Below are 56883 nucleotides of genomic sequence, written 5' to 3'. Positions count from 1 at the left end.
GTTTAATAGGTTTAGACTTAGAAGAGTTACGGAATTTATCTAGCATGATAACATTTTTTGACAATAAAGCTTCATCAATTTTATCATTATTTTCTTCTTCCAAAATTTGCTTTTCTATTTTCAATATTTCAGCTGTATTATTATTTTGGATATTTAATTGCTGATTAAAAGTAAAACTATAACTATTGCTTGAATCAACAAAACTAATAAGAGCATCAAATGGTATATAGATTGTTTCCTTAATACCGCTAAAACTCAACATTACAGAAAATCCGGTATCTTTTACTACTATATTCTCAAATTGATTCTGAAGTACTATCGTTATTTCTTTTGGGTATGCTTGTCTAACTTTTAAAGGCAAAATGACAGCCGGATGATCGGTCTTATATGATATATATATCAATTGATCCCAATATAAATTTTCATGCTGAATCCTTGCCAAAACCTTTTTTACAAATTCCAGCATAGATTCATTTAAAAATTTTTTATATTCGATATTCATATATAGAAGAAATAAGTGATATTTTGTATAAAAGTGGAAACCGCTTTTCACTTTTATTACTCATTATTTAAAGCCTTCTTTAAAGAAGCGTAGCTATACGCTTCTTTAAAGAAAAGAAATGAGGGTTTTTCTGTTACCCGGCAAACCCCCCAAGCCGTGCAGGTTTATGCTACAGCTAAAGCTGGAGTACCTGCAGAACGATAGTTATCGTTTGCGTTTCTTTGTTTTGACCCGTAAGGCAAAAGCCTGCGGCGGAATCATCCCGAGTAAAAGCAATTTTTTTATTAGGCACGTCGATCCTATTTCGCCCCCTCAAAATACTACTTATCTTTCAAAATATAAGCAGTATTAGCATCGTATATCATATTGTTATACTGTCATACGAAGATCAATTTCAAAAAGAGCAAGGCGTCCACAAGACGAGGAACAGAAGCAGTTACTTAATACGTGAGTACCGGAGTACTTGTAGGACAACGTAGCCAATTTTGAAATTCATCGAGTATGAGTATTGGTGGAGGCGTCGGGTACTGCCCCCGAGTCCGCAACCTCTATTCTAAATTACGTTTATTACTATAGCTATATTAGCACTTACTATTATCGCTTAATTTGATTAATTTGTAAAGGTTTTTAGATTTATGTTTTAAATATACTAAATAATAAATATTATTTATATACTTGTATGATAGTATACTTGTATACTTAATAATAAATATTACTTAAATTAAAAAATCTTCTATGCTACCAAATCTTGGGATTATTGCCGGTAAAGGTTCACTACCTTCTTTAATAGCAGGTAATTATAGAAAACAAGGGGGTAATTGTTATATAGCTGCGATAGAGGGCGAAGCTGATATAGAATTAATTAAAGACTTTGAGTATCAACCTATTAAAATCGGTATGGTTGGAGCAGCTATTAAGTATTTTACACAACATAACGTAAAAAATATTATTCTTATAGGAGGAGTCGATAGACCAAATTTTAAAAACTTAGCAGTGGATAAAATAGGTGGTTTATTACTTCTTAAAATAATTAGCCAAAAAATTCGTGGGGATGATAATTTATTAAGAATAGTAGCTAGTTTTTTTGAGAGTTATGGCTTTAAGATAATTTCAAGTAGCGAGATATATCAAAATCAACAATGTGATTCTAATATTATAACTAATACTAGCCCTACAAGTTCTGATAAAAAAGATATTGAATTTGGGGTAAAATTATTAAATCATTTAAGTAAATTTGATATTGGTCAGTCGGTTATAGTTAAAGATGGTTATGTACTTGGCATAGAAGCAGCTGAAGGGACAGATAATTTAATAGCTAGATGTGCAGACTTACGTAAAAAATCTTGCGGTGGAGTGCTTATTAAGCTTTCAAAAATAGGACAGGATAATAGGCTAGATTTGCCGACCATCGGCGTTAATACTATAAAAAATCTTGCTAAATATAATTACAAAGGCGTTGCAATTCAAAAAAACCAAGTAATTATAGCTGAAGAAGAGAAAACTATAAAACTCGCTAATGAACATAAAATTTTTATAACAAAATGTTAGCAATAGGTATTACCGGTAGCTATGCATCGGGCAAAACTTTTATTTTGGACTATTTAGCAGAAAAAGGATATAAGACTTTTTGTGCCGATAGATGCATAAAAGAATTATATCAAGATTCAAAGATACAAACCGGTATTTTAAAATTATTGCCGGAGCTTGAAACTTTTAACATTGGAAAGATTAGTAATTTAATTTATAACAATGATCTCGCACGTGAGAAATTACAAAATTTTATTTATCCATTGCTGATAGATAAGCTAATTCAATTTAAACAGGAAAACGTAAAATCCAAATTCGGATTTGCCGAAATACCGCTATTATACGAAGCTAAATTTGATAAATATTTTGACTTTGTCGTGACTGTGCATTGCTCTGAAGAAATAAGAATGCAAAGAGCAACAACCAGATCTTCTTTTGATGTGGAAATCTATAACAAGATAAAGGAAATTCAGCTTTCGCAGGAGAGTAAAATAGCAAAAGCAGATTTTGCTATAAATAGCGGCGTTGATATGTTAGACTTGGAAAAACAAATAAATAACCTAATAACAAATTTAGAATGTCGAGTTTAAGAGAAATAATTTTAGATACGGAAACTACGGGACTTGATCCAAAAGGCGGTCACCGAATTGTTGAGATCGGTGCTATTGAAATGGTAAATAAGGTACTAACCGGCAGACATTTTCATTTCTATCTTAACCCAGAACGAGACATGCCGTTTGAGGCTTATAGAATTCATGGCATTTCCGGTGAGTTTCTAAAAGATAAGCCACTATTTCATACTATTGCAGATGATTTTTTAGAGTTTATTGCCGATAGTAAGCTTGTTATTCATAATGCACCTTTCGATGTTAAATTTCTAAATCATGAATTATCATTATTAAAAAGAGCTGAAATTAAACTCCTAGAACTTGAACATGCTATTGATACTTTAGTGATGGCTAGAAGTATGTTTCCTGGATCAAAATACAGCCTTGATGCTTTATGTAAAAGATTTAAGGTGGATAATTCCGGCAGGCAACTACATGGTGCTCTTAAAGATGCAGCTTTACTTGCTGAAGTATATGTAGAGCTAACCGGCGGTAGGCAGTCAGCTTTCAAGATGCTTGATAAAGCTGCTAAGGTAAATAATTTGAGCTATAATCGCTTGGATTCTCAGGCACATAGGAATATTCCCGTTATTAAACCGACAAAAGAAGAATTACAAAAACATAAGGAATTCTTAAGCAAGATTTTAAAAACTGCTTAGAAGCATTATCATGTTCCTGTCACCCCGTGGCTTGACCTATAGTACCGGACAATTTTTATTCTATGTCATTCCCACGGAAGCGGGAATCCAGGAAAAAAAGCCTAAATACAGTAAATTTTTAAAGCTAAAAGCTCGATTTCGCTCGCTTTATGCTGGATTCCCGCCTATGCGTGAATGACAAATACACAACAACCCTCTAAAACCCAATTATGAAAACAAAACTCACTGTACTAGTCACCTTTATAATACTGATCTCTTTAGGTTTTTGGCAGCTTATTCGCTTAAAAGAAAAGAAGCTATTTTTAACATCGATGCAAGAAAATCTTACCTCCCCTGCAATTGATTTAGCTGAAATTAAAGATAACTTACCTTACCATAAAGTAAAAATTACTGGGCATTTTTTACCTAATAAAGATATATATTTGTATGGTAGGCGGTCAATGTCGAGCGAAAAGGATGGCTATTATTTAGTTACACCGTTTAAACCCGCTGAAGATAAAATTATTTTAGTAGCTCGAGGCTGGTTTAGTAACCGCAATAAAAATATTATTACACAAGCAACCAATGACCAACCCCATGAGCTTATCGGTGTTACTATGCCGTCCGAAAAAACCCGCAGCTACTTACCTGCTAATGATGTTAAAAATAATGTATGGCTGACCTTAGACTTACAAGAAGCGTCTAAAGTTTTAGGGTTAAATCTTGAAAATTTTTATCTCATTGAAGAGAGCGAAGATATTAGCAATTTGGATATTTTGCTACCGCTTTCAATAAATCACCTCGCTGCTATTAGAAATGATCATTTAGAATATGCTATAACTTGGTTTGGACTCGCCGCATCTTTAATTGTAATTTATAGGATTTATAAGCGTTCTCTGTCATTCACACGCAAAAACAAATGAACAATCTACAACAACAAGCTTCTGATCCTGATTATTCCGTTTGGGTGTCGGCATCTGCCGGCACAGGTAAAACTAAAATCCTAACTGACCGTTTTTTACGCCTATTAATCAAAGGAATAAATTTTCAAAATATCCTATGCCTTACTTTTACTAATGCAGCTAGCGTAGAAATGCAGCTAAGAATTAGCAATAAACTCAAAACTTTCTCTCTTTGTGATCCCAGACAACTAGAACAGGAGCTTTTTTTAATGAGTGGTCAGAAGCCGCTTGCTTTAGAGCTTGAAAATGCAAAAAATCTATATAGCAAATTACTTGATAATAATGAACCTTTAAACATTTATACGATTCATACATTTTGTCAAAAAATTCTTAAAACTTTTCCCGTAGAAGCCGATATAACACCCGAATTTCAAATTCTTGAAGAGACACAATTACAAGATATTTTTCTAAAAATACGAAATGAGATTTATTTAAGCGATGAACATAATGATTTAATTAAAACTTTACTAAATCGTTTTCATGAAATAACTTTGCAGGATATTTTCAGCGAGATCATTGACCAAAAAATTAAATTCAAAAAATTATTCACGCATAAAACTATTCCGGCAGAGATACGTAATAAGAGGTTAGCATTATCCGAGCTAAATAATATCTATGATAAGGTAAAAAATTTATTTGCAGATTATGATTTAGAAATAGAGCCGAAAGAAATTTTTTTTACCAGAGACGGGAAAAAACGTAAAAGCCTTTTATCGAAAGAGCTAGCCCAAAAATATCCTAAATTACTATTAGAGTTAGAGAAGCTAACATCTCAGATTTATAAATTAGATGAAGAATATCGCATAGAAGAGCTAGAATATCATACTAATTTACTTTCTAAACTTGCTTATATTTTGCTAGAGAAATACGAGAAATTTAAAGAAGAAAATAACTTGCTTGATTATGAGGATTTAATTTACCATACCGAGAAATTATTTCAGAATAAAGCTATACATGAGTGGTTATCGCATAAGCTTGAAAGTGAGATTAATCATATACTTGTTGACGAGGCACAAGATACAAGCCGTGAACAATGGAATATAATCACCACTCTAATAATCGAGTTTAATAGACCTGATAGTAGTATTTTTATCGTTGGGGATGATAAGCAATCTATATATAGCTTTCAAGGTGCTGATCTTGCGAATTTTAATCTAGTGAATGAGAAATTACAAACGAATCTCGCTAAAGCAAATAAAAAATTTAAGAAGATTACACTTGAATATTCTTATAGATCATGCGGCGAAATTTTACAATTTACCCATCAGGTTTTTAAATATATAAAAGCTCATTACCCTACTCTTTTCTTATCCGATAATCCAGTAATTTCAGCATTTCGTACACATAAAGGTTCCGTAACAGTTTGGTCTTTGGTGACAAGCGAAAAGCAGGAAGAACTTTTTTGGGCATTGCCACAAGATTATGCCAATGCTCTTTCGTCAGCTGACTTACTTATAAAAAAAATCGTTAGTTTTATAAAAGAAAAAATAGCCAGCAAAGAAATTCTGCCCTCGACCGGTAATCCTATATCTGAAAAAGATTTTATGATTTTGGTAAGAAAGCGAGATGAATTTAGCAATAATCTGATAAAAGAGCTTAACAAAGCTGACCTTAAAGTTGAGGCAAGCGATAAAGTAAACCTTAAAGAGCATTTGCCGATAATGGATTTAATTTCGGTAGCTAAATTTGTACTCTTACCTTATGACGATTTAAACCTTGCTGCCTTACTTAAATCACCGATTATCGGTATTAGCGAGCAGCAATTATACGAACTTCTAATGAATAAAAATGATGAAAGTTTATGGGAAAATCTGTTTTCACATCCAGGTATATATAATAGGCTTACTTCTTTTATTGGACTTTATCAAAAATCCACTCTCGATAATTTTTTCAATTTAATCGTGAATACTCTAAATTTATATGTTGATGATATGGTAAATGAGCTGCTAACTCTAAGCAGCAATTACGCAAATGATATAGATAATTCTCTACAAAGCTTTGTAGCTTGGTTTGAGAATAACGATATTTGGATTAAGCGTGATATGGAGCATTCCGATAAAATAAGAGTTATGACAGTACACGGCTCCAAAGGCTTGGAAGCACCAATTGTTATATTATGCGACTCCACCACTCTACCTATCAGCAGTAGTAAATTTATTTGGCATGATAATGGGGATATGTCCTTTTCTGCAAGTGCTGCTGATACTCCTAAATTCCTACAAGAACTGAAAGAAGCAGAAAAATTAAAGGATCTACAGGAATATATAAGACTGCTCTACGTTGCAATGACAAGGGCAAAAGATCATTTAATTATATGCGGTTTTAGTAACAAATCAAACATTCCTGAAAACTGTTGGTATAAAATAACTAAAAATTTATTCAATTAATAGTTGCTTTACTAAGCATGATATGCTATAAGACGCACATGCAACCTATAGTGGGATTTTTTTGAGAATAAAGCAAGAATTAAGATAGATAAATTTAAACAATTGCCACCACTACATAAGGCAGTTTTGGAAGGTAATATCTCAAATATATAGCTTAATGCGATAAGGTAATGACTTTTTTAAAAGCATAGTAAACAGCATCAAAAAAGTGCTCAAAATTAGAAATAGTTTTTCTTATTTCATTCTTGATTTTAAACCAGTAATGCTCAATAGGATTTAAGTCAGGAGAGTAAGTTGGTAAAAATAAAATACTGCAACCAACAGATTCAATTAACGTTTTCACTTTTGTACTTTTATGAAAATTAATATTATCCATTACTACTATCTGACCAGCCTTTAATTCCTTGATCAATATCTCTTGTACATAAGTTTCAAAAATGTCCTTATTACATGTCCCATTGAAAATACTATAAGTAAGTAGAATAGAACCTATTTAAAATAATAAGATTTTAAATAGGTAATGATGAACAGAAAATATAGACACTTATCTCGAGAAGAGAGATATGAGATAAAAAGAATGTATGACCTAGGAGTCAGTATTAATAAGATAGCACAACATCTTACGAGATCTAAAAGCACTATTAGTATGGAGCTAAAAAGAAATAAGGTAAAAGATAAGTATATGCCTTGTGTTGCTCAGGAAAAATATGAAAACAGTGAAAATTCAAGGACTAAGTAGAACAAAACCTATAAATTTTCTGCCCAAATTTCATTGGGGGTTTTATAACCAAAAATCTTTCTTGGCATGTTATTTAAAATCTCAGCAATATTGTCAAGACCTCTTTGTGTAACGGTTGTAATATCTGTATTTTTAGGTAAAATTCTATGAATCATAGAATTCATTTTCTCCACTAGTGCTTTTTGTCTAGGGCGGTATGGATCACAAAAGAAAGTTTGAAACCCAGATAGTCTATAAGCAAGATGCCCTACAAACTCTTTGCCATTATCCATAGTAATAGTCTGAAAATTCAAGGACTAAGTAGAACAAAACCTATAAATTTTCTGCCCAAATTTCATTGGGGGTTTTATAACCAAAAATCTTTCTTGGCATGTTATTTAAAATCTCAGCAATATTGTCAAGACCTCTTTGTGTAACGGTTGTAATATCTGTATTTTTAGGTAAAATTCTATGAATCATAGAATTCATTTTTTCCACTAATGCTTTTTGTCTAGGGCGGTATGGATCACAAAAGAAAGTTTGAAACCCAGATAGTCTATAGGCAACATGCCCCACAAACTCTTTGCCATTATCCATAGTAATAGTCTTTCTCACACTATTTGGAAGAGTTTTTATCTTTCTTAAAAAACCATTGGTAACTGTTGTAGCTCTCTTGGAGTTATTCAGCACTAAAATAATCTTTTGACTCTTTTTATCCACCAGTGCACCAATATTCATACTTTGATTACCTTTATGAAATGTAAGATCTGCCTCAAAATTCCCTACTTCTACCTTTTTCGTAGCTATTGCATCACGCTGATGTATTGAGATCCTTTGTGGTATAATGATCCTTTGACGCCTCTTCCCTCTTTCTTGCCTTTTATATCTTTTAGAAGGTAAATAGCTATATAACTTTAATTTAGCTGCTACTGCAGAAGTGTAAACAAATCTATATATACTTTCTGTACTGATACACAAAGCTGTATTTTTGTCTAGTTTTAACTTTCCGGCTATAGCATCCGGCGACCATTTCTTGCGAATCATAGCATTTTTAATATAATCTAACAACATAGGGTTCTTTTCTATTTTTAATAACTCTTGCTGATACATCCTGTTTTCATATTTTTCCTGAGCAACACAAGGCATATACTTATCTTTTACCTTATTTCTTTTTAGCTCCATACTAATAGTGCTTTTCCTCGTAAGATGTTGTGCTATCTTATTAATACTGACTCCTAGGTCATACATTCTTTTTATCTCATATCTCTCTTCTCGAGATAAGTGTCTATATTTTCTGTTCATCATTACCTATTTAAAATCTTATTATTTTAAATAGGTTCTGTTCTACTTACTTATAGTATTTTCAGTCTTTCTAACACTACTTGGCAGCGTTTTGATCTTTTTTAAAAACCCAGTGGTAACTGTTTTAGCTCTCTTGGAGTTATTCAGCACTAAAATAATCTTTTGACTCTTTTTATCCACCAGCACACCGATATTCATACTTTGATTACCTTTATGAAATGTAAGATCTGCCTCAAAATGTCCTACTTCTAGCTTTTGCATTGCTATTGCATCACGCTGATGTATTGAGATCCTTTGTGGTATAATGATCCTTTGATGCCTTGTCCCCCTTTCTTGCCTTTTATATCTTTTAGACGGTAAATAGCTATATAACTTTAATTTAGCTGCTACTGCAGAAGTGTAGACGAATCTATATATACTTTCTGTACTGATACAACAAGCTGTATTTTTGTCCAGTTTTAACTTTCCGGCTATAGCATCCGGTGACCATTTCTTGTGAATCATAGCATTTTTGATATAATTTAACAAAATAGGTAACTTCTCTATTTTTAATAACTCTTGCTGATGCATCCTTTTTTTATATTGTTCCTGAGCAACACAAGGCATATACTTACCTTTTACTTTATTTCTTTTTAGCTCCATACTAATAGTGCTTTTAGACCTCGTAAGATGTTGTGCTATCTTGTTAATACTGACTCCTAGGTCATACATTCTTTTTATTTCATATCTCTCTTCGCGAGATAAGTGTCTATATTTTCTGTTCATCATTACCTATTTAAAATCTTATTATTTTAAATAAGTTTTGTTCTACTTACTTATAGTATTTTCACAGGATGTATCAGCAAGAGTTATTAAAAATAGAAAAGAACCCTATGTTGTTAGATTATATTAAAAATGCTATGATTCGCAAGAAATGGTCGCCGGATGCTATAGCCGGAAAGTTAAAACTAGACAAAAATACAGCTTTGTGTATCAGTACAGAAAGTATAGCATAAATCATTAAGATACTGACAATTTAATAGTATTAAAAACAGCATCATAAAATGTTTCAAAATCTCCTACAACTTTCCTAATTTCATTTTTTATCTTAAACCAGTAATGCTCTATAGGATTTAAATCAGGAGAGTAAGTTGGTAAATACAATATGGTACAACCAACGGATTCAATTAACTCTTTAACCAAAACTTACGCTATGAGTAAAAAAGTGATAAATTATTGTAAAAATAATTAAACATGTCAAAGAGGATAAAGTTGCAAGCAATACCAATTAATAGGACAGATTATTGTCAATTTTTAATAGTTAGCCAAAAGAATTATAGTTTAACCTACTACGCTGAACATGCAAAGAAATGTAGTCATGATGTTATTAATAGATTTTTAAGGAATGAAAAATATACACCTTCTTTGTTATGGGAACACATCAAGAATGATGTTATTTTTTCATCTAATGGATATACAATATTTGATGATACGGTTTTAAATAAAAGGAATACGAAGCAAATAGAAATTGCAAGATCGCAGTACAGTGGAGCTACAGGTAGAGTTACTAAAGGTATAGGAGTAGTGAGTCTGGTATATTATAACCCTGATATTAATAAGTTTTGGGTAATAGATTATCGAATTTTTGCACCTGATCATGATGGAGCAACAAAACTAGAACACCTATTAAACATGTTAAATAATGCTGTTTATAGCAAGAAGATTCCTTTCAAACAGTACTTTTTGACACATGGTATTCTACACACAAAATTATGCAACATGTTGACTCTCTGGGGAAATATTATTATGCCCCTATTAAAGCCAATAGAAACGTTAGTAAAACACACGATTCTAAACCTTATAAAGCTGTAAAAGAGTTGACATTTTCAGATGAAGAGATCAGGCATGGAGTAGAGATTCATATAAAAGGCTTTGCTAAAAATAAGCATGTTAATTTGTTTAAATCTCTTTTGGGTATATTCCCCGCCGCTTGCGGCGTAATATGGCGGAATGAGCAAATATATACATAAAAGTCATAATGTTACGGTACTGCTGTATCACATGGTATTTCCAGCAAAATATCGCCGAGCAGTGTTTGACGTATCAGTTGATCAAGTATTACGAGAAATATGTTTAGAGATAGAAAAGAGATATCAAATAAAATTTTTAGAAATAGGGGTTGATGAAGATCATGTCCATTTTTTGGTACAATCTGTACCAACCTATAGCGTAACAAAAATAGTAACAACAATTAAAAGTGTTACAGCTCGTCAAATATTTAGACAGTGTCCACAGGTAAAGAAACAATTATGGGGTGGAGAATTTTGGACTGATGGATATTTTACGAGTACGGTAGGTAAGCATGGAAATGAGAATATGATAGGAAAATACGTAAAAAACCAAGGCAAGGAATATCAGAAACTGCATGAGGATCATCAGCTAGCTTTCTTCTAAAATACCCCGCTGCTTGCGGCGGGGATTACTTTTATTTTACTGTTTCTACCAACAGAGTTGAGTATGTTGTTACCAATAACAAAACTCAAAAACCTTCTAAAGCTGCACAAGATGAGTGTGGCTTTCGATGGGTAATTGAGAGCATGCACAGAGAAATTAAGCAACTTACTGGGATAGAACGTTGTCAATGCAGGAAACAGCGTATTCAACGTAATCATATTAGTTGGGCATTTTTAGTTTGGGCATTTCTCAAAAGGACTGCAAATACAATCGGTAAAACGGTTTACCAAATAAAGTTAGGGCTTTTAGATGACTATATGCAAACAGCTGCGTTCTCCATCTTTACGATATTTAGAACCAAACATAGCGTAAGTTTTGTAACTTTAGAATTTTTATGAAAATTAATGTTATCCATAATAACGGTTTGCCCAGGTTGTAATTCTGTAATTAATACATCCCTAATATAAGTTTTAAAGACCTCTGTATTACAATTACCTTCAAATATTACAGGAGCAATAAGATTACCATTACAAAGACCAGCTATCATACTTATTCTAAATTTATGTTGATACACCTTTTCTCCATAACACCTTTGTCCTATAATGCTCCATCCATACTCTTTGCAAGCATTATCCTCTATTCCAGATTCATCAAGATATACTAATTTGTCTTTTGTGATGGTTTGTATCTTTGCTATAAATTCATTTCTTAATTTAATATCTCTTTTCGGATGAAAATGAGTTTTGTTTATAGCTATAGCCAAGTTTTCTGATTTGTCTTAAAATAGTTACAGATGCAATATTACCCCATTGCTTTGCTAACTCCTTTGATGTTTTATTCATATTAGCTTTAAAAAATTCTTTAAAAGATTCTGAATCTTTTATCTTATGACTATGTCCTTTCTGATAACCAGTTGCTGCTTCTAAAGTACCTTGCTTATCTTTTAATTTTTTCCATTTATATATAGTATCACGACTTACATTAAATAATTTACTTACCTTACTTATTCGTATCCCTGCTTCTACAGCTTTTATAACTCTTAGTCTTAGTTCTATTGCATATGCTCGTGCCATATCTCTTTACATGCTTGTTAATATTTGCTTACTATAACATGATACTCTCGCTCTGTCAGTACCTTAATGACTTATGCTATACAGAAAGTATATATAGATTTGTTTACACTTCTGCAGTAGCAGCTAAATTAAAGTTATATAGCTATTTACCTTCTAAAAGATATAAAAGGCAAGAAAGAGGGAAGAGGCGTCAAAGGATCATTATACCACAAAGGATCTCAATACATCAGCGTGATGCAATAGCTACGAAAAAGGTAGAAGTAGGGCATTTTGAGGCAGATCTTACATTTCATAAAGGTAATCAAAGTATGAATATTGGTGCACTGGTGGATAAAAAGAGTCAAAAGATTATTTTAGTGCTGAATAACTCCAAGAGAGCTACAACAGTTACCAATGGTTTTTTAAGAAAGATAAAAACTCTTCCAAATAGTGTGAGAAAGACTATTACTATGGATAATGGCAAAGAGTTTGTGGGGCATGTTGCCTATAGACTATCTGGGTTTCAAACTTTCTTTTGTGATCCATACCGCCCTAGACAAAAAGCATTAGTGGAAAAAATGAATTCTATGATTCATAGAATTTTACCTAAAAATACAGATATTACTACCGTTACACAAAGAGGTCTTGACAATGTTGCTGAGATTTTAAATAACATGCCAAGAAAGATTTTTGGTTATAAAACCCCCAATGAAATTTGGGCAGAAAATTTATAGGTTTTGTTCTACTTAGTCCTTGCATTTTCAAACCACCACTACCATTTGTGTACCAAATGATGCTAAGCCGGAAGTAATAGCTAGCTCACTATTTTGCATAGCAAGTCCATCCGGATTATCTTCATCTGCTATATGCCATCCACTAGCTATTCCTGCACCTTGTACTACTATTGCTGAATTTGGAAATAAATCACTTCTTAAATTACTACTAGAACAAGCAGTTGTTGTATTAAAGCCTCTAAGAACAGCAGTGCTACCCTCTTTTATTACATTGCCAACAACATTATATTGTGTCTCCCAGAAATTTACTGTTCCATTTGAAAATATTTCAAAAGGTCCATCAAACACAAAGCTTATTCTACTACCGTCTTTTATTACTTTATTAATACTATGTTTACTATCATCCAGACAAGATCTTAATAATTTGCTTCCCCAATTAACAACATTATAAGCTACCCCTTGGGTACATTTGCCAAACTCTATCAACATATTTGTAGTTTGAGTGGTCATTAAACTAGGATAAGGGAAAGCAGCTATTAATTTTCCTCCAATATTATGTACCGGAGGTAGTGGATCGTGAGGACCGGTTCTTAAATCTCTAGGAAGAGTAGCTATACATTTAAAATCGGACATAATTAACCTATTTATATTGAATTATTTATAAAAAATATTAATATCCGTTAATCAATTGGTTAATAATTATTAAAGAGTTTTTTATTTTTATGTTGTGATAAATAAGATATATTAATAATTTATTTTAATTCAGAAATCTTATAATGCTTAAAATACCTATCGATAATATTATCGTATTCTTATATCTGATATCAATTTTAGCCGTAGGTGTTTATTACCGAGCTAAAAACAGTAGCTTTAAAAATTATGCAAATGTAGAGAGTAAGGTTCAGAATAGCAAACTGTTGCTAATAGCTACTATATTTGCAAGTTCTGTAGGAGGAGCTACTACTTTTGGTATTACAGAAAAAACTTTTTTAGGACACACATATTATGCTTATGCTTTGATGCTTACTATCCCGATAGATATCATAATCGCTATTTATATAGTACCGCTAATTGCAAAGCATCATGTGGCAGAAAGCATAGGCGATATAATGAGTATATATTATGGCAATCTAGGTCGCTTTATTGGCGGTGTTAGCTCTGTAATTGTATCAGTTGGATTTTTAGCAGCTCAAATAAGCGTCAGCGGTTATATTTTTCAATATATTTTAAAAATAAATTATATTGAGGGAGTAATTTTAAGTTATAGTATAGTGCTTATATATACTACAATAGGAGGGCTGCAATCTATCGTTTTTACTAATTTACTGCAGTTTTTTGCGATGATAATTGCGATACCTGTTGTTACTTTTATAGGGTTAAATAAAATTGGTTCTATAAATCCTATAGGCGATTTGATTGTTGAAACTAATCAATCTAACTTATTTTCTTATATAATCGCTGCTGCTTTAAGCTTTAGCGTAATGAATCTATACCCTACCTTTATTCAAAGAGCTTTGATTAATAAAAATCCTACTCAAACAACTAAAGCAATATATACGAAATCGGTTATATATTTATTCTTTTTAATTTGCGTCACTTTAAATGGCTTAATTGCTTATAAACTTTATCCAGAACAACCATCGAACTTAGTATTACCTTATCTGATTAACCAAATCATTCCACCTTTAATTCAAGGCTTAGTCATAAGTGGACTGCTTGCTGCTGTTATGTCTACTACCGATTCTGATTTAAACGTTACTTCCATAGCTATTGTTAAAGACATAATTAACCCTATTCTAAAAGTAAAAAATGGGCAGAAGCTATTGTTAATTGCCCGAATTATTAATGTAGTAATAGGAAGCCTTGCTATAATTGCTGCCCTAAAATTTAGCAATGTAATAGATTTAGTAGTATTCTTTACCGGCTTTTGGGGACCTGTAATATTAGTACCGCTAGTAACAACGCTTTTTAGCATTAGAGTACCAACACAAATAATGGTTTTATCATCAGTAAGCGGAGCAGCAACTTTTCTACTTTGGGAACATTATTCCTTATCTCTACAATATTTTAACCTCAAAGGAGTATTTATAGGAACGATGGTAAGTTGTTTGATATTTACGTTGGCTGTAGTGCTAAATAAGGTTAATAGGAGATGATGAATGGTTGCTTTAATTTTTTAAATTGATAGTTTATTCATATTCTATCCTTTCTTAAGAGATGTACCTTAAGAAAAGCTAACTCAGTATCTTTTCTTAGTAAAGATTAAAAAGAAAAATAAAAGTGGCATTGCTAACTAAGTTATAGACTATCGTTATTGCGAGGAAAAACTATAAGTCAAAACTTACGCTATGAGTAAAAAAGTGATAAATTATTGTAAAAATAATTAAACATGTCAAAGAGGATAAAGTTGCAAGCAATACCAATTAATAGGACAGATTATTGTCAATTTTTAATAGTTAGCCAAAAGAATTATAGTTTAACCTACTACGCTGAACATGCAAAGAAACGTAGTCATGATGTTATTAATAGATTTTTAAGGAATGAAAAATATACACCTTCTTTGTTATGGGAACACATCAAGAATGATGTTATTTTTTCATCTAATGGATATACAATATTTGATGATACGGTTTTAAATAAAAGGAATACGAAGCAAAGAGAAATTGCAAGATCGCAGTACAGTGGAGCTACAGGTAGAGTTACTAAAGGTATAGGAGTAGTGAGCCTGGTGTCATTGCTAAAATAAAAGGGACCAGTAAATTGCACGAAAAAGGGACCAGAGAAGTTGGTGTGACCTAATAAGGTTAATGTGCAATATTCACTAGATAATTAAGCAAGTAAATATCTAGTGATACAATGATAAGAATAAATATGTATACAACAATTATCACCCTTTATAAACAAGGCAATAGTCAAAGGAATATTGCCAAACTAACAAGAACAGACCGCAAAACAGTACGAAAAATAATAAACCGCTATGTAGAGGCTGGTACAGAATCCCCAGCAATCTATGAACGATCTTCAGTTTTGGATTTTTGGCACGAAAAAATAATTGAGTTATTAGAAAAAAATCTGAGTTACATAAGAATTTTTGAGGAGTTAAAAAATCAAGGTTATACAAGCAGTTATACTTCTTTGACCCGTTATATCAAAAAATATAAAATTAAGGATAACAGTTGCATTCGTTTTCATACTTTAGCAGGAGAGGAAGCACAAGTAGATTTTGGTGACATAGGCTTACAGTATAATTCTAAAGGGCGTAGAGTTAAAGCATATGTATTTAATATGCGTTTAAGCTATAGTCGCCTTGATTATTATGAAGTAGTGTTTGATCAAAGTTGTCAAACATGGATTCAATGTCATATCAATGCATTTAATTATTTTGCTGGTAGTCCAAAAGTAATAAAACTTGATAATCTTAAAGCTGGAGTAGTAGATGCCAATTTTTATGAGCCAGTATATCAGAAGGAATATAAGTGCTTAGCCGATCATTATGGAATTTTACTTTCTCCTTGTCGAGTGTATCAACCGCAAGAAAAAGGCAAAGTTGAGTCGGGAATAAAATACGTTAAAAATAATTTTTTTGCTGGTCGTAAATTTGATAGATATGAAGAATTAACAAATGGTCTTGCAAATTGGTTAAATAAGGCCAATAGCCGAATACATGGTACTACTAAGAGAATACCTAGAGAACTGTTTGAGCAAGAGGAAAGAAGTAGTTTGATTCCTTTACCATTAGAAACTTTTGATTTGTCATCTTGGCATAATCGAAAAGTAGCAAAAGATTGTCATATTACCATAGATAATAATTATTACTCTGTACCAGCAAAATATATATACAGTGAGGTAATGGTACAATTGTCCCCAAAACTTGTTCAAATATTTTCTATACAAAATGATTTAATAGCAAGACACGTTAGAACAGAGGGCAAGGGGATATTTACCACTAATCCGTCTCATTATGCTAAATACAAACGTCTATGCCCAGGTTTTATAGAATATAGTGAACATTATCAACAACAAATGCAGCAGATAGGGAATAATTGCAGTTTATTATTAGAATCATTACAACAAACAAGAGTGAATGATTGGCAACGTTGTGCACGAGGTATCATTTCTTTACGTAAGGTTTACAATGATGACTTAATAGATAAAGCCTGTCATAGAGCACTACATTATGGTATAAGTTCTTACTCTAAAATTAAGAATATTTTAAATAGTAATGCAGTAAACTTACCATTACCAGAGTTTGGAGGTAATAATGCAGAACTTATTTAATGACCTACGAAGCTTTAGATTATCAGGTATAGTCAATAGTTTAAATGAAAGGATTATTTATGCTCAAAATAATAAACTAGGATTTAAAGAATTTCTATCACTATTATGTGAAGATGAAAAATCTAACCGTAAGGATAATAATTACCGTCGCCGTAAAAGTGCTGCTAAATTGCCGGTAACTAAAAATTTAGAAGACTTTGATTTTAATTTCCAACCAAGTGTTGATGCCAAAGTAATAAGTGATTTATCAACTTGTGATTATATTAATACTAAGGGAAATGTAATATTCATAGGTGATTCAGGAACTGGGAAAACTCATCTTGCCATTGGGCTAGCATTAAAAGCTTTAACACGAGAATACTCTGTATATTTTACTACGGTATCGGATATGCTTTATAATTTACATATTGCAAGAGCAGATAATAGTTATCACAAAAAGGTTAAATTACTCCTATCGTTTGATTTATTAATTCTTGATGAGCTCGGGTTTAAGCAATTGCCAAAACATTCAGTAGAAGACTTTTTTAATATTATTGCTAAACGATATGAAAATAAATCTACCATTATTACCACAAACAAGGATTTTGAAAAATGGAATGAAATATTTGCTGATGAAGTATTAACTCATGCAATTATTGATCGAGTGGTACATCATGCTCATATACTAAACATAAAAGGTAAAAGTTATCGTATTAATAACTATAAATCTGGAGGTAATATGGCATAAAAATTTTTAAATATAGTGGTTCCTTTTTCGTGCAATTTACTGGTCCCTTTTTAATTGACAATGACAGCCTGGTATATTATAACCCTGATATTAATAAGTTTTGGGTAATAGATTATCGAATTTTTGCACCTGATCATGATGGAGCAACAAAACTAGAACACCTATTAAACATGTTAAATAATGCTGTTTATAGCAAGAAGATTCCTTTTCAAACAGTACTTTTTGACACATGGTATTCTACACACAAAATTATGCAACATGTTGACTCTCTGGGGAAATATTATTATGCCCCTATTAAAGCCAATAGAAACGTTAGTAAAACACACGATTCTAAACCTTATAAAGCTGTAAAAGAGTTGACATTTTCAGATGAAGAGATCAGGCATGGAGTAGAGATTCATATAAAAGGCTTTGCTAAAAATAAGCATGTTAATTTATTTAAATCTCTTTTGGGTATATTCCCCGCCGCTTGCGGCGTAATATGGCGGAATGAGCAAATATATACATAAAAGTCATAATGTTACGGTACTGCTGTATCACATGGTATTTCCAGCAAAATATCGCCGAGCAGTGTTTGACGTATCAGTTGATCAAGTATTACGAGAAATATGTTTAGAGATAGAAAAGAGATATCAAATAAAATTTTTAGAAATAGGGGTTGATGAAGATCATGTCCATTTTTTGGTACAATCTGTACCAACCTATAGCGTAACAAAAATAGTAACAACAATTAAAAGTGTTACAGCTCGTCAAATATTTAGACAGTGTCCACAGGTAAAGAAACAATTATGGGGTGGAGAATTTTGGACTGATGGATATTTTACGAGTACGGTAGGTAAGCATGGAAATGAGAATATGATAGGAAAATACGTAAAAAACCAAGGCAAGGAATATCAGAAACTGCATGAGGATCATCAGCTAGCTTTCTTCTAAAATACCCCGCTGCTTGCGGCGGGGATTACTTTTATTTTACTGTTTCTACCAACAGAGTTGAGTATGTTGTTACCAATAACAAAACTCAAAAATCTTCTAAAGCTGCACAAGATGAGTGTGGCTTTCGATGGGTAATTGAGAGCATGCACAGAGAAATTAAGCAACTTACTGGGATAGAACGTTGTCAATGCAGGAAACAGCGTATTCAACGTAATCATATTAGTTGTGCATTTTTAGTTTGGGCATTTCTCAAAAGGACTGCAAATACAATCGGTAAAACGGTTTACCAAATAAAGTTAGGGCTTTTAGATGACTATATGCAACAACAGCTGCGTTCTCCATCTTTACGATATTTAGAACCAAACATAGCGTAAGTTTTGAAGTTTTGACAAAGCAATCTAGTAAAATGCATAGCATTTTCATTATTTTTCCTGGATTGCCGCACTCCTTGCAGTCGCATAGCTTATGACGATATCTATACGTAGTTAGTAATACCATAAAAGTTTTTGAATAATACAAATAAAAAATAATATGTAGACGAAGCACTTCTTCTTAATTTAGATATACAATAAAGTTAATATTACTCTAATTTTCTAAATTAATATAATACCTTGTAGATTTAAGGTCGCCGGTTTTAATAAATGCCTGCATCTCTACCAATTCTTGTAGATCTCTTGTAGCAGTGGCTTTAGAGGTTTTGGTGATGTTTAGATAATTTTTAGCACTCAAACCACCTTTAAAGCCCTCTACCCCCTCTTCAAAAATTCTTTTAATTACTTTTTCTTGTCTTGTGTTTAATGCATTCTTAAATTTATCATAAAATTTTGTTTTATTTATTAAAAACTCAATATTAAGTAAAGTATAAACTTGAGCTTTAATTATCGTTTTAACAAAGTATAATATCCAGTCAGTAATTTCTAAACTTTTATTGTTATTTTCTAGAGCATTATAATATAACTTTTTTTCCTGATTTATTACATGTGATAGAGCTATTAATATCGGCTGCTTTATATTTTGACATAGCATTTTTATAGTTATAACTCTACCTATTCTTCCGTTACCATCTTCAAACGGATGTATAGACTCAAAATAAAGATGAGCAATAGCAGCTTTAGTAAGTGGAGTAATAGAATCTGTAATATTATTATACCATTCTATAAATCTATCCATTTCTTTTGGTACAATATCAGATGGCGGTGCTTCAAAATGTACTATTGGCTCATGATATTTGCCTGAAATTACTTGCATCGGCTCTAGATGAGTACGATATTTTCCTATAGCATCTAAATCTTTTCTACCATTCATTAGCATTTCATGCCAACGAAATAAACAATCATGGCTTAAAGGCTGGTCATATGAATAATACATATCGGCAAGCAATTCTGAGATACCATTTTCTGCAGACGAAGCTTTTCTATTATCCTTTGCTATATTAAAATACAGCTTTATAGAGGATTGCAAGCTGTCTCTATTTAGATATTCCCCTTCAATTTCAGAACTATTTAATGCTTCATCACTTGCAAGCATAACAACTAAATTATCTTTATCCGATTTCGAGAGATATTTAGCTGCCCCTAAAAGAACACCGCTATTATTGATAAAACGTTTTTCCAAATCAGAAATATTTTTCTGATCATATTTAAAATTAGACCAATCTTTATGCTGCCAATTCCATATCATGAGCTATAAATGTTTATTTTATAACTCATATTATAGCATATTTTGAGCTATAAAATAAGTTTTTATTACTCATATAGAGTATTTTTACAATATCAACCTTCTACAATCATATGAAAATGCAAGGACTAAGTAGAACAAAACCTATAAATTTTCTGCCCAAATTTCATTGGGGGTTTTATAACCAAAAATCTTTCTTGGCATGTTATTTAAAATCTCAGCAACATTGTCAAGACCTCTTTGTGTAACGGTAGTAATATCTGTATTTTTAGGTAAAATTCTATGAATCATAGAATTCATTTTTTCCACTAATGCTTTTTGTCTAGGGCGGTATGGATCACAAAAGAAAGTTTGAAACCCAAATAGTCTATAGGCAACATGCCCCACAAACTCTTTGCCATTATCCATAGTAATAGTCTTTCTCACACTATTTGGAAGAGTTTTTATCTTTCTTAAAAAACCATTGGTAACTGTTGTAGCTCTCTTGGAGTTATTCAGCACTAAAATAATCTTTTGACTCTTTTTATCCACCAGTGCACCAATATTCATACTTTGATTACCTTTATGAAATGTAAGATCTGCCTCAAAATGCCCTACTTCTACCTTTTTCGTAGCTATTGCATCACGCTGATGTATTGAGATCCTTTGTGGTATAGCATAAGTTATTAAGGTACTGACAGAGCGAGAGTATCATGTTATAGTAAGCAAATATTAACAAGCATGTAAAGAGATATGGCACGAGCATATGCAATAGAACTAAGACTAAGAGTTATAAAAGCTGTAGAAGCAGGGATACGAATAAGTAAGGTAAGTAAATTATTTAATGTAAGTCGTGATACTATATATAAATGGAAAAAATTAAAAGATAAGCAAGGTACTTTAGAAGCAGCAACTGGTTATCAGAAAGGACATAGTCATAAGATAAAAGATTCAGAATTTTTTAAAGCTAATATGAATAAAACATCAAAGGAGTTAGCAAAGCAATGGGGTAATATTGCATCTGTAACTATTTTAAGACAAATCAGAAAACTTGGCTATAGCTATAAAAAAACTCATTTTCATCTGAAAAGAGATATTAAATTAAGAAATGAATTTATAGCAAAGATACAAACCATCACAAAAGACAAATTAGTATATCTTGATGAATCTGGAATAGAGGATAATGCTTGCAAAGAGTATGGATGGAGCATTATAGGACAAAGGTGTTATGGAGAAAAGGTGTATCAACATAAATTTAGAATAAGTATGATAGCTGGTCTTTGTAATGGTAATCTTATTGCTCCTGTAATATTTGAAGGTAATTGTAATACAGAGGTCTTTAAAACTTATATTAGGGATGTATTAATTACAGAATTACAACCTGGGCAAACCGTTATTATGGATAACATTAATTTTCATAAAAATTCTAAAGTTAAAGAGTTCATTGAATCCGTTGGTTGTACCATATTGTATTTACCAACTTACTCTCCTGATTTAAATCCTATAGAGCATTACTGGTTTAAGATAAAAAATGAAATTAGGAAAGTTGTAGGAGATTTTGAAACATTTTATGATGCTGTTTTTAATACTATTAAATTGTCAGTATCTTAATGATTTATGCTATATAATGATCCTTTGACGCCTCTTCCCTCTTTCTTGCCTTTTATATCTTTTAGAAGGTAAATAGCTATATAACTTTAATTTAGCTGCTACTGCAGAAGTGTAAACAAATCTATATATACTTTCTGTACTGATACACAAAGCTGTATTTTTGTCTAGTTTTAACTTTCCGGCTATAGCATCCGGCGACCATTTCTTGCGAATCATAGCATTTTTAATATAATCTAACAACATAGGGTTCTTTTCTATTTTTAATAACTCTTGCTGATACATCCTGTTTTCATATTTTTCCTGAGCAACACAAGGCATATACTTATCTTTTACCTTATTTCTTTTTAGCTCCATACTAATAGCGCTTTTAGACCTCGTAAGATGTTGTGCTATCTTATTAATACTGACTCCTAGGTCATACATTCTTTTTATCTCATATCTCTCTTCTCGAGATAAGTGTCTATATTTTCTGTTCATCATTACCTATTTAAAATCTTATTATTTTAAATAGGTTCTGTTCTACTTACTTATAGTATTTTCACAGTATTATGCCCCAAAGATATTAGATAAATTAAAATGGTGCTGGAAGCCTAAGTCAGGGTTTAGTTGGAGAGTAGATGAGACATACATTGTCATTGCTAAAATAAAAGGGACCAGTAAATTGCACGAAAAAGGGACCAGAGAAGTTGGTGTGACCTAATAAGGTTAATGTGCAATATTCACTAGATAATTAAGCAAGTAAATATCTAGTGATACAATGATAAGAATAAATATGTATACAACAATTATCACCCTTTATAAACAAGGCAATAGTCAAAGGAATATTGCCAAACTAACAAGAACAGACCGCAAAACAGTACGAAAAATAATAAACCGCTATGTAGAGGCTGGTACAGAATCCCCAGCAATCTATGAACGATCTTCAGTTTTGGATTTTTGGCACGAAAAAATAATTGAGTTATTAGAAAAAAATCTGAGTTACATAAGAATTTTTGAGGAGTTAAAAAATCAAGGTTATACAAGCAGTTATACTTCTTTGACCCGTTATATCAAAAAATATAAAATTAAGGATAACAGTTGCATTCGTTTTCATACTTTAGCAGGAGAGGAAGCACAAGTAGATTTTGGTGACATAGGCTTACAGTATAATTCTAAAGGGCGTAGAGTTAAAGCATATGTATTTAATATGCGTTTAAGCTATAGTCGCCTTGATTATTATGAAGTAGTGTTTGATCAAAGTTGTCAAACATGGATTCAATGTCATATCAATGCATTTAATTATTTTGCTGGTAGTCCAAAAGTAATAAAACTTGATAATCTTAAAGCTGGAGTAGTAGATGCCAATTTTTATGAGCCAGTATATCAGAAGGAATATAAGTGCTTAGCCGATCATTATGGAATTTTACTTTCTCCTTGTCGAGTGTATCAACCGCAAGAAAAAGGCAAAGTTGAGTCGGGAATAAAATACGTTAAAAATAATTTTTTTGCTGGTCGTAAATTTGATAGATATGAAGAATTAACAAATGGTCTTGCAAATTGGTTAAATAAGGCCAATAGCCGAATACATGGTACTACTAAGAGAATACCTAGAGAACTGTTTGAGCAAGAGGAAAGAAGTAGTTTGATTCCTTTACCATTAGAAACTTTTGATTTGTCATCTTGGCATAATCGAAAAGTAGCAAAAGATTGTCATATTACCATAGATAATAATTATTACTCTGTACCAGCAAAATATATATACAGTGAGGTAATGGTACAATTGTCCCCAAAACTTGTTCAAATATTTTCTATACAAAATGATTTAATAGCAAGACACGTTAGAACAGAGGGCAAGGGGATATTTACCACTAATCCGTCTCATTATGCTAAATACAAACGTCTATGCCCAGGTTTTATAGAATATAGTGAACATTATCAACAACAAATGCAGCAGATAGGGAATAATTGCAGTTTATTATTAGAATCATTACAACAAACAAGAGTGAATGATTGGCAACGTTGTGCACGAGGTATCATTTCTTTACGTAAGGTTTACAATGATGACTTAATAGATAAAGCCTGTCATAGAGCACTACATTATGGTATAAGTTCTTACTCTAAAATTAAGAATATTTTAAATAGTAATGCAGTAAACTTACCATTACCAGAGTTTGGAGGTAATAATGCAGAACTTATTTAATGACCTACGAAGCTTTAGATTATCAGGTATAGTCAATAGTTTAAATGAAAGGATTATTTATGCTCAAAATAATAAACTAGGATTTAAAGAATTTCTATCACTATTATGTGAAGATGAAAAATCTAACCGTAAGGATAATAATTACCGTCGCCGTAAAAGTGCTGCTAAATTGCCGGTAACTAAAAATTTAGAAGACTTTGATTTTAATTTCCAACCAAGTGTTGATGCCAAAGTAATAAGTGATTTATCAACTTGTGATTATATTAATACTAAGGGAAATGTAATATTCATAGGTGATTCAGGAACTGGGAAAACTCATCTTGCCATTGGGCTAGCATTAAAAGCTTTAACACGAGAATACTCTGTATATTTTACTACGGTATCGGATATGCTTTATAATTTACATATTGCAAGAGCAGATAATAGTTATCACAAAAAGGTTAAATTACTCCTATCGTTTGATTTATTAATTCTTGATGAGCTCGGGTTTAAGCAATTGCCAAAACATTCAGTAGAAGACTTTTTTAATATTATTGCTAAACGATATGAAAATAAATCTACCATTATTACCACAAACAAGGATTTTGAAAAATGGAATGAAATATTTGCTGATGAAGTATTAACTCATGCAATTATTGATCGAGTGGTACATCATGCTCATATACTAAACATAAAAGGTAAAAGTTATCGTATTAATAACTATAAATCTGGAGGTAATATGGCATAAAAATTTTTAAATATAGTGGTTCCTTTTTCGTGCAATTTACTGGTCCCTTTTTAATTGACAATGACAATACATTAAAGTAAAAGGTAAATGGGCATATTTGTATAGAGCTGTAGACAAATATGGGGATACAATTGATTTTTACCTATCATCTACTCGTAATGCTAACGCTGCTAAGTGTTTCCTAGGTAAAGCCTTGAAATCAATCCCAGAATATTCACATCCGGAAACAATTCAAAACTTACGCTATGTTTGGTTCTAAATATCGTAAAGATGGAGAACGCAGCTGTTGTTGCATATAGTCATCTAAAAGCCCTAACTTTATTTGGTAAACCGTTTTACCGATTGTATTTGCAGTCCTTTTGAGAAATGCCCAAACTAAAAATGCACAACTAATATGATTACGTTGAATACGCTGTTTCCTGCATTGACAACGTTCTATCCCAGTAAGTTGCTTAATTTCTCTGTGCATGCTCTCAATTACCCATCGAAAGCCATACTCATCTTGTGCAGCTTTAGAAGATTTTTGAGTTTTGTTATTGGTAACAACATACTCAACTCTGTTGGTAGAAACAGTAAATTTAAACAAATTAACATGCTTATTTTTAGCAAAGCCTTTTATATGAATCTCTACTCCATGCCTGATCTCTTCATCTAAAAATGTCAACTCTTTTACAGCTTTATAAGGTTTAGAATCGTGTGTTTTACTAACGTTTCTATTGGCTTTAATAGGGGCATAATAATATTTCCCCAGAGAGTCAACATGTTGCATAATTTTGTGTGTAGAATACCATGTGTCAAAAAGTACTGTTTGAAAAGGAATCTTCTTGCTATAAACAGCATTATTTAACATGTTTAATAGATGTTCTAGTTTTGTTGCTCCATCATGATCAGGTGCAAAAATTCGATAATCTATTACCCAAAACTTATTAATATCAGGGTTATAATATACCAGACTCACTACTCCTATACCTTTAGTAACTCTACCTGTAGCTCCACTGTACTGCGATCTTGCAATTTCTATTTGCTTCGTATTCCTTTTATTTAAAACCGTATCATCAAATATTGTATATCCATTAGATGAAAAAATAACATCATTCTTGATGTGTTCCCATAACAAAGAAGGTGTATATTTTTCATTCCTTAAAAATCTATTAATAACATCATGACTACATTTCTTTGCATGTTCAGCGTAGTAGGTTAAACTATAATTCTTTTGGCTAACTATTAAAAATTGACAATAATCTGTCCTATTAATTGGTATTGCTTGCAACTTTATCCTCTTTGACATGTTTAATTATTTTTACAATAATTTATCACTTTTTTACTCATAGCGTAAGTTTTGTATATTAAAAATGCTATGATTCGCAAGAAATGGTCGCCGGATGCTATAGCCGGAAAGTTAAAACTAGACAAAAATACAGCTTTGTGTATCAGTACAGAAAGTATATATAGATTTGTTTACACTTCTGCAGTAGCAGCTAAATTAAAGTTATATAGCTATTTACCTTCTAAAAGATATAAAAGCAAGAAAGAGGGAACAGGCGTCAAAGGATCATTATACCACAAAGGATCTCAATACATCAGCGTGATGCAATAGCTACGAAAAAGGTAGAAGTAGGGAATTTTGAGGCAGATCTTACATTTCATAAAGGTAATCAAAGTATGAATATTGGTGCACTGGTGGATAAAAAGAGTCAAAAGATTATTTTAGTGCTGAATAACTCCAAGAGAGCTAAAACAGTTACCACTGGGTTTTTAAAAAAGATCAAAACGCTGCCAAGTAGTGTTAGAAAGACTATTACTATGGATAATGGCAAAGAGTTTGTAGGGCATCTTGCTTATAGACTATCTGGGTTTCAAACTTTCTTTTGTGATCCATACCGCCCTAGACAAAAAGCACTAGTGGAGAAAATGAATTCTATGATTCATAGAATTTTACCTAAAAATACAGATATTACTACCGTTACACAAAGAGGTCTTGACAATGTTGCTGAGATTTTAAATAACATGCCAAGAAAGCTTTTTGGTTATAAAACCCCCAATGAAATTTGGGCAGAAAATTTATAGGTTTTGTTCTACTTAGTCCTTGAATTTTCATAAAATCTCAGCAATATTGTCAAGACCTCTTTGTGTAACGGTTGTAATATCTGTATTTTTAGGTAAAATTCTATGAATCATAGAATTCATTTTCTCCACTAGTGCTTTTTGTCTAGGGCGGTATGGATCACAAAAGAAAGTTTGAAACCCAGATAGTCTATAAGCAAGATGCCCTACAAACTCTTTGCCATTATCCATAGTAATAGTCTTTCTAACACTACTTGGCAGCGTTTTGATCTTTTTTAAAAACCCAGTGGTAACTGTTTTAGCTCTCTTGGAGTTATTCAGCACTAAAATAATCTTTTGACTCTTTTTATCCACCAGCACACCGATATTCATACTTTGATTACCTTTATGAAATGTAAGATCTGCCTCAAAATGCCCTACTTCTAGCTTTTGCATTGCTATTGCATCACGCTGATGTATTGAGATCCTTTGTGGTATAATGATCCTTTGATGCCTTGTCCCCCTTTCTTGCCTTTTATATCTTTTAGACGGTAAATAGCCAAAACTTACGCTATGTTATAGCAAATATGCTAAAAACTCTTATTACACAGCAATGTTTTATAGTGAAGCACTTCATAATATCCCTTAATTCATGGGCATTATATCAAACATAGCGTAAGTTTTGTATACTTATCTGTACTGATACAACAAGCTGTATTTTTGTCCAGTTTTAACTTTCCGGCTATAGCATCCGGTGACCATTTCTTGTGAATCATAGCATTTTTGATATAAATAAAAGTAATCCCCGCCGCAAGCAGCGGGGTATTTTAGAAGAAAGCTAGCTGATGATCCTCATGCAGTTTCTGATATTCCTTGCCTTGGTTTTTTACGTATTTTCCTATCATATTCTCATTTCCATGCTTACCTACCGTACTCGTAAAATATCCATCAGTCCAAAATTCTCCACCCCATAATTGTTTCTTTACCTGTGGACACTGTCTAAATATTTGACGAGCTGTAACACTTTTAATTGTTGTTACTATTTTTGTTACGCTATAGGTTGGTACAGATTGTACCAAAAAATGGACATGATCTTCATCAACCCCTATTTCTAAAAATTTTATTTGATATCTCTTTTCTATCTCTAAACATATTTCTCATAATACTTGATCAACTGATACGTCAAACACTGCTCGGCGATATTTTGCTGGAAATACCATGTGATACAGCAGTACCGTAACATTATGACTTTTATGTATATATTTGCTCATTCCGCCATATTACGCCGCAAGCGGCGGGGAATATACCCAAAAGAGATTTAACAAAATAGGTAACTTCTCTATTTTTAATAACTCTTGCTGATGCATCCTTTTTTTATATTGTTCCTGAGCAACACAAGGCATATACTTACCTTTTACTTTATTTCTTTTTAGCTCCATACTAATAGTGCTTTTAGACCTCGTAAGATGTTGTGCTATCTTGTTAATACTGACTCCTAGGTCATACATTCTTTTTATTTCATATCTCTCTTCGCGAGATAAGTGTCTATATTTTCTGTTCATCATTACCTATTTAAAATCTTATTATTTTAACAAAACTTACGCTATGTTTGATATAATTCCTATAAATTAAAGGATATTATAAAGTGATGCACTGTAAAAACATAGCTTTGTAGTAAGGGTTTTTAGCATATTTGCTATAACATAGCGTAAGTTTTGAATTAATACTGATAAGAACCCAGCTTATAGTAAAGCAATTACTCTACTCAAATCAGAAGGCAAATGCTCACAAGAGTTAGAACATCGGCAGATTAAGTATCTGAATAATATAATAGAATCTGATCATGGTAAGCTGAAACGACTGATTAAACCTACTCTTGGTTTTAAATCAATGAAAACAGCTTATGCAACTATTAAAGGATTTGAGATAATGCGAATGTTTAAAAAAGGAAGATTTGAATTATGGAAATATGGTCAAGGTATTCACGGCGAAATCAGAATTATTACTGAAAATCTATTAGCCTTTTAATACATAACGTATTTCACTCCCTTCACAAAATACACCCACAATACCTATTTGCAACAGTGCCCTTCTATGTCATTCCCGCGGAGGCGGGAATCCAGCATAAAGCGAGATAATATCGAGCTTTTATATTCTAAAAAATTGCTATATTTAGACTTTTTTTCCTGGATTCCCGCCTCCGCGGGAATGACATAGAAGGGCACCTATACCTGAAAAAAATATAACATTTTTTTAAAAATGTCCGGTACTATAAGGACAAGCCACGGGATGACACCGAGTCAAACTTATTTAAATATTTATCGGTGTCTTTCATCAACTCTAAATAATTAACTTTACCATTTGCAAGTAATGGTATCTCAGGTAAAGTAATAACTATTTTCGGTACATAGCGTAAGGAAACCTTTGTCTTACGTACGTTATTTGTAAAATTCTCTCTATCTATAATAGTACTGGTAGTAAATAAAATAATTTTTTCCCCTTGCATTTCATCTTGTGTAGAAATTGCAGCATGCAAGGAGCTAGGATCAATTTCGCTTGCAAGCTCCTCGACTTTTGTAAGCGAAATCATCTCACCAGCTATTTTAGCAAATCTTTTCAAACGTCCTAAAATAGTTATGTATCCTTCTCCATCAATTTTAACTATATCACCTGTATCGTGCCATTCTTTATAAATATAGTTACCATTTTCGTCTAAATAACCAAGCATAACATTAGGACCACGAATTAGTAAACGTCCACCTTCATCTATCCCTTCAACTTTTTCAAGTTTATATTCAATCTTTGACAATAACCTCCCAACAGTACCAGCTTTACTATGCATAGGGGTATTGCAAGCAATTATAGGTGAGCTTTCCGTTATACCATATCCCTCAAAAATGCGTATACCATATTTATTAAGCCAGAATTGTCTGGTAGTTTCTTTTAATTTTTCGCTACCTGCAAATATATAACGTAATGAATAAAAGTCGTATGGATGAGCGTAATTGGCATAACCATTTAAAAATGTATCAGTTGAAATTAATATAGTTGCTCCGACATCATATATCATTTCTGGTATGCTGCGGTAATTTAAAGGTGAGGGGTATAAAAATAGCTTAATGCCGTTTAAAGTCGTAATAATCGCTCCGCCAAGCCCAAAGCAGTGGAATAATGGCAGTGAGTTAAATACTATATCATCAGGGCTAAAAGGTATTTTAGCAGTCGCTTGATATCTATTAGCTTGTAGGTTTCTGTGAGATAACATTACAGCTTTAGGCTCTCCTTCGGTGCCTGAAGTAAAAACTATTACTGCTGGTTTTTCATCATCACGATTACGGCAAAAATACTTATAATAAGTTTTAGAAAAACGGATGCCCATTGAGGCTTTTAATTTTAGAGCTAGATTTATTTGGTTTTTAAAATCTTCTAGATATATTACTTTAATACCAAAATCTAATAAATTAGTTATTAATTCGTGTAGCTCTGCTTTTTCTATAAATTGCTTTGAGGTATAAATTACTTTTAGCTGTGCAGTTTTACATGAGTTAATAATAGTATTTATCCCGCTGCTCCAATTAATTATAGCTGGAACAAATCCACTAAATTGCATGGCATAAAAGGTAATTAGGGTATTTGTCGTGTTAGGCAGCATTAAACCTAGATGCTTGCCAAAAATATTGTTCCTTTTGATTAAATCACCAAGAATAAAAGATTTAAGTATTAAATCTTGATAAGTAGCTTTATTATTTTCAAAATCATTGACTATTTTTTTCTTAAACCCATGAATTTTGGCAGCTTCTATCAGCGATGCAAATAAAGTATTCTTATAGTCTGAACTCTCAAACATCATATCAGCCATAATATCATATAGAGTTCTTGCTATATATTGGCGTCGTTCTTGACCGGATGCAGCACCAATATCAGCAAATTTTACTGGCGGTAGAACAGTAACAGTAATTTTAGGAAATATTTTTCTCTTTAATATATTTCGTAACTTTGAGAAATGAGTAAATTGTGTGCCATCTATTCTAACTGGTAAAATAGTTGCGTTTGCTTTATCGGCAATCATCCCAGGACCTTCGTAAATCTTCATTAAAGAACCAGTAACACTTATTCTACCCTCTGGAAAAATAGCTATTTTTCGGTCATTTTGTACTTCTTTTACTAAGGTCTTAATTGCCATTGGGTTGTTTGGATCAACAGGCAAAGTATTAGTCATACGCAAGAATGGTCTAATCCACCATATTTTGCGTATATCAGGGCTTATTGCAAAGGTCATTTCCTCTTTTAGATAGGTTGCAATTAAAGGTGGATCGAGATATGAAATATGGTTGGCAATTACTACTACTTTGTTACCTGCTTTCTGTAAGTTCTCGAGCCCTTTAACTTTAACCTTATACATTAAATCAAACCAAAATTGGAATATTCTACGCAAGACAGGATAAGGAATAATTTTAACTTCAGGGATTAAGCGATAAATATAGATGGTAACGATGATATTAGATAGGCTGATAAATAATATTATCCAAGGTATCGTAAAATTTAAATAAAGTAATAATGATAGGATAATAGTTGATCCTACCATAAAGATAGAATTAATTAGGTTGTTTACGGCAATAATACGGCTGCGGTGAGCGGGATTTGCGTAATGCTGTAATATAGCAAAAAGAGGTACAATATATAATCCACCAATTGCTGCTAAAAAGAATAGATCGATAACTATTCGCCAATTATGCCTTTTTGATAAAAATACAAAAATACTTTTCAGTTGAGCTGGTTCATAAGCGACTGCACTAATTCTACTAGCAAAAAATAAATCGATGCCAAAAATACTAATGCCAAGTGCTGAAATAAAGAGGTATTTAACAGTAATTTCATCTTCAAATATTTTGCTACATAAAAATGAGCCTACACCAACGCCAAGCGAGAAAACTGCTAAAAATAAATTAGCAACATTCTCGTCAGCTTTAAACGTTATTTTAGCAAGTAAAGGTATCTGAGAAATTATAGCAGCTCCAATAAACCAAAACCATGAAATGCCTAGTATTGCTAAATATATTTGCTTTTTGGTTTGAGCATATCTTATCATATTTAGGCTTTCGTTTATGATATTAAAATTTATCTTAATATCACGATTTGCTTTATTTGATTTTGGTGTAGTAAGACTTGAAATAAAGCCAATAGCTGCAATTGTAATTAAGGAATAAATTATGAAATTATTACTGATTGTGTAATAGCTGCCAATTATAGTACCAATAAAAATAGCGATGAAAGTTCCAGCCTCAACGAAACCGTTAGCTCCAAGCAATTCCTCTTTACTCAAATGATCAGGAAGAACGCTATATTTAATTGGACCAAAGAAAGTGGAATGAATACTCATCAGGCAAATAGAGCAGAGCAGTACTATAATATTATTATGGTGAAAACCATAAATTGCAAAAGCGATTATAGCAATCTCGCAAGCTTTTATAATTTTAATTAGGATAGAGCGTTCATATTTATCAGCAATTTGTCCCGCTATACTTGCAAATATTATAAAAGGTAGAACAAAAATAGCATTGGTAACTAAAACAAGTAAGTTATTATATTTGCTTAGAGAACCAACAACTCCATAAGTAATTAAAATTACAAGAGCATTTTTCAAGATGTTATCGTTAAGACAACCACATAACTGTACTATAAAATTCGGTAAGAATCGCCTATCCTTAAAGAGATATAATTTATTTGAATCCATAGTATATAGTAGTTTATTAGTTTTGCTTCTAATTCCTGCGTAAGGTTGGCGAGGTTTTATAGTTAGGAAAATGCGTCCGATGTGTCATCCTGTAGCTCGGGAACTAGATCCAGCATAAAGCGAGTTTTTTATATCTGTATTTTTATTACTGGAACCCATGAATAAATCACGGGATGACAGAGGATACATGATTTTAATCATTACCCTAGGTTTGAATTATTGTCAAATATATTATGCAATTTATATTAACATGTCAAATTTGTCAAATTGTATGGCTTTTTCGTGATTTTGGTTTATTTGTTATATTGGGTTTTTGTAATAACATTTTTTCTTTTTCTGATAAATTTGGCATTTTAGACAATTTATTCAAAATTTCATCTACATCACCTTTAATTACTGGCAATATTTGGGGTTTTCTATTTATATTAGATTTATTTTTAGCGATTCCTATTTTTTCTGCTACTTTGTTTGTTATTACTAATAAATTCTCTTCATTAAAATTTTTGAATTTGTTAAATAGATTAAGCTTATTTATTTTAATTTTTTCCAATCCTTTAGTAATTACATTTATTATTTTTTTTCTATTTATAACTAATGTCGGATAAAAATTCTTCTCTAGCTTGTTAAGTAAATTATCGTTTAGTTGATCGGTTAATATTTTCGGCCCTGTTGCAAATAGGAAATATTAGTATAGCATAAGTCATTAAGGTACTGACAGAGCGAGAGTATCATGTTATAGTAAGCAAATATTAACAAGCATGTACAAAACTTACGCTATGTTTGGTTCTAAATATCGTAAAGATGGAGCACGCAGCTGTTGTTGCATATAGTCATCTAAAAGCCCTAACTTTATTTGGTAAACCGTTTTACCGATTGTATTTGCAGTCCTTTTGAGAAATGCCCAAACTAAAAATGCCCAACTAATATGATTACGTTGAATACGCTGTTTCCTGCATTGACAACGTTCTATCCCAGTAAGTTGCTTAATTTCTCTGTGCATGCTCTCAATTACCCATCGAAAGCCACACTCATCTTGTGCAGCTTTAGAAGATTTTTGAGTTTTGTTATTGGTAACAACATACTCAACTCTGTTGGTAGAAACAGTAAATTTAAACAAATTAACATGCTTATTTTTAGCAAAGCCTTTTATATGAATCTCTACTCCATGCCTGATCTCTTCATCTGAAAATGTCAACTCTTTTACAGCTTTATAAGGTTTAGAATCGTGCGTTTTACTAACGTTTCTATTGGCTTTAATAGGGGCATAATAATATTTCCCCAGAGAGTCAACATGTTGCATAATTTTGTGTGTAGAATACCATGTGTCAAAAAGTACTGTTTGAAAAGGAATCTTCTTGCTATAAACAGCATTATTTAACATGTTTAATAGGTGTTCTAGTTTTGTTGCTCCATCATGATCAGGTGCAAAAATTCGATAATCTATTACCCAAAACTTATTAATATCAGGGTTATAATATACCAGACTCACTACTCCTATACCTTTAGTAACTCTACCTGTAGCTCCACTGTACTGCGATCTTGCAATTTCTATTTGCTTCGTATTCCTTTTATTTAAAACCGTATCATCAAATATTGTATATCCATTAGATGAAAAAATAACATCATTCTTGATGTGTTCCCATAACAAAGAAGGTGTATATTTTTCATTCCTTAAAAATCTATTAATAACATCATGACTACATTTCTTTGCATGTTCAGCGTAGTAGGTTAAACTATAATTCTTTTGGCTAACTATTAAAAATTGACAATAATCTGTCCTATTAATTGGTATTGCTTGCAACTTTATCCTCTTTGACATGTTTAATTATTTTTACAATAATTTATCACTTTTTTACTCATAGCGTAAGTTTTGTGTAAAGAGATATGGCACGAGCATATGCAATAGAACTAAGACTAAGAGTTATAAAAGCTGTAGAAGCAGGGATACGAATAAGTAAGGTAAGTAAATTATTTAATGTAAGTCGTGATACTATATATAAATGGAAAAAATTAAAAGATAAGCAAGGTACTTTAGAAGCAGCAACTGGTTATCAGAAAGGACATAGTCATAAGATAAAAGATTCAGAATCTTTTAAAGAATTTTTTAAAGCTAATATGAATAAAACATCAAAGGAGTTAGCAAAGCAATGGGGTAATATTGCATCTGTAACTATTTTAAGACAAATCAGAAAACTTGGCTATAGCTATAAACAAAACTCATTTTCATCCGAAAAGAGATATTAAATTAAGAAATGAATTTATAGCAAAGATACAAACCATCACAAAAGACAAATTAGTATATCTTGATGAATCTGGAATAGAGGATAATGCTTGCAAAGAGTATGGATGGAGCATTATAGGACAAAGGTGTTATGGAGAAAAGGTGTATCAACATAAATTTAGAATAAGTATGATAGCTGGTCTTTGTAATGGTAATCTTATTACTCCTGTAATATTTGAAGATAATTGTAATACAGAGGTCTTTAAAACTTATATTAGGGATGTATTAATTACAGAATTACAACCTGGGCAAACCGTTATTATGGATAACATTAATTTTCATAAAAATTCTAAAGTTAAAGAGTTAATTGAATCCGTTGGTTGTACCATATTGTATTTACCAACTTACTCTCCTGATTTAAATCCTATAGAGCATTACTGGTTTAAGATAAAAAATGAAATTAGGAAAGTTGTAGGAGATTTTGAAACATTTTATGATGCTGTTTTTAATACTATTAAATTGTCAGTATCTTAATGATTTATGCTATATAAGAATAGGGAATAAATTGTTATAGATAAGCTTTATGAATTTTTTAAGAGACGTCATTTTAAATACGATATAATAATATGGGCAGTAAGGTGGTATGTAAGTACGGTATTAGCTATCGAGATTTAGAAGAGATGTTAGAGGAAAGAGGTGTAGAGGTAGATCACTCTACAATTTACCGTTGGGTTCAGTATTATGCCCCAAAGATATTAGATAAATTAAAATGGTGCTGGAAGCCTAAGTCAGGGTTTAGTTGAAGAGTAGATGAGACATACATTAAAGTCAAAGGTAAATGGGCATATTTGTATAGAGCTGTAGACAAATATGGGGATACAATTGATTTTTACCTATCATCTACTCGTAATGCTAACGCTGCTAAGCGTTTCCTAGGTAAAGCCTTGAAATCAATCCCAGAATATTCACATCCGGAAACAATTAATACTGATAAGAACCCAGCTTATAGTAAAGCAATTACTCTACTCAAATCAGAAGGCAAATGCTCACAAGAGTTAGAACATCGGCAGATTAAGTATCTGAATAATATAATAGAATCTGATCATGGTAAGCTGAAACGACTGATTAAACCTACTCTTGGTTTTAAATCAATGAAAACAGCTTATGCAACTATTAAAGGATTTGAGATAATGCGAATGTTTAAAAAAGGAAGATTTGAATTATGGAAATATGGTCAAGGTATTCACGGCGAAATCAGAATTATTACTGAAAATCTATTAGCCTTTTAATACGTAACATATTTCACTCCCTTCACAAAATACACCCACAATACCTATTTGCAACAGTGCTGAATATTAATTCAAAATTCCTAAAAATTTATAATTATAAGCTTCTTGAAATTTTTAGAAAGCCTAATTAATTACACCTATTTCCTGACGTTTAACCTTGAGCTTAAGCTCCTCAAGATTAAATCTAATATCAATCATAGCTCCCCCTGTCTCTCTATTTGCAATATCTAAAACACCGCAATGTTCTTCGACTATTCTTTTAACAATAGCAAGCCCTACTCCCATACCTTTACTTCTAGTAGTTACATAGCTTTCAGTAGCCTTACCTATTAGCTCAGGCGGGAATCCTCTGCCATTATCTATGACTGTAATATTAATAAATTGCTCACTTGCATTTACATTAATTTTTATTGCTGCTTGATTACTACTCTTTAACGATTCTTCAGCATTTTTAAGCAAATTTATCATCACTTGATTTATATGAGTAGTATCACACGTAAAATTAAATTGATCGATATTAGTTTCAAAACTATAGGAAATATTATCATTAAGTAATTTACGTGCTTCTATGATATTATTAATTACATAAATCAAATCACAATTGGTAAAATTAGGTGCAGGAAGACGAGCAAAAAGAACAAATTCAGATACAATATTTTTAATATCATTAGTATGGCGAATAATCATTTTTAAATAATTCTCGAACTCTGCTCTTTCTTTAATTTCAGGACTAAATTTTTTAAGCAATCTTTCAGAAGCAAGCAAAATAGGTGTTAACGGATTTTTAATTTCATGTGCTACTTTTTTCGCTACATCCGACCAAGCTAATGCACGTTGTGCTATCACTAAATCCCTTTGCTGGCGTGAAAGCTGCTTAATCATTCTATTAAATGCAGCATAAAGTGTTCCTATTTCGTCTTTATCTACTTCGTTCTCTGGAACTTGCACTGTTAGATCACCGCTTTTTACTTTATCGGTTGCAATAACCAACTTCTTAATGGGATTTACTATCTTAGCAGTAACTATAACACCAAAACTTATCGCTATTAAAAGAAGTAGTAAGGCAATAAAGATAAAAATAATTGAAAATTTTATTTGTATATTTCCTATTTGATTTTTAAGACGATGATACTCTGCTGCCGCTCCATTAGTTGCATCTATATGATCAATAATTTTATTATCAATTAACCTACCAACTAGTAAATATACATCATTATATTCTTTCAATTTAATCAACATTCTTATTTTAGTTGGATCAGATTTTACTTCTACCGGCTCACACGAATCTGCCTTTTTAATTAGATGTGCAGGAATAGTTGCAAATGACAGAGAAAAACTTAAATAGCTATTAGCAATTATTGTATTAGTCGACTTATTTAATACTATTGCTTCATCAAGCGATCTCATTTCTGCTTCGGTGTTTAATGTCTTAGTAAACAAAGCAGGGTTATGAATTAAATCATAATACATATCACTTAAATCTTCAGCAACAGCGAGTGCTGTCTCTCGTAACTGCAATTTATGCTCAGCAATATAAGAATCAGCAACCATTATAGATTGATCAAGCACAACAGAAATTTTTCGATCAAACCAAGCTTGAATACTAAGGTTTAAAAAATAAGCAGAAGATATTGAAACGATTATAGTCGGAATAGCAGCAGCTAGACTAAACGCAACTACTATACGATTTTGTAACTTAGAAGTATTTTGATCGCTATTTTTAAAGAAAAAACTTTGGAAAAATTTACGAGTTAATAATACGCCAAGAATTAAGAAAATTATTAAATCAATTAATAAAAACCAAATCACTTTACTAGAATTAACTACACCACTTTTTGTACCTGTAGATATTGTATAATAAGTGAAATAAGAAAAAATAATAGCTATTGTAACTAAAATGCCAATACATCTTTTACTGTAGAGATATTTTAATAAAAATATTTTTAATTTTGGCATTTTGCTATCTTAAAATCTTAATTCGTTTGTTATTTTAGCATTGTTGCATGGCTCGTAAATCATCATTGCGAGCGACCAAAGGAAGCGTGGCAATCTCATGAATTAGAACTCCTAAGATTGCCACATCTTAGCTACGCCTCTCCTCGCAATGCTCTACATCCACGCAAGCAAGCCTCACACGAGAATAACATTGACTATAATAACAAAAAAACTAGAAATACTACCATTTCTAGCTTTTATACTTCTAATAAATAGAAGAGCTGGTAATTTAATTAAATTCAAGTAGCATCTGACCTTTGACCACATTATCCTTTTCACTTACGAAAATTTTAGCTATTTTCCCATCACGTTCGGCTAAGATGATGTTTTCCATTTTCATAGCGGTTAAAATCATTATTTCCTGACCTATTGTTACTTCCTGTCCCTCTTTCACTTTAATTGAGGCAATCTGACCATTAAGAGGTGCTTGCATTTCAGAATTTTCTTCTGTTACTACTTTCGAAACCATTAACCCCTCAAGCTCTGAAATACGAGGGGAACGAACAAAGGCTTTTACGCTAATACCAGCATGTGATAGTAAATAACCAGTTCTGATATTTTCAATTTTAATGTTTGTCTTTTTGCCGTTAATTATAGCTACAAAAAGCTCATTACCTAAATTCCAGTTACTACGAATATATATTCGGTCACTTTCATGGCGTATATTATAGCCATTTTCAACAGGCGTAATTAAAACGGGGAATAATTTATCGTCAATCGTTACCACCCATCTTGTACCGATTTTATTAGCTTGGTTATTGATATTTCCAGAAATTAAAGAGGCACGTCTTTGCTCAGATATATAAATAAAAATAGCGGTTGCTAAAAATACTGCTGTTACTTCTGAGGTTAGACTTGCACCAGAAAATCCATCTGGATATTCTTCTTGAATAAAAGCAGTAGAAATATCACCACTAACAAAACGAGGATGAAGCATCACTGCTTCTAAGAAGCTGATATTATGAGAAATACCATTAATAATGTAAGAACTTAAAGCAGAACGCATTACCTCAATTGCTTGCTCTCTCGTTTCGCCGTAAGTACATAATTTTGCGATCATCGAATCGTAGAACATGCTAACTTCGCCGCCAAGTCCAATACCGGTATCAATACGAATATTTGGGCTTTTTACAGGTTCAGAATACGCAGTAATCCTACCACTTGAAGGCAAGAAACCACGGCTTGGATTTTCAGCACAAATTCGTGACTCAAACGCCCAGCCCTTTAACTTTACGTCATCTTGCGTAAATGATAATTTTTTACCGGCAGCAATTTTTATCATTTCTTCAACGATATCTATACCAGTTATTAATTCGGTAACAGGGTGTTCTACCTGCAATCTCGTATTCATTTCTAAGAAATAGAAATTTTTCTCACTATCTACTATAAACTCAACAGTACCTACAGAGTAATATCTAACCTTTTTGGATAGCGATATTACTTGCCTATACATTTCTTGTCTTATTTCTTCGGTAATGAATGAGCTTGGAGCCTCTTCAATCACTTTTTGATGGTGACGTTGTATTGAACATTCACGTTCCCCAAGACATACGCTATTGCCATACTGATCAGCAAGCAATTGAATTTCGATATGACGAGGTCTTTGGATCAATTTTTCAATAAATAATCTATCATCACTAAAACTATTACCGGCTTCAAGCTTTGCAGATTCAAAAGCATTTGCCATTTCAGAAGGGTTATTTACCACCCTCATACCACGCCCGCCACCACCGGCAGCTGCTTTCACAATCACCGGAAAGCCTATTTCTTTCGCGATATCTATTGCTTGCTTAACATCATTTATAGCTCCCATATAACCAGGAACAGTACTAACTCCTGCTTCTATTGCTATCTTTTTTGCTTCAATTTTATTGCCCATTTTCTTTATAGTAGCAGCATTAGGACCTATTAAAACTACTCCCTCTCTTTTAAGAACATTGGCAAAATTAGGGTTTTCAGATAAAAAGCCATAGCCTGGATGTACGGCATTTGCACCGCTTTCACGAATTGCCGAAACAAGATTTTTAATAGATAGATAGCTTTCGGTTGCCGGTGAATCACCAATATAATAAGCTTCATCTGCATGCTGAACATACATTGAGTTTGTATCGGCTTCAGAATATACAGCAACCGACCCTATCCCCATTTTTTTTAAAGTACGGATTATTCTAACAGCAATTTCGCTACGATTAGCGATTAAAATTTTATCAAATAAAGGTTTGGTCATAGTTTTTGATTAAAATAGTTATTTAATTATCCACCAATATGTGGCTCAGCATAAATTGTTTCATCTGTAAGAGATAAAGCACATGTACTTGTTATACCATCATAGGACTCAACAGGTATGGGAGGTGGTGCTTCTTCTGGGGCTGCATGTTTGCATTTAAAGGACCTATAGGTCTATTTTTGTTATGCTGAGCGTAACGAATATAAAATTTCTCCGGAGCTTCTTTATTTATAGGAGTCGCAGCATATATAGGCGTAGATGGAGTAGCTGGGGTTACAGGAGTTATCGGTTCATTCTGATTATCATACTCATCTCTTACGATTCTAACTACCAAATAAAGGTTTTCTGTTGCTTTGCCACTTTGATTTATTATTGAGTTTTTATTTTCACCAATTAAAGATTCTATGCTTGCATATCCTAGCTCTTCTGACTGCATAATATTTAAAGGGGGTAGTGGAGTTTTTGCTTTCATTTTAGTTTCCGATTATATTATGTTCTTGAATTTGTATTTTATTTTTATGTCATTTTTTGCTTTGTATTTTTTATTTACTGGATCCCGTGGACAAGCCATGGGATGACAATCACAGCGGTAAATTATCATGCTTTTTCCAAGGTAATTCTACCTTTTTAGTACGTAAGAAATTTAGGGCTTTACATATTCGCCATCTTGTATTTTGTGGTCTTATGATATCGTCTAAATAGCCTCTAGATGCTGCAACAAAAGGTGATGTTACTACTTTTTTATATTCATCGATTTTTTGTTTTTTAGCTTCCGGATCTTTGCATTCTTCTCTAAATATTATTTCAGCTGCTCCCTCTGCCCCCATCACTGCAATTTCGGAATTAAACCAAGCATAATTTATATCGCCTCTAAGATGCTTAGAGTTCATCACTATATAAGCTCCGCCGTAAGCTTTGCGAGTAATCACGGTAATTTTCGGCACTGTTGCTTCAGCATAAGCATATAAAAGTTTAGCACCATGCTTAATAATACCATCATGCTCTTGAGAAGTACCCGGCAAAAATCCCGGTACGTCAACAAGACTTACTATAGGAATGTTGAAAGCATCACAAAATCTAATAAATCTTGCTGCTTTTCTTGAAGCATTAATATCTAAACATCCCGCTAAATGCAATGGTTGATTCGCAACGAATCCTACTGGATATCCTTCCATATAACCAAAACCAATGATGATATTCTTAGCAAAATCTGGTTGTAACTCAAAAAACTCTCCCTCATCTACAATACGCTCAACAAGTTCTTTCATATCATAAGGTTTATTGGGAGTATTAGGGATTAGAGTACTTAGAGACATATCAACCCTATCAGCAGGGTCAACAGTAGGACGAATAGGGAGTGGGCTACGATTAGATGATGGTAGAAAATTAAAGAACCTACGAATTTCTAGCAATGCTTCTATGTCATTATTAAATGCAAGATCAGCCACACCGCTTTTGGTAGTGTGCATACGTGCCCCACCGAGTTTCTCTTGGCTTACTTCCTCACCAGTAACAGTTTTTACTACATCAGGACCGGTTACAAACATATAGGAAGTATTTTTAATCATGAATATAAAATCGGTTAAAGCAGGCGAATAAACAGCACCGCCCGCACAAGGACCCATAATTAAGGTAATCTGAGGAATAACACCTGATGCTAACACATTACGCTGGAATAGCTCACCATATCCAGCAAGAGCATCCACACCCTCCTGAATTCTTGCACCACCTGAATCATTAATACCGATTACGGGAGCACCGGTTGCTATAGCTTGATCTAAAATATCGCAAATCTTTTTAGCATGATACTCACCAAGTGAACCGCCAAGCACTGTAAAATCTTGGCTATAAATAAAAACTAATCTTCCATTTATTGTGCCATGACCCGTTACAACACCATCACCTAAAAACTTCTTATCATCCATCCCAAAATTTTCACATCTATGAGCTACAAACATTCCTGTTTCGGTGAAACTATTAGGATCTAATAATACCTCTATTCGCTCACGTGCTGTTAACTTACCTTTTTTATGCTGGGTATTAATTCTATCTTCACCACCCCCTTGCCTTGCAATATTTTTTTTCTCGTCAAGTAACTCCGCAGAGATTATATTACTTTGATTCATAGATATTTATAAATTTATTTTTCAAAATATCCGTAGTATAATATAATAATGTTAGTGTGAAAAGATAATTATTTATGTCATCTACCAAAGATAGCAAAGAACAAACTTCAGAAACCAAAATAAAGCCTAATTTTAACAATTTATCATCTGCTCTAAAAAAGAATTTACAGAGACGAAAAAAAGTTAAGGCAGAAAAACCTAACAATTAAATATTTTAAAAAGGCAAAATATGAATTGGCACTGTTGCAAATAGGTATTGTGGGTGTATTTTGTGAAGGGAGTGAAATATGTTATGTATTAAAAGACTAATAGATTTTCAGTAATAATTCTGATTTCGCCGTGAATACCTTGACCATATTTCCATAATTCAAATCTTCCTTTTTTAAACATTCGCATTATCTCAAATCCTTTGGCCCTGTTGCAAATAGGAAATATTAGTATATAAGAATAGGGAATAAATTGTTATAGATAAGCTTTATGAATTTTTTTAAGATGTTAGCAACGGAAGTAAAATGATACAGGGCGACGGATAAAAATTGATACAGTATTAATAGTGTATCCTCCTGATAAGGAGGTAAAAAAGAATGTTAATACTGGAACAAATAATGGAAATAAAGATTTTACATAAGCAAGGTAAAAGCCTAAGAACTATAGCAGGAGAAGTAGGTATATCAGTAAATACGGTACGTAAGTATTTAAAATATGAAGACGCTCCTAAATACAAGAACAGACCACAGTTAACAACTAAGATTGGTCCATATAAGAACTACCTAGAGGATAGAATAAAATCAGCTTACCCTGTAGTTTTGCCTGGTATAGCATAAATCATTAAGATACTGACAATTTAATAGTATTAAAAACAGCATCATAAAATGTTTCAAAATCTCCTACAACTTTCCTAATTTCATTTTTTATCTTAAACCAGTAATGCTCTATAGGAATAAAAGTAATCCCCGCCGCAAGCAGCGGGGTATTTTAGAAGAAAGCTAGCTGATGATCCTCATGCAGTTTCTGATATTCCTTGCCTTGGTTTTTTACGTATTTTCCTATCATATTCTCATTTCCATGCTTACCTACCGTACTCGTAAAATATCCATCAGTCCAAAATTCTCCACCCCATAATTGTTTCTTTACCTGTGGACACTGTCTAAATATTTGACGAGCTGTAACACTTTTAATTGTTGTTACTATTTTTGTTACGCTATAGGTTGGTACAGATTGTACCAAAAAATGGACATGATCTTCATCAACCCCTATTTCTAAAAATTTTATTTGATATCTCTTTTCTATCTCTAAACATATTTCTCGTAATACTTGATCAACTGATACGTCAAACACTGCTCGGCGATATTTTGCTGGAAATACCATGTGATACAGCAGTACCGTAACATTATGACTTTTATGTATATATTTGCTCATTCCGCCATATTACGCCGCAAGCGGCGGGGAATATACCCAAAAGAGATTTAAATCAGGAGAGTAAGTTGGTAAATACAATATGGTACAACCAACGGATTCAATTAACTCTTTAACTTTAGAATTTTTATGAAAATTAATCAAAACTTACGCTATGTTTGGTTCTAAATATCGTAAAGATGGAGAACGCAGCTGTTGTTGCATATAGTCATCTAAAAGCCCTAACTTTATTTGGTAAACCGTTTTACCGATTGTATTTGCAGTCCTTTTGAGAAATGCCCAAACTAAAAATGCCCAACTAATATGATTACGTTGAATACGCTGTTTCCTGCATTGACAACGTTCTATCCCAGTAAGTTGCTTAATTTCTCTGTGCATGCTCTCAATTACCCATCGAAAGCCACACTCATCTTGTGCAGCTTTAGAAGATTTGTGAGTTTTGTTATTGGTAACAACATACTCAACTCTGTTGGTAGAAACAGTAAATTTAAACAAATTAACATGCTTATTTTTAGCAAAGCCTTTTATATGAATCTCTACTCCATGCCTGATCTCTTCATCTGAAAATGTCAACTCTTTTACAGCTTTATAAGGTTTAGAATCGTGTGTTTTACTAACGTTTCTATTGGCTTTAATAGGGGCATAATAATATTTCCCCAGAGAGTCAACATGTTGCATAATTTTGTGTGTAGAATACCATGTGTCAAAAAGTACTATTTGAAAAGGAATCTTCTTGCTATAAACAGCATTATTTAACATGTTTAATAGGTGTTCTAGTTTTGTTGCTCCATCATGATCAGGTGCAAAAATTCGATAATCTATTACCCAAAACTTATTAATATCAGGGTTATAATATACCAGACTCACTACTCCTATACCTTTAGTAACTCTACCTGTAGCTCCACTGTACTGCGATCTTGCAATTTCTATTTGCTTCGTATTCCTTTTATTTAAAACCGTATCATCAAATATTGTATATCCATTAGATGAAAAAATAACATCATTCTTGATGTGTTCCCATAACAAAGAAGGTGTATATTTTTCATTCCTTAAAAATCTATTAATAACATCATGACTACATTTCTTTGCATGTTCAGCGTAGTAGGTTAAACTATAATTCTTTTGGCTAACTATTAAAAATTGACAATAATCTGTCCTATTAATTGGTATTGCTTGCAACTTTATCCTCTTTGACATATTTAATCTCTTTTGGGTATATTCCCCGCCGCTTGCGGCGTAATATGGCGGAATGAGCAAATATATACATAAAAGTCATAATGTTACGGTACTGCTGTATCACATGGTATTTCCAGCAAAATATCGCCGAGCAGTGTTTGACGTATCAGTTGATCAAGTATTACGAGAAATATGTTTAGAGATAGAAAAGAGATATCAAATAAAATTTTTAGAAATAGGGGTTGATGAAGATCATGTCCATTTTTTGGTACAATCTGTACCAACCTATAGCGTAACAAAAATAGTAACAACAATTAAAAGTGTTACAGCTCGTCAAATATTTAGACAGTGTCCACAGGTAAAGAAACAATTATGGGGTGGAGAATTTTGGACTGATGGATATTTTACGAGTACGGTAGGTAAGCATGGAAATGAGAATATGATAGGAAAATACGTAAAAAACCAAGGCAAGGAATATCAGAAACTGCATGAGGATCATCAGCTAGCTTTCTTCTAAAATACCCCGCCGCAAGCAGCGGGGATTACTTTTATTTATTTTTACAATAATTTATCACTTTTTTACTCATAGCGTAAGTTTTGTGTATTAATTACCGCCATTTAGTAAATGCTTTGATAAAGAAGCCTGGAGCATTTCGTGGTTCTATTCTACGGGATGATATTTTACCAAATGAGACATATAAAAACATTTGGAATTTGATTAATCAGCATTGTAAGCCAAAGCATGCGAATAAATTAATGGTAGGTATTTTAAAGTTAGCTGCTGATTATGATTGTGAACTGGCACTAGGAGAATTGGTGCTGTCATCTCTTTCTAAAGGTCAGATACCTTCTTTGAGTTTATTGCAAATACGTTTTCAATCTTGTAGTAATAATCCATTATTACCACCTATAGGAGTAACACAACATTCGCTACAAACATATGATCATCTTTTATCTGTGTTTGCTGTAGGAGGTTGTTATGCATGATTCTGCAACTTTACCAATTCTTCTAAAAGAATTAGGATTATTGACTATACTTGAGACATGGGAAAACTTTTTAGAGAAGGCACAAATTGAAGGATGGAGTTATAATAAACTGTTTTCTATTCTTTTAGAACAGGAGGTAGAGACACGTCATAGGGAAAAAGTACAAGCTTATCTTAGGAAAGCACACTTACCACCTGGTAAATCTTTAACCACTTTTGATTTTAGCCAAGTACAGCTGAAAATACTATAAGTAAGTAGAACAGAACCTATTTAAAATAATAAGATTTTAAATAGGTAATGATGAACAGAAAATATAGACACTTATCTCGAGAAGAGAGATATGAGATAAAAAGAATGTATGACCTAGGAGTCAGTATTAATAAGATAGCACAACATCTTACGAGGTCTAAAAGCACTATTAGTATGGAGCTAAAAAGAAATAAGGTAAAAGATAAGTATATGCCTTGTGTTGCTCAGGAAAAATATGAAAACAGGATGTATCAGCAAGAGTTATTAAAAATAGAAAAGAACCCTATGTTGTTAGATTATATTAAAAATGCTATGATTCGCAAGAAATGGTCGCCGGATGCTATAGCCGGAAAGTTAAAACTAGACAAAAATACAGCTTTGTGTATCAGTACAGAAAGTATATATAGATTTGTTTACACTTCTGCAGTAGCAGCTAAATTAAAGTTATATAGCTATTTACCTTCTAAAAGATATAAAAGGCAAGAAAGAGGGAAGAGGCATCAAAGGATCATTATACCACAAAGGATCTCAATACATCAGCGTGATGCAATAGCTACGAAAAAGGTAGAAGTAGGGAATTTTGAGGCAGATCTTACCAAAACTTACGCTATGTTTGGTTCTAAATATCGTAAAGATGGAGAACGCAGCTGTTGTTGCATATAGTCATCTAAAAGCCCTAACTTTATTTGGTAAACCGTTTTACCGATTGTATTTACAGTCCTTTTGAGAAATGCCCAAACTAAAAATGCACAACTAATATGATTACGTTGAATACGCTGTTTCCTGCATTGACAACGTTCTATCCCAGTAAGTTGCTTAATTTCTCTGTGCATGCTCTCAATTACCCATCGAAAGCCACACTCATCTTGTGCAGCTTTAGAAGATTTGTGAGTTTTGTTATTGGTAACAACATACTCAACTCTGTTGGTAGAAACAGTAAATTTAAACAAATTAACATGCTTATTTTTAGCAAAGCCTTTTATATGAATCTCTACTCCATGCCTGATCTCTTCATCTGAAAATGTCAACTCTTTTACAGCTTTATAAGGTTTAGAATCGTGCGTTTTACTAACGTTTCTATTGGCTTTAATAGGGGCATAATAATATTTCCCCAGAGAGTCAACATGTTGCATAATTTTGTGTGTAGAATACCATGTGTCAAAAAGTACTGTTTGAAAAGGAATCTTCTTGCTATAAACAGCATTATTTAACATGTTTAATAGGTGTTCTAGTTTTGTTGCTCCATCATGATCAGGTGCAAAAATTCGATAATCTATTACCCAAAACTTATTAATATCAGGGTTATAATATACCAGACTCACTACTCCTATACCTTTAGTAACTCTACCTGTAGCTCCACTGTACTGCGATCTTGCAATTTCTATTTGCTTCGTATTCCTTTTATTTAAAACCGTATCATCAAATATTGTATATCCATTAGATGAAAAAATAACATCATTCTTGATGTGTTCCCATAACAAAGAAGGTGTATATTTTTCATTCCTTAAAAATCTATTAATAACATCATGACTACATTTCTTTGCATGTTCAGCGTAGTAGGTTAAACTATAATTCTTTTGGCTAACTATTAAAAATTGACAATAATCTGTCCTATTAATTGGTATTGCTTGCAACTTTATCCTCTTTGACATGTTTAATTATTTTTACAATAATTTATCACTTTTTTACTCATAGCGTAAGTTTTGATTATTATGCCCCTATTAAAGCCAATAGAAACGTTAGTAAAACGCACGATTCTAAACCTTATAAAGCTGTAAAAGAGTTGACATTTTCAGATGAAGAGATCAGGCATGGAGTAGAGATTCATATAAAAGGCTTTGCTAAAAATAAGCATGTTAATTTGTTTAAATTTACTGTTTCTACCAACAGAGTTGAGTATGTTGTTACCAATAACAAAACTCACAAATCTTCTAAAGCTGCACAAGATGAGTGTGGCTTTCGATGGGTAATTGAGAGCATGCACAGAGAAATTAAGCAACTTACTTGTCATTGCTAAAATAAAAGGGACCAGTAAATTGCACGAAAAAGGGACCAGAGAAGTTGGTGTGACCTAATAAGGTTAATGTGCAATATTCACTAGATAATTAAGCAAGTAAATATCTAGTGATACAATGATAAGAATAAATATGTATACAACAATTATCACCCTTTATAAACAAGGCAATAGTCAAAGGAATATTGCCAAACTAACAAGAACAGACCGCAAAACAGTACGAAAAATAATAAACCGCTATGTAGAGGCTGGTACAGAATCCCCAGCAATCTATGAACGATCTTCAGTTTTGGATTTTTGGCACGAAAAAATAATTGAGTTATTAGAAAAAAATCTGAGTTACATAAGAATTTTTGAGGAGTTAAAAAATCAAGGTTATACAAGCAGTTATACTTCTTTGACCCGTTATATCAAAAAATATAAAATTAAGGATAACAGTTGCATTCGTTTTCATACTTTAGCAGGAGAGGAAGCACAAGTAGATTTTGGTGACATAGGCTTACAGTATAATTCTAAAGGGCGTAGAGTTAAAGCATATGTATTTAATATGCGTTTAAGCTATAGTCGCCTTGATTATTATGAAGTAGTGTTTGATCAAAGTTGTCAAACATGGATTCAATGTCATATCAATGCATTTAATTATTTTGCTGGTAGTCCAAAAGTAATAAAACTTGATAATCTTAAAGCTGGAGTAGTAGATGCCAATTTTTATGAGCCAGTATATCAGAAGGAATATAAGTGCTTAGCCGATCATTATGGAATTTTACTTTCTCCTTGTCGAGTGTATCAACCGCAAGAAAAAGGCAAAGTTGAGTCGGGAATAAAATACGTTAAAAATAATTTTTTTGCTGGTCGTAAATTTGATAGATATGAAGAATTAACAAATGGTCTTGCAAATTGGTTAAATAAGGCCAATAGCCGAATACATGGTACTACTAAGAGAATACCTAGAGAACTGTTTGAGCAAGAGGAAAGAAGTAGTTTGATTCCTTTACCATTAGAAACTTTTGATTTGTCATCTTGGCATAATCGAAAAGTAGCAAAAGATTGTCATATTACCATAGATAATAATTATTACTCTGTACCAGCAAAATATATATACAGTGAGGTAATGGTACAATTGTCCCCAAAACTTGTTCAAATATTTTCTATACAAAATGATTTAATAGCAAGACACGTTAGAACAGAGGGCAAGGGGATATTTACCACTAATCCGTCTCATTATGCTAAATACAAACGTCTATGCCCAGGTTTTATAGAATATAGTGAACATTATCAACAACAAATGCAGCAGATAGGGAATAATTGCAGTTTATTATTAGAATCATTACAACAAACAAGAGTGAATGATTGGCAACGTTGTGCACGAGGTATCATTTCTTTACGTAAGGTTTACAATGATGACTTAATAGATAAAGCCTGTCATAGAGCACTACATTATGGTATAAGTTCTTACTCTAAAATTAAGAATATTTTAAATAGTAATGCAGTAAACTTACCATTACCAGAGTTTGGAGGTAATAATGCAGAACTTATTTAATGACCTACGAAGCTTTAGATTATCAGGTATAGTCAATAGTTTAAATGAAAGGATTATTTATGCTCAAAATAATAAACTAGGATTTAAAGAATTTCTATCACTATTATGTGAAGATGAAAAATCTAACCGTAAGGATAATAATTACCGTCGCCGTAAAAGTGCTGCTAAATTGCCGGTAACTAAAAATTTAGAAGACTTTGATTTTAATTTCCAACCAAGTGTTGATGCCAAAGTAATAAGTGATTTATCAACTTGTGATTATATTAATACTAAGGGAAATGTAATATTCATAGGTGATTCAGGAACTGGGAAAACTCATCTTGCCATTGGGCTAGCATTAAAAGCTTTAACACGAGAATACTCTGTATATTTTACTACGGTATCGGATATGCTTTATAATTTACATATTGCAAGAGCAGATAATAGTTATCACAAAAAGGTTAAATTACTCCTATCGTTTGATTTATTAATTCTTGATGAGCTCGGGTTTAAGCAATTGCCAAAACATTCAGTAGAAGACTTTTTTAATATTATTGCTAAACGATATGAAAATAAATCTACCATTATTACCACAAACAAGGATTTTGAAAAATGGAATGAAATATTTGCTGATGAAGTATTAACTCATGCAATTATTGATCGAGTGGTACATCATGCTCATATACTAAACATAAAAGGTAAAAGTTATCGTATTAATAACTATAAATCTGGAGGTAATATGGCATAAAAATTTTTAAATATAGTGGTTCCTTTTTCGTGCAATTTACTGGTCCCTTTTTAATTGACAATGACACTTACTGGGATAGAACGTTGTCAATGCAGGAAACAGCGTATTCAACGTAATCATATTAGTTGGGCATTTTTAGTTTGGGCATTTCTCAAAAGGACTGCAAATACAATCGGTAAAACGGTTTACCAAATAAAGTTAGGGCTTTTAGATGACTATATGCAACAACAGCTGCGTTCTCCATCTTTACGATATTTAGAACCAAACATAGCGTAAGTTTTGTTACATTTCATAAAGGTAATCAAAGTATGAATATTGGTGCACTGGTGGATAAAAAGAGTCAAAAGATTATTTTAGTGCTGAATAACTCCAAGAGAGCTACAACAGTTACCAATGGTTTTTTAAGAAAGATAAAAACTCTTCCAAATAGTGTGAGAAAGACTATTACTATGGATAATGGCAAAGAGTTTGTGGGGCATGTTGCCTATAGACTATCTGGGTTTCAAACTTTCTTTTGTGATCCATACCGCCCTAGACAAAAAGCATTAGTGGAAAAAATGAATTCTATGATTCATAGAATTTTACCTAAAAATACAGATATTACTACCGTTACACAAAGAGGTCTTGACAATGTTGCTGAGATTTTAAATAACATGCCAAGAAAGATTTTTGGTTATAAAACCCCCAATGAAATTTGGGCAGAAAATTTATAGGTTTTGTTCTACTTAGTCCTTGCATTTTCAATGGAATGGTTTGTTGTTTTGAAATTAGTATATGAAGATTAAAAACAAAAAATAAATTATACTGACAATAAATATTATAAAGCTAAAGCATACGAAGATCAACTTGGAAAAGAGCAAGGAGTCCCTAAGTGCGAGGAACGGAAGCCGTTACTTAATACGTGAGTACCGGAGTACTTGTAGGACGACATAGCCAATTTTTGAAATTCACCGAGTATAAGGATTTTTGGTTTTTACGTAGATGAATCTAATAGGAACACCAGGCATGTCGAAAGCTTCACGCATATTATTCACTAAATATCTTGTATAGCTATCGGTAATTTTTTCTGGATTATTGGAGAATAGTTTGAATGTAGGTGGTCTAGTTTTTGTTTGAGTCATATATTTTACACGCACTCGCTTACCACCTTTTTGCAAAGGTAAAGGATGTGCTTCAGTAGTAAAATTAAGCCACTCATTTAATTTGCTGGTAGTTATTTTTTTATTCCAAGTTTTATAAATCTTAATACAGCTATCTAATACATCGGCTATATTTTGTTTATTTTTTGCTGAGATAAATAAGGCAGGAACGCCTTTAATCTGCGGCAGATGAATATTAATCTGATAATAAAACTCTTCTTTAAACGCTTCTTTCTCGGATTCTTTAACTAAATCCCATTTGTTGACTACTATAATAATACTTCGCCCTTCATTTGCTACATGGCTTGCAATGTTTAAATCCTGCTGTTTCAAAGGCGATAAGGCATCAATCATTAAAATCACAGTATTAGCAAATTTAATACTATTAATAGCATCCGACGCTGATAGTTTTTCTAAAGATTCTGTAATAGCGGCTTTTTTACGAAGCCCTGCCGTATCAATCAATTTGACATGATTACCTTTATATTGCCAATCAATTTCAATTGATTCACGAGTGATCCCTGCTTCCGGTCCAGTTAGCAATCTTTCATCATTAATCAAAGCATTTATAAAAGTAGATTTACCGGCATTCGGTCTACCGCTTACTACTATTTGCAGACAATCCCCTTTAACTGGGTCATTTATTTCTGCTTCTTCTGAATTTTCTTCGGGTAATTTGGCAATAATTTCATCATATAAATCAATCATTCCTGTGCCATGCTCGGCAGAAATAGCAACCATACTGTCAAAGCCAAGCTTGTAATATTCCTTATCGAAATCAAAAGCCTTTTCGCATTTGTTAATTACCAAGACCGCCGGCTTATTATATTTTCTAACAAAATCGCTAAGTAATTTATCATCAGGCAATATTCCGCTTCTACCATCAACCATAAAGCAAATTAAATCTGCTTCATTTATCGCCTTAGTAGTCTGCTCCATTAGCCTTTTACCAAAGCTATCAGGATTTTCTTCAAGCCCTGGCGTATCAATAAGCAAAAACTCAAATGAACCGATTCTGCCGTCTGTATATTTCCTATCTCTAGTAACACCTGGCAGATTGTGAACAATAGCTTTTTTACGCATACTTAAGCGATTAAATAGCGTTGATTTACCAACATTTGGACGCCCTACTAAGGCAATAATCTTTTTGGCAATAATTTTTTTAGTCATTATGTTAAATGTAATATTAAGTTTGCCTGTATGGTCTATAGTCATTCCTTGCGTAGATCATAACTCTGTCATCCCGTGACTTGTCCACGAAATCTATGCTTTTTATTGTCACCCCGTGACTTGTTCTATAGTACCGGACAGTTTTTATTCTATGTCATACTTAGCAACGACGGGAATCCAAAAAAATAAACATAAAAGCAGCAAGTTTTTTAAAATAAAAGTAATCCCCGCCGCAAGCAGCGGGGTATTTTAGAAGAAAGCTAGCTGATGATCCTCATGCAGTTTCTGATATTCCTTGCCTTGGTTTTTTACGTATTTTCCTATCATATTCTCATTTCCATGCTTACCTACCGTACTCGTAAAATATCCATCAGTCCAAAATTCTCCACCCCATAATTGTTTCTTTACCTGTGGACACTGTCTAAATATTTGACGAGCTGTAACACTTTTAATTGTTGTTACTATTTTTGTTACGCTATAGGTTGGTACAGATTGTACCAAAAAATGGACATGATCTTCATCAACCCCTATTTCTAAAAATTTTATTTGATATCTCTTTTCTATCTCTAAACATATTTCTCGTAATACTTGATCAACTGATACGTCAAACACTGCTCGGCGATATTTTGCTGGAAATACCATGTGATACAGCAGTACCGTAACATTATGACTTTTATGTATATATTTGCTCATTCCGCCATATTACGCCGCAAGCGGCGGGGAATATACCCAAAAGAGATTTAATTTATTAGAGATATACAATATACGAAGATCAACTTCAAAAAGAGCAAGGCGTTTTGAAGCTTTTAACCGAAGCGTAGTAAATCCACGTGAGGATTAAAAGCGAAAAATAACGTAGCCAATTTTTGAAGTTCATCGAGTAGATGGTAACATTATTTTTATATACGCTTTCTTATGCATATCTTCGAAAAACTTCTGAGCTTTTCGAGAAATCTTTTTATTTGTTAGAAAATTTACCACATAATTATTTTCATCTTCGCTAATATTTAAGATTTTCCTAGAGCATATTAATATCATTTCAAATTTACCGTCTTTTTCAAAAATATTACTGACTTTATTAGGTTCTAAATCTTTTATTATAGTTTGTTTTGTTCCTTCTATATTACTTAACTTATCAGTAGCTTCCGTCATAGTTGCAAAATTATTATAAAGAGATTTATTAACTGTACTACAACTTTTTAGTTTATCTTTTAAGCTATTCATTTGTGCAAAAGCTTTACTATCATTATTTTTAGAGGTAAAAACTTGCATTGAAATTTCTACATCTTTTTGGTCACTTGATATAATTATCGTATCTATTTCTTTATTACTCACTTCAACTGACCTTGATAACCCTGATAAAATATTCATTTTAATCACTTCACTTTTAACTTGTGAAATAAAGCTATCTATACTAACTGATCTACTTTTCAAATATTCAAATAAAAAGCCGCGAGGCATTTTGCTAAGATTTTCAATAGATTCAATAGCCTTATCTATTTCTTTTTGTGGAATTTCTCTATCGCCATAATATTGGAAGAGCAAAGATTCATCTATTAAACTTTTTACAGCTATATAACTTAACTGCTTATCCTGAGCGGGTGTTACCTCTTCAATATTATTTAGTGTCATAATCATTTTTTTTCTGGCACGAAACTCATTAAGAGTAATCGGTTCATTATTTACAAGTGCCACTATGTTTGATGTTTCAGCACATGCTATATTAGAAATAAAAAAAACAGTAATTATTAGTAATAATTTTTTCATATTTAACTCTGTAATATTAATACAATTTAGTAGACGAAGTTTTATTTGGAAAAGAGCAAGGCGTCTTGAAGCTGATAACCGGAGCGTACATATAGTACGTGAGGATTATCAGCAAAAGACTTTGTCGCTAATTTTTCAAATAAAACGAGTATACTACATATTCAGGACTCTTAAACCAACAGAAATAGTAAACGAAGATTTAGTTTTTTTAATTCCTCTACTTTCATCGGATAAATAATCAGAATAAATCTTAGTTGCGATTCTAACACAATCTTTAGCATATGTCACTCTAATAGTTCTAGTTAGTAAATCTGCTGAACCTTTTGAAAGATCAATACGTCCACCAATTCCAACAGACCAATTATCTGTCAATTGGTAATTAACATTTCCATAAAATTGTCTTGCTCGATTATTTGAAAGCTGCATCTCTTCTGCTCTATAATACTTTTTAAGATTTGTAAGCTGAATAAGACTCCCGGTTAAACTTATTCTACCATAATATAAATTAGCTCCTACCTCATCACGTATAGGCTTAAAATATCTATTTTTTCGAAAATCATAAAATAATTCTAAATTATCATAAATATTTCCTGAAATTTTACCAACATTTTCAGTATCACTTGCTTTCTGATATACACTATATCTAGTATTAAGAGACTGACCTAAAAACAATCTTAAATAATTTTGTTCTTTAGCAAAACTAGCGTTTAAACCATAATTTAATCTATTACCGAAATCATGGCAATCAATACCGCTATAACGATTGGATAAGAAAAGATTTCTTCCTGATAGCTCATATTTCATAGGGTCAATTATAACAAACTTCATATCTTTACTGGTTAATTTACGCCCTATAGTAAAAGAAACTATCGGCTCAATAAGTACATTTATTGTTTTTGTTATAGCACCTACGAATGGATAACGCCATAAAGTTTGAAATTCCGGTATATTACGTTGAAGCGTCTTAGCTGCTCTTGTTCTCTCAAAATAAGCCTGTTTTGCTATATAAAAATCTCCTCTATCCCGAGCAACAAACTCAAAAATTTGTCCCGAAGAAGTTATAAGATTATGAATATAGGATAATTGTAAAGAGGTTCTAGTAAGCTGCTTTCCTATCCTTTCTTTATACATTAAAGTGTTATTTTCGATAACGATATGCCTACTTTCGTCATCATTTAAACTTATTACATTTTTTGTAGTGATTTTTGGTAATACTAGTGGATAGTTAGATCTGCTATCATTACTACCTAACCCTTGGGAAGTTAAAGCTTCTATCTGAAAATAATCCGCCTTGTGAATCTTATTTAAAAATACCCTAGAAGTTAGGTATGAAGCATAGTTATTATAATAATTTTTTAAATAAGCTTTATCGGAAGTACGCTCTGCTTTAAAACCATAATTATAAACTTGATCACTACTACAAAAATTACCATTTACAATATAATGATAGGAAGAGATTTTTTTATCCTTTATTTTGTCTCCATTTTTTTCTAGAAGATAAGGCAGTCTACCATAGCTACCATCAAAACTTATATTATCGGTATTATTTGGTCTATAACGCCCTTCTAGCTCAAAAATTGGATCTTTATTAAAAACTCTTGGAGTTAATGTAAAATCCATATTAGGCTTTGCCCGTAAATATAGAGGCACTCCAAATCTTCCATTCTTCACATCTGGCACTAGTAGCCCTGAGGAAGCAGGAGCTGACGGAGTTGGATGAAAAAAATATGGTAAGTAAAAAACTGGTATACCATATACCTCGAAAAATACATTTTTATAAACTATTTTATGCTCTGCAGAATGAATATCAGTATTTTTAGCAGAAATTTGCCAGAGGGGATTTCCACTACAAGTAACTTCGCAGGGAGTAAACTTAGCATAATGAAGCCGTATATTATTTTCATCTATTCTTTCAGCGAGCTTAGCAACTAAAAGGCTATTGTTATTGAAAAGCATAATAAATTTAGACACTACACCTTGTTTAAATTCATTTTTTAAGATTGCCTTATCACCTAATGTAATTCTATTGTCTTTATCTTTAACTCTTACATTACCTTCTACCCACAAAATATCATTATTTACGTCATAA

64 protein-coding genes, 1 other RNA gene and 8 pseudogenes (2 of these 73 only partly in view) are annotated in these 56883 nt (G+C 32.3%); 41 read left to right on the top strand and 32 right to left on the bottom strand.

The features are described from left to right. Window positions 1-502, bottom strand: partial view of a ClpXP protease specificity-enhancing factor SspB gene (locus AAGD55_RS11700; protein ID WP_068041421.1) — the 5' portion only. Its footprint begins 8 nt before the window's first position; only the first 502 of its 510 coding nucleotides appear in the window; it begins with the start codon at window positions 500-502; its stop codon lies beyond the left edge, outside the window. Between the two features lie 117 nt (window positions 503-619). Continuing rightward, window positions 620-1128: a transfer-messenger RNA gene (ssrA, locus tag AAGD55_RS11695) on the bottom strand. A gap of 109 nt (window positions 1129-1237) precedes the next feature. On the opposite strand from ssrA, the gene AAGD55_RS11690 reads away from it, so the two are divergent. The 5 genes from AAGD55_RS11690 (at window position 1238) to AAGD55_RS11670 (ending at window position 6624) form a co-directional block, all read left to right on the top strand. After that, a complete protein-coding gene (locus tag AAGD55_RS11690) occupies window positions 1238-2050 on the top strand; it encodes an LpxI family protein (protein WP_341791579.1) in 813 nt (270 codons plus the stop codon). Further along, a complete protein-coding gene (gene coaE, locus AAGD55_RS11685) occupies window positions 2044-2619 on the top strand; it encodes a dephospho-CoA kinase (protein ID WP_341791578.1) in 576 nt (191 codons plus the stop codon). The genes AAGD55_RS11690 and coaE overlap by 7 nt, the downstream gene beginning before the upstream one ends. Then, entirely contained in the window at window positions 2607-3296 is a 690-nt protein-coding gene (gene dnaQ, locus AAGD55_RS11680; protein ID WP_341791577.1) for a DNA polymerase III subunit epsilon, read from the top strand. The genes coaE and dnaQ overlap by 13 nt, the downstream gene beginning before the upstream one ends. A 209-nt stretch (window positions 3297-3505) precedes the next feature. Next, complete coding sequence (locus tag AAGD55_RS11675; protein ID WP_341791576.1) at window positions 3506-4198, top strand: SURF1 family protein; 693 nt, start codon at window positions 3506-3508, stop codon at window positions 4196-4198. Further along, window positions 4195-6624 (top strand): exodeoxyribonuclease V subunit beta, encoded by a 2430-nt coding sequence (locus tag AAGD55_RS11670; protein WP_341791575.1) that lies wholly within the window; start codon window positions 4195-4197, stop codon window positions 6622-6624. Before AAGD55_RS11675 ends, AAGD55_RS11670 begins: the two co-directional genes overlap by 4 nt. Before the next feature lie 154 nt (window positions 6625-6778). On the opposite strand, the pseudogene AAGD55_RS11665 reads toward AAGD55_RS11670, so the two are convergent. Beyond that, window positions 6779-7090, bottom strand: a pseudogene (locus AAGD55_RS11665) (transposase); the annotation flags it as partial. 54 nt (window positions 7091-7144) lie between these two features. On the opposite strand from AAGD55_RS11665, the gene AAGD55_RS11660 reads away from it, so the two are divergent. Continuing rightward, entirely contained in the window at window positions 7145-7363 is a 219-nt protein-coding gene (locus AAGD55_RS11660; protein ID WP_341791574.1) for a helix-turn-helix domain-containing protein, read from the top strand. Window positions 7364-7371: 8 nt separating this feature from the next. Here the strand turns inward: AAGD55_RS11660 and AAGD55_RS11655 are convergent, their stop codons facing one another. The 3 genes from AAGD55_RS11655 to AAGD55_RS11645 are packed head-to-tail and all read right to left on the bottom strand — an operon-like array spanning window position 7372 to window position 9412. Then, window positions 7372-7656, bottom strand: a complete 285-nt coding sequence (locus AAGD55_RS11655; RefSeq protein ID WP_341791573.1) for an IS30 family transposase — start codon at window positions 7654-7656, stop codon at window positions 7372-7374. A gap of 19 nt (window positions 7657-7675) precedes the next feature. Then, entirely contained in the window at window positions 7676-8647 is a 972-nt protein-coding gene (locus AAGD55_RS11650; RefSeq protein WP_341791572.1) for an IS30 family transposase, read from the bottom strand. A 39-nt stretch (window positions 8648-8686) separates the two neighbouring features. Then, window positions 8687-9412: an IS30 family transposase gene (locus tag AAGD55_RS11645; protein ID WP_341791571.1), complete on the bottom strand. Its 726-nt coding sequence runs from the start codon at window positions 9410-9412 to the stop codon at window positions 8687-8689. A 65-nt stretch (window positions 9413-9477) separates the two neighbouring features. On the opposite strand from AAGD55_RS11645, the gene AAGD55_RS11640 reads away from it, so the two are divergent. Next, the gene (locus AAGD55_RS11640) at window positions 9478-9639 is read left to right on the top strand and encodes a hypothetical protein (protein ID WP_341791570.1); all 162 of its coding nucleotides are present in this window, start codon (window positions 9478-9480) and stop codon (window positions 9637-9639) included. A 4-nt stretch (window positions 9640-9643) separates the two neighbouring features. On the opposite strand, the pseudogene AAGD55_RS11635 reads toward AAGD55_RS11640, so the two are convergent. Then, window positions 9644-9823 (bottom strand): annotated as a pseudogene (locus AAGD55_RS11635) (transposase); the annotation flags it as partial. 54 nt (window positions 9824-9877) lie between these two features. Here AAGD55_RS11635 and AAGD55_RS11630 point away from each other — a divergent pair. The 4 genes from AAGD55_RS11630 (at window position 9878) to AAGD55_RS11615 (ending at window position 11475) form a co-directional block, all read left to right on the top strand. Next, complete coding sequence (locus AAGD55_RS11630) at window positions 9878-10495, top strand: hypothetical protein (RefSeq protein WP_341791569.1); 618 nt, start codon at window positions 9878-9880, stop codon at window positions 10493-10495. Beyond that, entirely contained in the window at window positions 10396-10653 is a 258-nt protein-coding gene (locus AAGD55_RS11625; protein WP_341791568.1) for a hypothetical protein, read from the top strand. The genes AAGD55_RS11630 and AAGD55_RS11625 overlap by 100 nt, the downstream gene beginning before the upstream one ends. Beyond that, complete coding sequence (gene tnpA, locus AAGD55_RS11620) at window positions 10634-11077, top strand: IS200/IS605 family transposase (RefSeq protein WP_341790826.1); 444 nt, start codon at window positions 10634-10636, stop codon at window positions 11075-11077. Before AAGD55_RS11625 ends, tnpA (AAGD55_RS11620) begins: the two co-directional genes overlap by 20 nt. 143 nt (window positions 11078-11220) lie before the next feature. Then, window positions 11221-11475 carry a hypothetical protein gene (locus AAGD55_RS11615; RefSeq protein WP_341791567.1) on the top strand — a complete coding sequence of 85 codons (255 nt, stop codon included), beginning with the start codon at window positions 11221-11223 and terminating at the stop codon, window positions 11473-11475. Here AAGD55_RS11615 and AAGD55_RS11610 read toward each other — a convergent pair. Together AAGD55_RS11610 and AAGD55_RS11605 are read right to left on the bottom strand one after the other, a co-directional pair. Further along, a complete protein-coding gene (locus AAGD55_RS11610) occupies window positions 11391-11840 on the bottom strand; it encodes a transposase (RefSeq protein WP_341791566.1) in 450 nt (149 codons plus the stop codon). The genes AAGD55_RS11615 and AAGD55_RS11610 overlap by 85 nt on opposite strands. After that, on the bottom strand, window positions 11791-12150 hold the full coding sequence (locus AAGD55_RS11605; protein ID WP_341790906.1) for an IS630 transposase-related protein: 360 nt from the start codon (window positions 12148-12150) through the stop codon (window positions 11791-11793). The genes AAGD55_RS11610 and AAGD55_RS11605 overlap by 50 nt, the downstream gene beginning before the upstream one ends. Before the next feature lie 38 nt (window positions 12151-12188). Between AAGD55_RS11605 and AAGD55_RS11600 the strand changes: the two genes are divergently transcribed. Continuing rightward, entirely contained in the window at window positions 12189-12863 is a 675-nt protein-coding gene (locus tag AAGD55_RS11600) for an IS30 family transposase (RefSeq protein ID WP_341791565.1), read from the top strand. Between the two features lie 27 nt (window positions 12864-12890). Here the strand turns inward: AAGD55_RS11600 and AAGD55_RS11595 are convergent, their stop codons facing one another. Next, the gene (locus AAGD55_RS11595; protein WP_341791564.1) at window positions 12891-13496 is read right to left on the bottom strand and encodes a hypothetical protein; all 606 of its coding nucleotides are present in this window, start codon (window positions 13494-13496) and stop codon (window positions 12891-12893) included. Between the two features lie 143 nt (window positions 13497-13639). On the opposite strand from AAGD55_RS11595, the gene AAGD55_RS11590 reads away from it, so the two are divergent. The 7 genes from AAGD55_RS11590 to AAGD55_RS11560 all read left to right on the top strand — a co-directional run bounded on the left by AAGD55_RS11590 (window position 13640) and on the right by AAGD55_RS11560 (window position 19175). Beyond that, the gene (locus AAGD55_RS11590) at window positions 13640-15019 is read left to right on the top strand and encodes a sodium:solute symporter family protein (RefSeq protein ID WP_341791563.1); all 1380 of its coding nucleotides are present in this window, start codon (window positions 13640-13642) and stop codon (window positions 15017-15019) included. 233 nt (window positions 15020-15252) lie between these two features. Further along, window positions 15253-15609 carry a hypothetical protein gene (locus AAGD55_RS11585; RefSeq protein WP_341791562.1) on the top strand — a complete coding sequence of 119 codons (357 nt, stop codon included), beginning with the start codon at window positions 15253-15255 and terminating at the stop codon, window positions 15607-15609. Between the two features lie 125 nt (window positions 15610-15734). Further along, on the top strand, window positions 15735-17141 hold the full coding sequence (gene istA, locus AAGD55_RS11580; RefSeq protein WP_341790850.1) for an IS21 family transposase: 1407 nt from the start codon (window positions 15735-15737) through the stop codon (window positions 17139-17141). Then, window positions 17125-17868, top strand: a complete 744-nt coding sequence (istB, locus tag AAGD55_RS11575) for an IS21-like element helper ATPase IstB (protein WP_341790851.1) — start codon at window positions 17125-17127, stop codon at window positions 17866-17868. Before istA (AAGD55_RS11580) ends, istB (AAGD55_RS11575) begins: the two co-directional genes overlap by 17 nt. Window positions 17869-17897: 29 nt before the next feature. Next, on the top strand, window positions 17898-18377 hold the full coding sequence (locus AAGD55_RS11570; protein WP_341791561.1) for a hypothetical protein: 480 nt from the start codon (window positions 17898-17900) through the stop codon (window positions 18375-18377). Further along, window positions 18358-18801, top strand: a complete 444-nt coding sequence (gene tnpA, locus AAGD55_RS11565) for an IS200/IS605 family transposase (protein ID WP_341790826.1) — start codon at window positions 18358-18360, stop codon at window positions 18799-18801. Before AAGD55_RS11570 ends, tnpA (AAGD55_RS11565) begins: the two co-directional genes overlap by 20 nt. Before the next feature lie 143 nt (window positions 18802-18944). Then, a complete protein-coding gene (locus AAGD55_RS11560; protein ID WP_341791151.1) occupies window positions 18945-19175 on the top strand; it encodes a hypothetical protein in 231 nt (76 codons plus the stop codon). A 211-nt stretch (window positions 19176-19386) separates the two neighbouring features. On the opposite strand, the gene AAGD55_RS11555 is transcribed toward AAGD55_RS11560, so the two are convergent. Further along, window positions 19387-20481, bottom strand: a complete 1095-nt coding sequence (locus AAGD55_RS11555) for a Fic family protein (RefSeq protein ID WP_341791560.1) — start codon at window positions 20479-20481, stop codon at window positions 19387-19389. A 141-nt stretch (window positions 20482-20622) separates the two neighbouring features. Beyond that, window positions 20623-21096, bottom strand: a complete 474-nt coding sequence (locus tag AAGD55_RS11550) for an IS30 family transposase (RefSeq protein ID WP_341792600.1) — start codon at window positions 21094-21096, stop codon at window positions 20623-20625. A gap of 114 nt (window positions 21097-21210) precedes the next feature. On the opposite strand from AAGD55_RS11550, the gene AAGD55_RS11545 reads away from it, so the two are divergent. Continuing rightward, the gene (locus AAGD55_RS11545; protein ID WP_341791559.1) at window positions 21211-22068 is read left to right on the top strand and encodes an IS630 family transposase; all 858 of its coding nucleotides are present in this window, start codon (window positions 21211-21213) and stop codon (window positions 22066-22068) included. Between the two features lie 9 nt (window positions 22069-22077). Here AAGD55_RS11545 and AAGD55_RS11540 read toward each other — a convergent pair whose 3' ends face one another. Beyond that, window positions 22078-22548 (bottom strand): helix-turn-helix domain-containing protein, encoded by a 471-nt coding sequence (locus AAGD55_RS11540; RefSeq protein ID WP_341791325.1) that lies wholly within the window; start codon window positions 22546-22548, stop codon window positions 22078-22080. A gap of 61 nt (window positions 22549-22609) precedes the next feature. Here AAGD55_RS11540 and AAGD55_RS12470 point away from each other — a divergent pair. The 4 genes and pseudogenes from AAGD55_RS12470 to AAGD55_RS11525 form a co-directional block, all read left to right on the top strand. Continuing rightward, window positions 22610-22720, top strand: a pseudogene (locus AAGD55_RS12470) (IS6 family transposase); the annotation flags it as partial. A 120-nt stretch (window positions 22721-22840) separates the two neighbouring features. Beyond that, window positions 22841-24247, top strand: a complete 1407-nt coding sequence (istA, locus tag AAGD55_RS11535; protein WP_341790850.1) for an IS21 family transposase — start codon at window positions 22841-22843, stop codon at window positions 24245-24247. Next, entirely contained in the window at window positions 24231-24974 is a 744-nt protein-coding gene (gene istB / locus AAGD55_RS11530; RefSeq protein WP_341790851.1) for an IS21-like element helper ATPase IstB, read from the top strand. Before istA (AAGD55_RS11535) ends, istB (AAGD55_RS11530) begins: the two co-directional genes overlap by 17 nt. 67 nt (window positions 24975-25041) lie before the next feature. Then, window positions 25042-25206 (top strand): annotated as a pseudogene (locus AAGD55_RS11525) (DDE-type integrase/transposase/recombinase); the annotation flags it as partial. 6 nt (window positions 25207-25212) lie between these two features. Here AAGD55_RS11525 and AAGD55_RS11520 read toward each other — a convergent pair. Further along, complete coding sequence (locus tag AAGD55_RS11520; protein ID WP_341791558.1) at window positions 25213-26262, bottom strand: transposase; 1050 nt, start codon at window positions 26260-26262, stop codon at window positions 25213-25215. Between the two features lie 51 nt (window positions 26263-26313). On the opposite strand from AAGD55_RS11520, the gene AAGD55_RS11515 reads away from it, so the two are divergent. Both AAGD55_RS11515 and AAGD55_RS11510 read left to right on the top strand, forming a co-directional pair. Further along, entirely contained in the window at window positions 26314-26571 is a 258-nt protein-coding gene (locus AAGD55_RS11515) for a hypothetical protein (RefSeq protein ID WP_341791557.1), read from the top strand. Next, window positions 26526-27041 (top strand): IS30 family transposase, encoded by a 516-nt coding sequence (locus AAGD55_RS11510; RefSeq protein ID WP_341792599.1) that lies wholly within the window; start codon window positions 26526-26528, stop codon window positions 27039-27041. Before AAGD55_RS11515 ends, AAGD55_RS11510 begins: the two co-directional genes overlap by 46 nt. A gap of 27 nt (window positions 27042-27068) precedes the next feature. Here the strand turns inward: AAGD55_RS11510 and AAGD55_RS11505 are convergent, their stop codons facing one another. The 3 genes and pseudogenes from AAGD55_RS11505 to AAGD55_RS11495 all read right to left on the bottom strand — a co-directional run bounded on the left by AAGD55_RS11505 (window position 27069) and on the right by AAGD55_RS11495 (window position 28582). Next, window positions 27069-27515, bottom strand: coding sequence for an IS30 family transposase (locus AAGD55_RS11505; RefSeq protein ID WP_341792542.1), 447 nt, complete (start codon window positions 27513-27515; stop codon window positions 27069-27071). Window positions 27516-27844: 329 nt separating this feature from the next. Next, a pseudogene (gene tnpA / locus AAGD55_RS11500) lies at window positions 27845-28288 on the bottom strand (IS200/IS605 family transposase). 9 nt (window positions 28289-28297) lie between these two features. Further along, complete coding sequence (locus AAGD55_RS11495) at window positions 28298-28582, bottom strand: helix-turn-helix domain-containing protein (RefSeq protein ID WP_341791556.1); 285 nt, start codon at window positions 28580-28582, stop codon at window positions 28298-28300. Window positions 28583-28736: 154 nt separating this feature from the next. Here AAGD55_RS11495 and AAGD55_RS11490 point away from each other — a divergent pair. Then, window positions 28737-29045: pseudogene (locus AAGD55_RS11490) on the top strand (DDE-type integrase/transposase/recombinase); the annotation flags it as partial. A gap of 241 nt (window positions 29046-29286) precedes the next feature. Here the strand turns inward: AAGD55_RS11490 and AAGD55_RS11485 are convergent. From AAGD55_RS11485 to AAGD55_RS11475, 3 genes are all read right to left on the bottom strand, one after another. Next, on the bottom strand, window positions 29287-32751 hold the full coding sequence (locus AAGD55_RS11485) for an acyl-[ACP]--phospholipid O-acyltransferase (protein WP_341791555.1): 3465 nt from the start codon (window positions 32749-32751) through the stop codon (window positions 29287-29289). Between the two features lie 262 nt (window positions 32752-33013). Further along, entirely contained in the window at window positions 33014-33301 is a 288-nt protein-coding gene (locus AAGD55_RS11480) for a hypothetical protein (protein ID WP_341791554.1), read from the bottom strand. Between the two features lie 219 nt (window positions 33302-33520). Then, complete coding sequence (locus AAGD55_RS11475) at window positions 33521-34570, bottom strand: transposase (protein ID WP_341791553.1); 1050 nt, start codon at window positions 34568-34570, stop codon at window positions 33521-33523. 65 nt (window positions 34571-34635) lie between these two features. Between AAGD55_RS11475 and AAGD55_RS11470 the strand changes: the two genes are divergently transcribed. Next, a protein-coding gene (locus AAGD55_RS11470) for an IS630 family transposase (RefSeq protein ID WP_341791552.1) occupies window positions 34636-35506 on the top strand; the annotation gives its coding sequence in 2 pieces (ribosomal slippage) (window positions 34636-34962 and window positions 34964-35506; 870 coding nt in all). A gap of 36 nt (window positions 35507-35542) precedes the next feature. Next, window positions 35543-36261 (top strand): annotated as a pseudogene (locus AAGD55_RS11465) (IS6 family transposase). 123 nt (window positions 36262-36384) lie between these two features. Here the strand turns inward: AAGD55_RS11465 and AAGD55_RS11460 are convergent. From AAGD55_RS11460 to AAGD55_RS11445, 4 genes are all read right to left on the bottom strand, one after another. Continuing rightward, window positions 36385-38217, bottom strand: a complete 1833-nt coding sequence (locus AAGD55_RS11460) for a PAS domain-containing sensor histidine kinase (RefSeq protein ID WP_341791551.1) — start codon at window positions 38215-38217, stop codon at window positions 36385-36387. 268 nt (window positions 38218-38485) lie between these two features. Next, entirely contained in the window at window positions 38486-40483 is a 1998-nt protein-coding gene (locus AAGD55_RS11455; RefSeq protein ID WP_341791550.1) for an acetyl/propionyl/methylcrotonyl-CoA carboxylase subunit alpha, read from the bottom strand. Between the two features lie 91 nt (window positions 40484-40574). Next, window positions 40575-40955, bottom strand: a complete 381-nt coding sequence (locus AAGD55_RS11450; RefSeq protein WP_341791549.1) for a hypothetical protein — start codon at window positions 40953-40955, stop codon at window positions 40575-40577. Window positions 40956-41064: 109 nt separating this feature from the next. After that, window positions 41065-42609: an acyl-CoA carboxylase subunit beta gene (locus tag AAGD55_RS11445; RefSeq protein WP_341791548.1), complete on the bottom strand. Its 1545-nt coding sequence runs from the start codon at window positions 42607-42609 to the stop codon at window positions 41065-41067. A 74-nt stretch (window positions 42610-42683) separates the two neighbouring features. Between AAGD55_RS11445 and AAGD55_RS11440 the strand changes: the two genes are divergently transcribed. Both AAGD55_RS11440 and AAGD55_RS11430 read left to right on the top strand, forming a co-directional pair. Further along, complete coding sequence (locus AAGD55_RS11440; RefSeq protein WP_341791547.1) at window positions 42684-42818, top strand: hypothetical protein; 135 nt, start codon at window positions 42684-42686, stop codon at window positions 42816-42818. Window positions 42819-43193: 375 nt separating this feature from the next. After that, complete coding sequence (locus AAGD55_RS11430; protein WP_341791546.1) at window positions 43194-43433, top strand: helix-turn-helix domain-containing protein; 240 nt, start codon at window positions 43194-43196, stop codon at window positions 43431-43433. A gap of 151 nt (window positions 43434-43584) precedes the next feature. On the opposite strand, the gene tnpA (AAGD55_RS11425) is transcribed toward AAGD55_RS11430, so the two are convergent. The 3 genes and pseudogenes from tnpA (AAGD55_RS11425) to AAGD55_RS11415 all read right to left on the bottom strand — a co-directional run bounded on the left by tnpA (AAGD55_RS11425) (window position 43585) and on the right by AAGD55_RS11415 (window position 45282). Further along, window positions 43585-44028, bottom strand: a complete 444-nt coding sequence (gene tnpA / locus AAGD55_RS11425) for an IS200/IS605 family transposase (protein WP_341790826.1) — start codon at window positions 44026-44028, stop codon at window positions 43585-43587. Window positions 44029-44037: 9 nt separating this feature from the next. Beyond that, window positions 44038-44166 (bottom strand): annotated as a pseudogene (locus tag AAGD55_RS11420) (transposase); the annotation flags it as partial. Between the two features lie 6 nt (window positions 44167-44172). After that, window positions 44173-45282: a transposase gene (locus tag AAGD55_RS11415; RefSeq protein ID WP_341791545.1), complete on the bottom strand. Its 1110-nt coding sequence runs from the start codon at window positions 45280-45282 to the stop codon at window positions 44173-44175. Here AAGD55_RS11415 and tnpA (AAGD55_RS11410) point away from each other — a divergent pair. The 4 genes from tnpA (AAGD55_RS11410) to AAGD55_RS11395 all read left to right on the top strand — a co-directional run bounded on the left by tnpA (AAGD55_RS11410) (window position 45275) and on the right by AAGD55_RS11395 (window position 47100). After that, window positions 45275-45718 carry an IS200/IS605 family transposase gene (tnpA, locus tag AAGD55_RS11410; RefSeq protein ID WP_341790826.1) on the top strand — a complete coding sequence of 148 codons (444 nt, stop codon included), beginning with the start codon at window positions 45275-45277 and terminating at the stop codon, window positions 45716-45718. The genes AAGD55_RS11415 and tnpA (AAGD55_RS11410) overlap by 8 nt on opposite strands. 80 nt (window positions 45719-45798) lie before the next feature. Further along, on the top strand, window positions 45799-46188 hold the full coding sequence (locus AAGD55_RS11405) for a hypothetical protein (RefSeq protein WP_341791544.1): 390 nt from the start codon (window positions 45799-45801) through the stop codon (window positions 46186-46188). After that, window positions 46181-46438 carry an ATP-binding protein gene (locus AAGD55_RS11400; RefSeq protein WP_341791543.1) on the top strand — a complete coding sequence of 86 codons (258 nt, stop codon included), beginning with the start codon at window positions 46181-46183 and terminating at the stop codon, window positions 46436-46438. The genes AAGD55_RS11405 and AAGD55_RS11400 overlap by 8 nt, the downstream gene beginning before the upstream one ends. Before the next feature lie 47 nt (window positions 46439-46485). Further along, complete coding sequence (locus AAGD55_RS11395) at window positions 46486-47100, top strand: IS30 family transposase (RefSeq protein WP_341791542.1); 615 nt, start codon at window positions 46486-46488, stop codon at window positions 47098-47100. Here AAGD55_RS11395 and AAGD55_RS11390 read toward each other — a convergent pair. After that, window positions 47040-48089, bottom strand: a complete 1050-nt coding sequence (locus AAGD55_RS11390) for a transposase (protein ID WP_341791541.1) — start codon at window positions 48087-48089, stop codon at window positions 47040-47042. The genes AAGD55_RS11395 and AAGD55_RS11390 overlap by 61 nt on opposite strands. Between AAGD55_RS11390 and AAGD55_RS11385 the strand changes: the two genes are divergently transcribed. From AAGD55_RS11385 to AAGD55_RS11365, 5 genes are all read left to right on the top strand, one after another. Then, window positions 48056-48454, top strand: a complete 399-nt coding sequence (locus AAGD55_RS11385) for a hypothetical protein (protein ID WP_341791540.1) — start codon at window positions 48056-48058, stop codon at window positions 48452-48454. The two genes, AAGD55_RS11390 and AAGD55_RS11385, sit on opposite strands and share 34 nt — an antisense overlap. Before the next feature lie 130 nt (window positions 48455-48584). Continuing rightward, window positions 48585-49991, top strand: a complete 1407-nt coding sequence (gene istA / locus AAGD55_RS11380; protein ID WP_341790850.1) for an IS21 family transposase — start codon at window positions 48585-48587, stop codon at window positions 49989-49991. Beyond that, the gene (istB, locus tag AAGD55_RS11375) at window positions 49975-50718 is read left to right on the top strand and encodes an IS21-like element helper ATPase IstB (protein WP_341790851.1); all 744 of its coding nucleotides are present in this window, start codon (window positions 49975-49977) and stop codon (window positions 50716-50718) included. The genes istA (AAGD55_RS11380) and istB (AAGD55_RS11375) overlap by 17 nt, the downstream gene beginning before the upstream one ends. Window positions 50719-50778: 60 nt before the next feature. Beyond that, window positions 50779-50994 carry a hypothetical protein gene (locus tag AAGD55_RS11370; RefSeq protein WP_341791539.1) on the top strand — a complete coding sequence of 72 codons (216 nt, stop codon included), beginning with the start codon at window positions 50779-50781 and terminating at the stop codon, window positions 50992-50994. Window positions 50995-51026: 32 nt separating this feature from the next. Further along, window positions 51027-51431, top strand: coding sequence for an IS30 family transposase (locus tag AAGD55_RS11365; RefSeq protein WP_341791538.1), 405 nt, complete (start codon window positions 51027-51029; stop codon window positions 51429-51431). A 234-nt stretch (window positions 51432-51665) separates the two neighbouring features. On the opposite strand, the gene der is transcribed toward AAGD55_RS11365, so the two are convergent. Both der and tnpA (AAGD55_RS11355) read right to left on the bottom strand, forming a co-directional pair. Then, window positions 51666-53012 carry a ribosome biogenesis GTPase Der gene (gene der, locus AAGD55_RS11360; protein ID WP_341792598.1) on the bottom strand — a complete coding sequence of 449 codons (1347 nt, stop codon included), beginning with the start codon at window positions 53010-53012 and terminating at the stop codon, window positions 51666-51668. A 264-nt stretch (window positions 53013-53276) separates the two neighbouring features. Continuing rightward, entirely contained in the window at window positions 53277-53720 is a 444-nt protein-coding gene (gene tnpA, locus AAGD55_RS11355; RefSeq protein ID WP_341790826.1) for an IS200/IS605 family transposase, read from the bottom strand. Between tnpA (AAGD55_RS11355) and AAGD55_RS11350 the strand changes: the two genes are divergently transcribed. Continuing rightward, on the top strand, window positions 53713-53868 hold the full coding sequence (locus tag AAGD55_RS11350) for a hypothetical protein (RefSeq protein ID WP_341791537.1): 156 nt from the start codon (window positions 53713-53715) through the stop codon (window positions 53866-53868). The genes tnpA (AAGD55_RS11355) and AAGD55_RS11350 overlap by 8 nt on opposite strands. Window positions 53869-53900: 32 nt before the next feature. Here the strand turns inward: AAGD55_RS11350 and AAGD55_RS11345 are convergent, their stop codons facing one another. Further along, window positions 53901-54794, bottom strand: a complete 894-nt coding sequence (locus AAGD55_RS11345) for a SurA N-terminal domain-containing protein (protein WP_341791536.1) — start codon at window positions 54792-54794, stop codon at window positions 53901-53903. Between the two features lie 153 nt (window positions 54795-54947). Then, a protein-coding gene (locus AAGD55_RS11340) for an LPS-assembly protein LptD (protein ID WP_341791535.1) crosses the window boundary here: on the bottom strand, window positions 54948-56883 show its 3' portion. The gene runs 203 nt beyond the window's last position; only the last 1936 of its 2139 coding nucleotides appear in the window; its start codon lies beyond the right edge, outside the window; the stop codon is at window positions 54948-54950.

The organism is Rickettsia endosymbiont of Gonocerus acuteangulatus, assembly GCF_964026435.1.
In the GTDB taxonomy this organism is placed as follows: Bacteria; Pseudomonadota; Alphaproteobacteria; order Rickettsiales; family Rickettsiaceae; genus Rickettsia.
The sequence above is the reverse complement of the archived record's forward strand: the minus strand, read 5'-3'. Positions and strand labels throughout refer to the sequence as shown.

Bases quoted from the DNA above. Each gene is read 5' to 3' on its own strand.
- AAGD55_RS11625 (WP_341791568.1), top strand. From the start codon at position 10,396: ATGCAACATGTTGACTCTCTGGGGAAATATTATTATGCCCCTATTAAA.
- tnpA (WP_341790826.1), top strand. From the start codon at position 18,358: ATGAGCAAATATATACATAAAAGTCATAATGTTACGGTACTGCTGTAT.
- AAGD55_RS11430 (WP_341791546.1), top strand. From the start codon at position 43,194: ATGTTAATACTGGAACAAATAATGGAAATAAAGATTTTACATAAGCAA.
- tnpA (WP_341790826.1), top strand. From the start codon at position 45,275: ATGAGCAAATATATACATAAAAGTCATAATGTTACGGTACTGCTGTAT.
- istA (WP_341790850.1), top strand. From the start codon at position 22,841: ATGTATACAACAATTATCACCCTTTATAAACAAGGCAATAGTCAAAGG.
- AAGD55_RS11520 (WP_341791558.1), bottom strand. From the start codon at position 26,262: ATGTCAAAGAGGATAAAGTTGCAAGCAATACCAATTAATAGGACAGAT.
- tnpA (WP_341790826.1), top strand. From the start codon at position 10,634: ATGAGCAAATATATACATAAAAGTCATAATGTTACGGTACTGCTGTAT.
- AAGD55_RS11645 (WP_341791571.1), bottom strand. From the start codon at position 9,412: ATGATGAACAGAAAATATAGACACTTATCTCGCGAAGAGAGATATGAA.
- AAGD55_RS11605 (WP_341790906.1), bottom strand. From the start codon at position 12,150: ATGGCACGAGCATATGCAATAGAACTAAGACTAAGAGTTATAAAAGCT.
- AAGD55_RS11440 (WP_341791547.1), top strand. From the start codon at position 42,684: ATGTCATCTACCAAAGATAGCAAAGAACAAACTTCAGAAACCAAAATA.
- AAGD55_RS11400 (WP_341791543.1), top strand. From the start codon at position 46,181: ATGCATGATTCTGCAACTTTACCAATTCTTCTAAAAGAATTAGGATTA.
- AAGD55_RS11690 (WP_341791579.1), top strand. From the start codon at position 1,238: ATGCTACCAAATCTTGGGATTATTGCCGGTAAAGGTTCACTACCTTCT.
- AAGD55_RS11640 (WP_341791570.1), top strand. From the start codon at position 9,478: ATGTATCAGCAAGAGTTATTAAAAATAGAAAAGAACCCTATGTTGTTA.
- AAGD55_RS11460 (WP_341791551.1), bottom strand. From the start codon at position 38,217: ATGCCAAAATTAAAAATATTTTTATTAAAATATCTCTACAGTAAAAGA.
- AAGD55_RS11670 (WP_341791575.1), top strand. From the start codon at position 4,195: ATGAACAATCTACAACAACAAGCTTCTGATCCTGATTATTCCGTTTGG.
- AAGD55_RS11590 (WP_341791563.1), top strand. From the start codon at position 13,640: ATGCTTAAAATACCTATCGATAATATTATCGTATTCTTATATCTGATA.
- AAGD55_RS11660 (WP_341791574.1), top strand. From the start codon at position 7,145: ATGATGAACAGAAAATATAGACACTTATCTCGAGAAGAGAGATATGAG.
- AAGD55_RS11455 (WP_341791550.1), bottom strand. From the start codon at position 40,483: ATGACCAAACCTTTATTTGATAAAATTTTAATCGCTAATCGTAGCGAA.
- AAGD55_RS11395 (WP_341791542.1), top strand. From the start codon at position 46,486: ATGATGAACAGAAAATATAGACACTTATCTCGAGAAGAGAGATATGAG.
- AAGD55_RS11540 (WP_341791325.1), bottom strand. From the start codon at position 22,548: ATGATGAACAGAAAATATAGACACTTATCTCGAGAAGAGAGATATGAG.
- AAGD55_RS11555 (WP_341791560.1), bottom strand. From the start codon at position 20,481: ATGATATGGAATTGGCAGCATAAAGATTGGTCTAATTTTAAATATGAT.
- AAGD55_RS11650 (WP_341791572.1), bottom strand. From the start codon at position 8,647: ATGATGAACAGAAAATATAGACACTTATCTCGAGAAGAGAGATATGAG.
- AAGD55_RS11595 (WP_341791564.1), bottom strand. From the start codon at position 13,496: ATGTCCGATTTTAAATGTATAGCTACTCTTCCTAGAGATTTAAGAACC.
- AAGD55_RS11675 (WP_341791576.1), top strand. From the start codon at position 3,506: ATGAAAACAAAACTCACTGTACTAGTCACCTTTATAATACTGATCTCT.
- AAGD55_RS11630 (WP_341791569.1), top strand. From the start codon at position 9,878: ATGTCAAAGAGGATAAAGTTGCAAGCAATACCAATTAATAGGACAGAT.
- tnpA (WP_341790826.1), bottom strand. From the start codon at position 44,028: ATGAGCAAATATATACATAAAAGTCATAATGTTACGGTACTGCTGTAT.
- AAGD55_RS11370 (WP_341791539.1), top strand. From the start codon at position 50,779: ATGACACTTACTGGGATAGAACGTTGTCAATGCAGGAAACAGCGTATT.
- AAGD55_RS11475 (WP_341791553.1), bottom strand. From the start codon at position 34,570: ATGTCAAAGAGGATAAAGTTGCAAGCAATACCAATTAATAGGACAGAT.
- AAGD55_RS11390 (WP_341791541.1), bottom strand. From the start codon at position 48,089: ATGTCAAAGAGGATAAAGTTGCAAGCAATACCAATTAATAGGACAGAT.
- dnaQ (WP_341791577.1), top strand. From the start codon at position 2,607: ATGTCGAGTTTAAGAGAAATAATTTTAGATACGGAAACTACGGGACTT.
- istB (WP_341790851.1), top strand. From the start codon at position 24,231: ATGCAGAACTTATTTAATGACCTACGAAGCTTTAGATTATCAGGTATA.
- istA (WP_341790850.1), top strand. From the start codon at position 15,735: ATGTATACAACAATTATCACCCTTTATAAACAAGGCAATAGTCAAAGG.
- AAGD55_RS11545 (WP_341791559.1), top strand. From the start codon at position 21,211: ATGGCACGAGCATATGCAATAGAACTAAGACTAAGAGTTATAAAAGCT.
- AAGD55_RS11560 (WP_341791151.1), top strand. From the start codon at position 18,945: ATGCACAGAGAAATTAAGCAACTTACTGGGATAGAACGTTGTCAATGC.
- AAGD55_RS11600 (WP_341791565.1), top strand. From the start codon at position 12,189: ATGATACTCTCGCTCTGTCAGTACCTTAATGACTTATGCTATACAGAA.
- AAGD55_RS11495 (WP_341791556.1), bottom strand. From the start codon at position 28,582: ATGATGAACAGAAAATATAGACACTTATCTCGCGAAGAGAGATATGAA.
- coaE (WP_341791578.1), top strand. From the start codon at position 2,044: ATGTTAGCAATAGGTATTACCGGTAGCTATGCATCGGGCAAAACTTTT.
- AAGD55_RS11365 (WP_341791538.1), top strand. From the start codon at position 51,027: ATGAATATTGGTGCACTGGTGGATAAAAAGAGTCAAAAGATTATTTTA.
- AAGD55_RS11585 (WP_341791562.1), top strand. From the start codon at position 15,253: ATGTCAAAGAGGATAAAGTTGCAAGCAATACCAATTAATAGGACAGAT.
- AAGD55_RS11345 (WP_341791536.1), bottom strand. From the start codon at position 54,794: ATGAAAAAATTATTACTAATAATTACTGTTTTTTTTATTTCTAATATA.
- istA (WP_341790850.1), top strand. From the start codon at position 48,585: ATGTATACAACAATTATCACCCTTTATAAACAAGGCAATAGTCAAAGG.
- AAGD55_RS11485 (WP_341791555.1), bottom strand. From the start codon at position 32,751: ATGGATTCAAATAAATTATATCTCTTTAAGGATAGGCGATTCTTACCG.
- istB (WP_341790851.1), top strand. From the start codon at position 17,125: ATGCAGAACTTATTTAATGACCTACGAAGCTTTAGATTATCAGGTATA.
- AAGD55_RS11445 (WP_341791548.1), bottom strand. From the start codon at position 42,609: ATGAATCAAAGTAATATAATCTCTGCGGAGTTACTTGACGAGAAAAAA.
- istB (WP_341790851.1), top strand. From the start codon at position 49,975: ATGCAGAACTTATTTAATGACCTACGAAGCTTTAGATTATCAGGTATA.
- tnpA (WP_341790826.1), bottom strand. From the start codon at position 53,720: ATGAGCAAATATATACATAAAAGTCATAATGTTACGGTACTGCTGTAT.
- AAGD55_RS11615 (WP_341791567.1), top strand. From the start codon at position 11,221: ATGCACAGAGAAATTAAGCAACTTACTGGGATAGAACGTTGTCAATGC.
- AAGD55_RS11450 (WP_341791549.1), bottom strand. From the start codon at position 40,955: ATGAAAGCAAAAACTCCACTACCCCCTTTAAATATTATGCAGTCAGAA.